53 protein-coding genes and 1 pseudogene are annotated in these 53,488 nt (G+C 72.7%); 35 read left to right on the plus strand and 19 right to left on the minus strand.

Annotation, left to right across the window (positions count from 1 at the left end; translation table 11 throughout):
* The 5 genes and pseudogenes from MPTA5024_RS20455 to MPTA5024_RS20475 all read right to left on the minus strand — a co-directional run.
* Positions 1-493: pseudogene (locus MPTA5024_RS20455) on the minus strand (quinone oxidoreductase family protein); the annotation flags it as partial.
* 2 nt (positions 494-495) lie between these two features.
* On the minus strand, positions 496-855 hold the full coding sequence (locus MPTA5024_RS20460) for a hypothetical protein (RefSeq protein ID WP_036325816.1): 360 nt from the start codon (positions 853-855) through the stop codon (positions 496-498).
* Positions 852-1,715, minus strand: a complete 864-nt coding sequence (locus tag MPTA5024_RS20465; protein ID WP_036325819.1) for an extradiol ring-cleavage dioxygenase — start codon at positions 1,713-1,715, stop codon at positions 852-854. The genes MPTA5024_RS20460 and MPTA5024_RS20465 overlap by 4 nt, the downstream gene beginning before the upstream one ends.
* Positions 1,708-2,526, minus strand: a complete 819-nt coding sequence (locus MPTA5024_RS20470) for a citryl-CoA lyase (protein WP_036325821.1) — start codon at positions 2,524-2,526, stop codon at positions 1,708-1,710. The genes MPTA5024_RS20465 and MPTA5024_RS20470 overlap by 8 nt, the downstream gene beginning before the upstream one ends.
* Positions 2,519-3,712, minus strand: coding sequence for a CaiB/BaiF CoA transferase family protein (locus tag MPTA5024_RS20475; protein ID WP_036325823.1), 1,194 nt, complete (start codon positions 3,710-3,712; stop codon positions 2,519-2,521). Before MPTA5024_RS20475 ends, MPTA5024_RS20470 begins: the two co-directional genes overlap by 8 nt.
* Positions 3,713-3,949: 237 nt before the next feature.
* Here MPTA5024_RS20475 and MPTA5024_RS20480 point away from each other — a divergent pair, with 237 nt between their 5' ends.
* Both MPTA5024_RS20480 and MPTA5024_RS20485 read left to right on the plus strand, forming a co-directional pair.
* Positions 3,950-5,398 (plus strand): amidohydrolase family protein, encoded by a 1,449-nt coding sequence (locus MPTA5024_RS20480; protein WP_036325825.1) that lies wholly within the window; start codon positions 3,950-3,952, stop codon positions 5,396-5,398.
* A 176-nt stretch (positions 5,399-5,574) separates the two neighbouring features.
* Positions 5,575-6,381: an IclR family transcriptional regulator domain-containing protein gene (locus tag MPTA5024_RS20485; RefSeq protein ID WP_036325827.1), complete on the plus strand. Its 807-nt coding sequence runs from the start codon at positions 5,575-5,577 to the stop codon at positions 6,379-6,381.
* Positions 6,382-6,397: 16 nt separating this feature from the next.
* On the opposite strand, the gene MPTA5024_RS20490 is transcribed toward MPTA5024_RS20485, so the two are convergent.
* Positions 6,398-7,735, minus strand: a complete 1,338-nt coding sequence (locus MPTA5024_RS20490; protein ID WP_036325830.1) for an FAD-dependent oxidoreductase — start codon at positions 7,733-7,735, stop codon at positions 6,398-6,400.
* 115 nt (positions 7,736-7,850) lie between these two features.
* A complete protein-coding gene (locus MPTA5024_RS20495) occupies positions 7,851-8,510 on the minus strand; it encodes a LuxR family transcriptional regulator (RefSeq protein ID WP_036325832.1) in 660 nt (219 codons plus the stop codon).
* Between the two features lie 100 nt (positions 8,511-8,610).
* Here MPTA5024_RS20495 and MPTA5024_RS20500 point away from each other — a divergent pair, with 100 nt between their 5' ends.
* The 4 genes from MPTA5024_RS20500 (at position 8,611) to MPTA5024_RS20515 (ending at position 11,773) form a co-directional block, all read left to right on the plus strand.
* Positions 8,611-9,459, plus strand: coding sequence for an aldo/keto reductase (locus MPTA5024_RS20500; protein ID WP_332310626.1), 849 nt, complete (start codon positions 8,611-8,613; stop codon positions 9,457-9,459).
* 185 nt (positions 9,460-9,644) lie between these two features.
* The gene (locus MPTA5024_RS20505) at positions 9,645-10,046 is read left to right on the plus strand and encodes a VOC family protein (protein ID WP_036325836.1); all 402 of its coding nucleotides are present in this window, start codon (positions 9,645-9,647) and stop codon (positions 10,044-10,046) included.
* A 99-nt stretch (positions 10,047-10,145) separates the two neighbouring features.
* Positions 10,146-10,574 carry an ester cyclase gene (locus MPTA5024_RS20510; protein WP_036325838.1) on the plus strand — a complete coding sequence of 143 codons (429 nt, stop codon included), beginning with the start codon at positions 10,146-10,148 and terminating at the stop codon, positions 10,572-10,574.
* A gap of 86 nt (positions 10,575-10,660) precedes the next feature.
* Positions 10,661-11,773 (plus strand): LLM class flavin-dependent oxidoreductase, encoded by a 1,113-nt coding sequence (locus MPTA5024_RS20515; protein WP_084369826.1) that lies wholly within the window; start codon positions 10,661-10,663, stop codon positions 11,771-11,773.
* A gap of 48 nt (positions 11,774-11,821) precedes the next feature.
* Here the strand turns inward: MPTA5024_RS20515 and MPTA5024_RS20520 are convergent, their stop codons facing one another.
* Positions 11,822-12,574, minus strand: a complete 753-nt coding sequence (locus tag MPTA5024_RS20520) for a DUF4118 domain-containing protein (protein ID WP_036325840.1) — start codon at positions 12,572-12,574, stop codon at positions 11,822-11,824.
* Positions 12,575-12,651: 77 nt separating this feature from the next.
* Complete coding sequence (locus MPTA5024_RS20525) at positions 12,652-13,716, minus strand: cobalamin-independent methionine synthase II family protein (RefSeq protein WP_036325842.1); 1,065 nt, start codon at positions 13,714-13,716, stop codon at positions 12,652-12,654.
* A 182-nt stretch (positions 13,717-13,898) separates the two neighbouring features.
* Between MPTA5024_RS20525 and MPTA5024_RS20530 the strand changes: the two genes are divergently transcribed.
* From MPTA5024_RS20530 to MPTA5024_RS20540, 3 genes are all read left to right on the plus strand, one after another.
* The gene (locus tag MPTA5024_RS20530) at positions 13,899-14,993 is read left to right on the plus strand and encodes an alpha/beta hydrolase (RefSeq protein ID WP_063794716.1); all 1,095 of its coding nucleotides are present in this window, start codon (positions 13,899-13,901) and stop codon (positions 14,991-14,993) included.
* 191 nt (positions 14,994-15,184) lie between these two features.
* Entirely contained in the window at positions 15,185-16,045 is an 861-nt protein-coding gene (locus MPTA5024_RS20535; RefSeq protein ID WP_051458389.1) for an SGNH/GDSL hydrolase family protein, read from the plus strand.
* 53 nt (positions 16,046-16,098) lie between these two features.
* Complete coding sequence (locus tag MPTA5024_RS20540; RefSeq protein ID WP_051458390.1) at positions 16,099-17,172, plus strand: hypothetical protein; 1,074 nt, start codon at positions 16,099-16,101, stop codon at positions 17,170-17,172.
* Between the two features lie 180 nt (positions 17,173-17,352).
* Here the strand turns inward: MPTA5024_RS20540 and MPTA5024_RS20545 are convergent, their stop codons facing one another.
* A complete protein-coding gene (locus MPTA5024_RS20545) occupies positions 17,353-17,811 on the minus strand; it encodes an Lrp/AsnC family transcriptional regulator (RefSeq protein ID WP_036325843.1) in 459 nt (152 codons plus the stop codon).
* A 113-nt stretch (positions 17,812-17,924) separates the two neighbouring features.
* Between MPTA5024_RS20545 and MPTA5024_RS20550 the strand changes: the two genes are divergently transcribed.
* Positions 17,925-18,422, plus strand: a complete 498-nt coding sequence (locus MPTA5024_RS20550; RefSeq protein ID WP_084369828.1) for a DUF2000 domain-containing protein — start codon at positions 17,925-17,927, stop codon at positions 18,420-18,422.
* A gap of 141 nt (positions 18,423-18,563) precedes the next feature.
* On the opposite strand, the gene MPTA5024_RS20555 is transcribed toward MPTA5024_RS20550, so the two are convergent.
* Genes MPTA5024_RS20555 through MPTA5024_RS20565 form a run of 3 tightly spaced genes read right to left on the minus strand, consistent with a single transcriptional unit; the run spans position 18,564 to position 21,699 of the window.
* Positions 18,564-19,460, minus strand: coding sequence for a carbohydrate ABC transporter permease (locus tag MPTA5024_RS20555; protein WP_442922072.1), 897 nt, complete (start codon positions 19,458-19,460; stop codon positions 18,564-18,566).
* An 8-nt stretch (positions 19,461-19,468) separates the two neighbouring features.
* Positions 19,469-20,389: a carbohydrate ABC transporter permease gene (locus MPTA5024_RS20560; protein WP_036325847.1), complete on the minus strand. Its 921-nt coding sequence runs from the start codon at positions 20,387-20,389 to the stop codon at positions 19,469-19,471.
* A gap of 2 nt (positions 20,390-20,391) precedes the next feature.
* Positions 20,392-21,699, minus strand: a complete 1,308-nt coding sequence (locus MPTA5024_RS20565; protein ID WP_051458391.1) for an extracellular solute-binding protein — start codon at positions 21,697-21,699, stop codon at positions 20,392-20,394.
* 402 nt (positions 21,700-22,101) lie between these two features.
* Between MPTA5024_RS20565 and MPTA5024_RS20570 the strand changes: the two genes are divergently transcribed.
* The 10 genes from MPTA5024_RS20570 (at position 22,102) to MPTA5024_RS20615 (ending at position 32,895) form a co-directional block, all read left to right on the plus strand.
* A complete protein-coding gene (locus tag MPTA5024_RS20570) occupies positions 22,102-24,501 on the plus strand; it encodes a glycoside hydrolase family 3 N-terminal domain-containing protein (protein WP_036325851.1) in 2,400 nt (799 codons plus the stop codon).
* A 71-nt stretch (positions 24,502-24,572) separates the two neighbouring features.
* Complete coding sequence (locus MPTA5024_RS20575; RefSeq protein ID WP_036325853.1) at positions 24,573-25,607, plus strand: LacI family DNA-binding transcriptional regulator; 1,035 nt, start codon at positions 24,573-24,575, stop codon at positions 25,605-25,607.
* Between the two features lie 338 nt (positions 25,608-25,945).
* Positions 25,946-26,542, plus strand: a complete 597-nt coding sequence (locus MPTA5024_RS20580; protein ID WP_036325855.1) for a dihydrofolate reductase family protein — start codon at positions 25,946-25,948, stop codon at positions 26,540-26,542.
* 180 nt (positions 26,543-26,722) lie between these two features.
* Positions 26,723-27,613, plus strand: coding sequence for a helix-turn-helix transcriptional regulator (locus MPTA5024_RS20585; RefSeq protein WP_063794717.1), 891 nt, complete (start codon positions 26,723-26,725; stop codon positions 27,611-27,613).
* A gap of 217 nt (positions 27,614-27,830) precedes the next feature.
* A complete protein-coding gene (locus MPTA5024_RS20590; protein ID WP_198167249.1) occupies positions 27,831-28,469 on the plus strand; it encodes a hypothetical protein in 639 nt (212 codons plus the stop codon).
* Positions 28,466-29,242 carry a hypothetical protein gene (locus MPTA5024_RS20595; RefSeq protein ID WP_051458392.1) on the plus strand — a complete coding sequence of 259 codons (777 nt, stop codon included), beginning with the start codon at positions 28,466-28,468 and terminating at the stop codon, positions 29,240-29,242. Before MPTA5024_RS20590 ends, MPTA5024_RS20595 begins: the two co-directional genes overlap by 4 nt.
* Entirely contained in the window at positions 29,239-30,141 is a 903-nt protein-coding gene (locus MPTA5024_RS20600) for an ATP-binding cassette domain-containing protein (RefSeq protein ID WP_036325860.1), read from the plus strand. The genes MPTA5024_RS20595 and MPTA5024_RS20600 overlap by 4 nt, the downstream gene beginning before the upstream one ends.
* Positions 30,138-31,382, plus strand: a complete 1,245-nt coding sequence (locus tag MPTA5024_RS20605) for a cytochrome P450 (protein ID WP_036325861.1) — start codon at positions 30,138-30,140, stop codon at positions 31,380-31,382. The genes MPTA5024_RS20600 and MPTA5024_RS20605 overlap by 4 nt, the downstream gene beginning before the upstream one ends.
* A 32-nt stretch (positions 31,383-31,414) precedes the next feature.
* On the plus strand, positions 31,415-31,804 hold the full coding sequence (locus tag MPTA5024_RS20610) for a DUF2511 domain-containing protein (RefSeq protein WP_036326982.1): 390 nt from the start codon (positions 31,415-31,417) through the stop codon (positions 31,802-31,804).
* A gap of 416 nt (positions 31,805-32,220) precedes the next feature.
* Positions 32,221-32,895 (plus strand): response regulator transcription factor, encoded by a 675-nt coding sequence (locus MPTA5024_RS20615; RefSeq protein ID WP_198167250.1) that lies wholly within the window; start codon positions 32,221-32,223, stop codon positions 32,893-32,895.
* A gap of 138 nt (positions 32,896-33,033) precedes the next feature.
* On the opposite strand, the gene MPTA5024_RS20620 is transcribed toward MPTA5024_RS20615, so the two are convergent.
* The gene (locus MPTA5024_RS20620) at positions 33,034-33,801 is read right to left on the minus strand and encodes a hypothetical protein (protein ID WP_051458393.1); all 768 of its coding nucleotides are present in this window, start codon (positions 33,799-33,801) and stop codon (positions 33,034-33,036) included.
* Positions 33,791-34,336, minus strand: coding sequence for an RNA polymerase sigma factor (locus tag MPTA5024_RS20625; RefSeq protein WP_036326988.1), 546 nt, complete (start codon positions 34,334-34,336; stop codon positions 33,791-33,793). Before MPTA5024_RS20625 ends, MPTA5024_RS20620 begins: the two co-directional genes overlap by 11 nt.
* Before the next feature lie 247 nt (positions 34,337-34,583).
* Here MPTA5024_RS20625 and MPTA5024_RS39835 point away from each other — a divergent pair, with 247 nt between their 5' ends.
* From MPTA5024_RS39835 to MPTA5024_RS20685, 13 genes are all read left to right on the plus strand, one after another.
* On the plus strand, positions 34,584-34,757 hold the full coding sequence (locus MPTA5024_RS39835; protein ID WP_084369829.1) for a gallidermin/nisin family lantibiotic: 174 nt from the start codon (positions 34,584-34,586) through the stop codon (positions 34,755-34,757).
* Positions 34,758-35,148: 391 nt separating this feature from the next.
* Complete coding sequence (locus MPTA5024_RS20630; protein ID WP_051458394.1) at positions 35,149-38,223, plus strand: lantibiotic dehydratase; 3,075 nt, start codon at positions 35,149-35,151, stop codon at positions 38,221-38,223.
* Positions 38,220-39,677 (plus strand): lanthionine synthetase C family protein, encoded by a 1,458-nt coding sequence (locus MPTA5024_RS20635; RefSeq protein WP_084369831.1) that lies wholly within the window; start codon positions 38,220-38,222, stop codon positions 39,675-39,677. The genes MPTA5024_RS20630 and MPTA5024_RS20635 overlap by 4 nt, the downstream gene beginning before the upstream one ends.
* Positions 39,678-39,706: 29 nt before the next feature.
* The gene (locus tag MPTA5024_RS20640) at positions 39,707-40,354 is read left to right on the plus strand and encodes a flavoprotein (RefSeq protein ID WP_055725779.1); all 648 of its coding nucleotides are present in this window, start codon (positions 39,707-39,709) and stop codon (positions 40,352-40,354) included.
* Positions 40,351-41,301, plus strand: coding sequence for an ABC transporter ATP-binding protein (locus MPTA5024_RS20645; protein WP_036325865.1), 951 nt, complete (start codon positions 40,351-40,353; stop codon positions 41,299-41,301). Before MPTA5024_RS20640 ends, MPTA5024_RS20645 begins: the two co-directional genes overlap by 4 nt.
* Positions 41,279-42,151, plus strand: coding sequence for an ABC transporter permease (locus tag MPTA5024_RS20650; protein WP_084369832.1), 873 nt, complete (start codon positions 41,279-41,281; stop codon positions 42,149-42,151). Before MPTA5024_RS20645 ends, MPTA5024_RS20650 begins: the two co-directional genes overlap by 23 nt.
* Positions 42,152-42,158: 7 nt before the next feature.
* On the plus strand, positions 42,159-43,163 hold the full coding sequence (locus MPTA5024_RS20655; RefSeq protein WP_051458396.1) for a DUF6895 family protein: 1,005 nt from the start codon (positions 42,159-42,161) through the stop codon (positions 43,161-43,163).
* Positions 43,156-43,824 carry a hypothetical protein gene (locus MPTA5024_RS20660; RefSeq protein WP_036325867.1) on the plus strand — a complete coding sequence of 223 codons (669 nt, stop codon included), beginning with the start codon at positions 43,156-43,158 and terminating at the stop codon, positions 43,822-43,824. The genes MPTA5024_RS20655 and MPTA5024_RS20660 overlap by 8 nt, the downstream gene beginning before the upstream one ends.
* Positions 43,825-43,829: 5 nt before the next feature.
* Positions 43,830-44,714 carry a hypothetical protein gene (locus MPTA5024_RS20665; RefSeq protein ID WP_198167251.1) on the plus strand — a complete coding sequence of 295 codons (885 nt, stop codon included), beginning with the start codon at positions 43,830-43,832 and terminating at the stop codon, positions 44,712-44,714.
* A 1-nt stretch (position 44,715) separates the two neighbouring features.
* The gene (locus tag MPTA5024_RS20670) at positions 44,716-45,426 is read left to right on the plus strand and encodes an ABC transporter ATP-binding protein (RefSeq protein WP_036325871.1); all 711 of its coding nucleotides are present in this window, start codon (positions 44,716-44,718) and stop codon (positions 45,424-45,426) included.
* 32 nt (positions 45,427-45,458) lie between these two features.
* Positions 45,459-47,165 (plus strand): tryptophan halogenase family protein, encoded by a 1,707-nt coding sequence (locus tag MPTA5024_RS20675; protein WP_036325874.1) that lies wholly within the window; start codon positions 45,459-45,461, stop codon positions 47,163-47,165.
* Positions 47,162-47,698, plus strand: a complete 537-nt coding sequence (locus tag MPTA5024_RS20680) for a flavin reductase family protein (protein ID WP_051458397.1) — start codon at positions 47,162-47,164, stop codon at positions 47,696-47,698. Before MPTA5024_RS20675 ends, MPTA5024_RS20680 begins: the two co-directional genes overlap by 4 nt.
* Positions 47,695-48,987: a cation:proton antiporter gene (locus MPTA5024_RS20685; RefSeq protein WP_051458398.1), complete on the plus strand. Its 1,293-nt coding sequence runs from the start codon at positions 47,695-47,697 to the stop codon at positions 48,985-48,987. Before MPTA5024_RS20680 ends, MPTA5024_RS20685 begins: the two co-directional genes overlap by 4 nt.
* On the opposite strand, the gene MPTA5024_RS20690 is transcribed toward MPTA5024_RS20685, so the two are convergent.
* On the minus strand, positions 48,945-49,301 hold the full coding sequence (locus MPTA5024_RS20690; RefSeq protein ID WP_051458399.1) for a DUF1801 domain-containing protein: 357 nt from the start codon (positions 49,299-49,301) through the stop codon (positions 48,945-48,947). The genes MPTA5024_RS20685 and MPTA5024_RS20690 overlap by 43 nt on opposite strands.
* 202 nt (positions 49,302-49,503) lie before the next feature.
* Here MPTA5024_RS20690 and MPTA5024_RS20695 point away from each other — a divergent pair, with 202 nt between their 5' ends.
* On the plus strand, positions 49,504-50,058 hold the full coding sequence (locus MPTA5024_RS20695; protein ID WP_036325876.1) for a dihydrofolate reductase family protein: 555 nt from the start codon (positions 49,504-49,506) through the stop codon (positions 50,056-50,058).
* Here MPTA5024_RS20695 and MPTA5024_RS20700 read toward each other — a convergent pair.
* Positions 50,055-50,765 carry a sulfotransferase family protein gene (locus MPTA5024_RS20700; protein WP_036325878.1) on the minus strand — a complete coding sequence of 237 codons (711 nt, stop codon included), beginning with the start codon at positions 50,763-50,765 and terminating at the stop codon, positions 50,055-50,057. The genes MPTA5024_RS20695 and MPTA5024_RS20700 overlap by 4 nt on opposite strands.
* Before the next feature lie 170 nt (positions 50,766-50,935).
* Entirely contained in the window at positions 50,936-52,024 is a 1,089-nt protein-coding gene (locus MPTA5024_RS20705) for a Gfo/Idh/MocA family protein (RefSeq protein ID WP_036325880.1), read from the minus strand.
* 171 nt (positions 52,025-52,195) lie between these two features.
* Here MPTA5024_RS20705 and MPTA5024_RS20710 point away from each other — a divergent pair, with 171 nt between their 5' ends.
* Entirely contained in the window at positions 52,196-52,822 is a 627-nt protein-coding gene (locus MPTA5024_RS20710; RefSeq protein ID WP_036325882.1) for a class I SAM-dependent methyltransferase, read from the plus strand.
* 49 nt (positions 52,823-52,871) lie between these two features.
* Here MPTA5024_RS20710 and MPTA5024_RS20715 read toward each other — a convergent pair whose 3' ends face one another.
* The gene (locus MPTA5024_RS20715) at positions 52,872-53,327 is read right to left on the minus strand and encodes a VOC family protein (protein WP_036325884.1); all 456 of its coding nucleotides are present in this window, start codon (positions 53,325-53,327) and stop codon (positions 52,872-52,874) included.
* Positions 53,328-53,488: the final 161 nt, after the last annotated feature.

Here is a 53,488-nt window from a genome sequence, read left to right on the forward strand (position 1 = left end):
CGGCGACCACTCTGCGCGCGCCCGCGAGCCGCGCCAGCTGGACGGCGGCCTGGCCGACCACGCCGCCCGCCCCCAGGACCACCACCTGCTCGCCCGCGGCGAGCTCGCCGCGCCAGGTCAGCGCCATGTGCGCCGCGACCGCGGACAGGCCGAGCGCGGCGACCGCGACGGGGTCGACCCCGCCGGGCAGCTCGACGAGGTCCGTCACGGGGACGGCGGCGGCCTCGGCCATGCTCCCGTCGCCCGGCCTCATCCCGGCGGGGGTGGCGAACCACACGGCCCGCCCCCCGGCCGTCCCCACCCCCTGGACACCCGGCACGTACGGCGTGGCCGGCCGGCCGAAGTAGGACGTCCCGCTCGCGCAGAGCAGGTCGAGCGGCGTGACGGGGGCGGCGAGGACCTCGACGAGCTCCTCGCCGGGGCCGGGCACGGGCACGGCCCGGGCGTCCACGCGCGGCGGCCGCCCGGGCTCCTCGATCAACGCGGCCCGCATGGTCAGGTGGCGATGTCGGGGTAGGGCAGGCTCATGTGGGCCAGCCGGCTCGCGTACTCGAGCTGGAAGCCCAGCGGCTCGTGGTCGCGCTCGAACATCGCGATGAACAGCGTGAGCGTGAGGAACGGGTGGGCGCCGAGCTCGAACAGCTTCGGGTAGTCGTGCGTCGCCAGGGCCTCGCGCTCGACGTCGTCGAGCGTCAGCCAGGTGGACGACTCGCCCAGGTGGCAGCTGAGGATGCGGTTGGCGTACTCCGCCTCCCAGGCCTCCACGGTGGCCCGCGGGTCCTCCCGGTAGCGCTCGACCAGCTCGGGGTCGCGGTCCACGGTGAACAGGAACTTGTTCAGCAGATACTTGCTCACGCCGGGCCTCCGTTGGGGTACCAGGTGAAGTAGGCCTCCATCGTGTGGAACAGGTCGTAGGTGTCCACGTAGTCGGCCTTGCGGCCCTCGCCGGCCACGCCCATCATCAGCATGAAGTCCATGAAGCCGTGGGTGGCGTTGCCGGGCAGGTGCAGGCTGTCGAGGGTGACCTCGGACAGGCAGCCCTCGATGTCCCCCGAGGAGATCCACTCGACGGCCTTGCGGTCGAACTCGGGGTCGGGCCCGTGCGGGCCGAACTGGCGCGGCCCGCCCAGTTCGAGGGACAGGTGGCCGGTGCCGATCACCGCCACCCGCTTGTCGGCCGGCCACGACTCCACCAGCTCCCGGATCGTGCGGCCGAGCTGCACGAACCGCTTCGGCTGCGGTAGCGGCGGGGCGAAGATGTTGGTGTAGACAGGCACGATGGGCAGGTCGTTCTGCGGGCGCAGCGTGATGATCGGGCACGTGATGGAGTGGTCGATCCGCAGCTCGTTGGAGAACGCCAGGTCGAAGCCCGCGTCGAGGCCCTCCCGCAGGATGTACGCCGACAGGTCCTCCTGCCCGGTGAAGAGCATCCGCGGCAGCCCGAACTCGCGCTCCTCGTTGTACCAGTTGGCGTCGTAGAACGGCGCCTTGCCGACGAGGAACTGCGGCATGTTGTCCAGCCAGAGCTGGTGGAAGTGGTCGGAGCCGACCATGACCAGCACGTCGGGCCGGGCCCGCGTCAGCGTCTCCCGGAACGCCTCCACCTTGCGCACCCACTCGTCCGCGAACGGCGGGCGGTCCCCCCCGGTCGAGGTGCTGGCGCGGTAGTAGAACGGGTGGTGGGTGGACGCGATGACCGCGACCAGTTCAGCCATGCGAACCTCCAGGGGCCTCGGGAGCGTACGGATCGGGCGGGACGGACCGGTTGTTGAGGTCGACGGACAGGAAGATCTCGTTCGCCACCGGGTGGCGCAGCTCCTCGGCGAGCTGGCCGATCAGCCCCGCCGTACGGGCGAGGAGGGCGAAGCCGCGCAGCAGCTCCAGCGGCAGGCCGAGGTCGGCGAGGGCGGCGCCGCAGACGCCCGCGCCGTTGAGCGGGAGCGTCCGGCCGAGCACCTCGGGATGGACGCGGCCGATGGCGGCGAACAGCGACAGGTGCGGCCCGAACAGGCCCTCCTCGGTCGCGATGGCCATCAGCCGCGGGGCGCGCGGGTCGCCGTCCTTGTGCACGTGATGGCCGAGCCCGGGGATGAACCGCCCCGTCTTCCGCCGCTCCCGTACGGTCTCCAGCGCGAGGGCGTCCCAGCCGGCGTCGTCGGACGGCGGCGGGCCGCCGAGCCCGGCGAGCACGTCGTGCAGGAACCGGCCGGAGTCCTCGGTCACGCCGAGGAACCGCGATCCGCCGCCGAGCAGCCCGGCCGCGAGCGCGCCCTGGATCGAGTCGGGCGCCGACAGGTACGTCAGCCGGGTCACGATCGCGGTCGGGGTGAAGCCGTGGTCGGCCAGCGCGGCCAGCACGGCCTCGAACACCCGGGTCTCCCCGGCCGCCGGGCGCCGCTGGGCCGCCAGCCAGAAGGCCAGCTCGCCGAAGCCGACCTCGCCCATGACGTCCCGCGCGAGGTCGTGGCCGAGCAGCGTGATCGAGGTCCGCGAGGACGCGCCGAGCGCGGTGGGGTACTCAGGCACCGTCGTCCTCCTTTTCCGGGCCGGTCAGCCATTCGCGCAGCTCGGCGCCGTGCTCGTCGAGTTCGGGAGGGGGCAGCCGGTAGCCGGCGGGCGTCCGCGAGAACCGGATGGGGTGGCGCGTGGTCGGGACCGCCCGGTCGCCCTCGCCCACCTCCACGACCGGGTCCAGCCCGAACCGCTCGGCCATGGCGAACCCCCCGTCGATGGTGTTGATCGGCCCGCTCGGCACCCCGGCCTCCACCAGCAGCTCGAACCACTCGACCGCGCCCTTGGCGGCGAGGCGTTCGACCAAGATGGGCCGCAGTTCTTCACGCCGCTCGGTCCGGCCGGCGTTGCGGGCGAACCGCGGGTCGTCGGCGACCTCCGGGATGCCGAGGACCTCGCAGAGCCTGCGGAACTGGGCGTCGTTGCCCGCGGCCACGATGAGGTCGTTGTCCGCGGTCGGCAGCGGCTCGTAGGGGAACACGCTCGGGTGCGCGTTGCCCATCCGGTACGGCACGACGCCCCCGGCCACGTACGCCGAGCTGTGGTTGACCAGTCCGGTGAGGGCCGAGGACAGCAGGTTGACCTCGACGTGCTGGCCCTGCCCGGTGGCGTCGCGGTGGCGCAGCGCGGCGAGGATGCCGATGACCGCGTGGTTGCCCGCCATCACGTCGAACACCGAGATCCCGGCGCGGTACGGCGGCCCGTCCGGGTCGCCGGTGAGGCTCATCAGGCCCGACATCGCCTGCACCATGAGGTCGTATCCCGGCACGTCGCTCCCGGGGCCGGAGCCGAAGCCGCTGATCGAGGCGTAGACGACGCCGGGGTTGCCGGCGCTCACCGCGTCGTAGTCGAGCCCGTACTTCGCCAGGCCGCCCGGCTTGAAGTTCTCCACCAGCACGTCGGCGCGGCGGGCCAGCTCGCGGGCCGCCGCCGCGTCGGCGTCGTCGCGCAGGTCCAGCGCGATCGACCGCTTCCCGCGGTTGACCCCCAGGTAGTAGGTCGACACCTCGCCCCGCGTCGGCGGCGTCCAGCTGCGGGTGTCGTCCCCCTTCGGGCCCTCCACCTTGACGACCTCGGCGCCCATGTCCGCCAGCAGCATCGTGGCGTACGGGCCTGCCAGGACCCGGGAGAAGTCGGCCACCAGCACGCCGGACAGCGGCCCGCCCCCGGTAGGTCCGTCCGCTCGCGTGCTCTCCGCCATCCGGCTTCGCCTCTCGTCCGTTCCCCATACGTCCGTTACACGGACAATCGTCCGCACCGGTGATACTGCGCGAATCGCCCACGCAAGGTCAAGTGACACCGGAGGAACCGGCCAGAACATTGCTCTTGACAGGGTGATCGGGCGTCATCAAAGTGGCTGGCGAAGAAGGGTGACCGTCTGACGGACAGTTGTTCGGAAGTGTCGCCGTCGGAGGTCGAGGCACGTGAGGAGCCCGGGATGAGCGAGTGGACCGAGCTGGAGGCCGGACGGCCGGTGGTGCTGCGGGGCGGGACGGTCCTGCCGATGGACGACACCCGAGGCGTCCTGACCGGGGCCGACGTCCTCGTCGTCGGCGAGCGGATCGCCGCGGTCGGCCCCGCCCTCGACGTGCCGGAGGGCACGGCCGAGATCGACGCGACCGGCGGCGTCGTGATGCCCGGCATGATCGACACCCACCGCCACATGTGGCAGACCGCGATGCGCGGCTACGGCGCCGACTGGACGCTGACGCAGTACTTCGTCTGGTACTACCTCGAGTACGGCAGGCTCTTCCGGCCCGAGGACGTGCACGCCGGCAACCTGCTGGCCGCGATCGAGGCCCTCGACGCCGGCGTCACCACCGTCGTCGACTGGTCGCACGGCCTGCAGACGGTCGACCACGCCGAGGCGGCGGTCGACGCCCTGCGGGCGGTGCCCGGCCGGTTCGTCCTCGCCTACGGCAACATCCAGCAGCCGCCCGCCGAGTGGACGGCCGCCCCCGAGTTCCGCGACTTCGTCCGCCGCCGGATCACGGGCGACGACATGCTGGGCTTCCAGCTCGCGTTCGACGTGACCGGCGACCCTGCCTTCCCGGAGAAGCCCGCCTTCGAGGTCGCCCGCGAGCTCGGCGTCCCGGTCACCACCCACGCCGGCGTCTGGGGCGCGACCAGCGACGACGGCATCCGGCTCATGTACGACCACGGCTTCATGACGCCGGAGACGGTCTACGTGCACGCCGCCTCGCTGTCGGCCGACTCCTACCACCGCATCGCCGCCACCGGCGGCTCCATCTCGGTCTCCACCGAGAGCGAGCAGAGCGCCGGGCAGGGCTACCCGCCCACCTGGGCCATCCGCGCCCACGGCATCCCGGTGTCGCTGTCGATGGACACCAGCGTGTGGTGGAGCGGCGACCTGTTCTCGGCCATGCGCACCACCCTCGGCGCCGACCGCTCGCGTGAGCACATGGAGGCCCACGCCACGGGCGGCACCGTCACCCACTGCGGCCTCCGGTCCGACCAGGTCGTCGAGTGGGCCACGCGCGGCGGCGCCCGCGCGATCGGCCGGGCGGGCGACCTCGGTAGGATCGAGCCGGGGTTCAAGGCCGACCTGGTCCTCATCAAGAACGACGCCTCGCCCGTCTCGTTCCCGCTGCTCAACCCGTACGGCCACGTCGCCTTCCAGGCCCAGCGCGGCGACGTGCACAGCGTGCTCGTGAACGGCCGGGTGGTGAAGCACGACCACCGGCTTGTCGGCGCCGACCTCGCCGCGGCCCGCCGGGAGGTCGAGCGGACCGTCGACCACCTGCGGTCGACGATGGGCGAGGAGGCCTGGCTCAAGGGCATGAACCCCGACATCCCCGAGACGAAGATCCTCGACAACCCCTACACGTACACGGACTACCACAGCTCCGCGACCCGCGGCGTGTGAACGCGGACGGCCGTCCGTACAGCGGCCGGTCGGGCGGGCCCTCCGGTCGTACGGGAGGGGAGGGGCTGGCCGGCCGCGGGGGGCTCACTCCCGGGGTCGGCCGCTGTGCGGACAGGGCGGCCGCGCGCGGGAGCTAGAGTCGGACCGGCGGATCCGAGCGAGTGAGGCGGTCGTACATGGCGCGTGCGGACACCGGTCCCGACTTCATCGAGGCGCTGGCCCGGGGCCTGGAGGTCATCCGGGTGTTCCGTCCCGGACGGCCCGTGATGTCGCTGAGCGAGGTGGCGGCCGCCGCCGGGCTGGCCCGCCCCACGGCGCGCCGCATCCTGCTGACCCTGCAGGAGCTGGGGTACGCCCGGGTCGAGCAGGGCGGCTTCGCGCTCACCCCCCGCGTGCTCGAACTCGGCCTGACGTACGTGCGCTCGATGGGGCTGTGGGACCTGGCCCGGCCGCACCTGGAGCGGCTGGTCGCGCGGACGGGGGAGTCGTCGTCCATCGCCCAGCTCGACGGGTCCGACATCGTCTACGTGGCCCGGGTGGCCGTGCCGAAGATCGTCGCCCTGTCGGTGCAGATCGGCACCCGGTTCCCCGCGCTCCAGACCTCGCTCGGCAAGGTCCTGCTGGCCGCGCTGCCGCCCGGCGAGGTGGAGCGGGTCCTGTCCGAGCCGAGCCGCTCCGGCATCGAGCCGCGGTGGCGGCCCACGCCGGAGGAGCGCGGGGCGGCGCTCCGCGAGGTGCGGGCCACGGGCTGGGCGCTCACCGACGAGCAGCTCGCCCCGGGCATCAGGTCGGTGGCCGCCCCGCTCCGCGACGGCCTCGGCAACGTGATCGCGGCCGTCAACGTCAACGCGCACGCCGCCGAGACGTCCGTGGAGAAGCTGACGGAGGAGTACCTGCCGCTGCTGCTCCAGACCGCCGGGGCGATCGGCGCCGACTGGGCCCTCTACGAGGCCGTCCCCCACGTCACCGCGTCCTCCGCCTGACCGGTCCTCCCGCCGGCTACCGGGAGGGGACGCGGCTCCGGTCGTCGCGGACGGCCGGATCCGGGGCGCCGCGCGGCCGTCCGGCGGCGCGGACGACCCGGAGCAGGCAGGCCGGGCGCACGAGGGCCGACGGCGGGTCGATGAGGTTGGCCACCCGCAGGAATCGGCGGCCCAGCTCGGCGTCGTGCTCGGCCGCCCGGTGGAAGCGCTCCAGGTAGGAGTTCACCAGCCGGACGCGCGGCGTGCTCCGCCCGCGCACCCCGGGCAGCCGCAGGTCGCCGTTCACCACGATCTCCCACGGCCGGTCGACGACGCGGGCGATCGACCGGAACAGCTCCCGGGGGGGCCGGCCGCGCCCCGCCCACTCCCGCAGGGCGAGCGCCTCGACCGCGGCCACGCTCATGCCCTGGCCGTAGATCGGGTTGAAGGCGCACACGGCGTCGCCGACGACGGCGAGGCCATGGGGGAACCGGGCGAGGCGCTCGTACCGCCGCCGCACGCTGGCGGGCGTGCGGTGGTGCCGTCCCTCGTCGAGCGGCTCGGCCGAGGCGACCAGCTCGTGGATGTCCGGCGCGGGCAGGGACCGGGCGTAGGCCACGAAGCCCTCGTGGCCGGACGGCGGCGCGTCGCCGTACCCGCCGATCGTGACGATCCACCGGTCGCCCTCCATGGCCAGGGCCACCCCGGCGCGGGGCGCCGCCCGGGTCGCGGCCATGATGACGGCCGAGTCCCCGTCCAGGTGGTCGGGCCGCCTGCGGAACAGCCGCGTGCAGTACGTCAGGTCGATCTCGACGCGTTCCTCCTCGGGGGCGGGGAAGCCGAGCCCGCGCAGCCAGGCGGGGGCGCGCGAGCCCCGTCCCGAGGCGTCGACCACGAGGTCGGCGCCGATCGTCTCGCCGGTGACCAGCCGCACGCCGGTGACCCGGCCGCCGTCGGCGACCAGGTCGCCCACCTGGCGGCCGCCGCACAGCTCGACGCCGGGCAGCAGCGCCACGCGGCGCCGGATCTGACCCTCCAGCAGCGGGCGGCTGACCAGGAGCCCCGGCATGTCGCCCCGGGCGGGGGCCAGGCGGCGGCCCTCGTTGATCCACCGGACGTCGCCCTGCAGGTCGCCGCCGAACGCCCCGCGCTCGGTGAGCTCCTCCGTCAGCCCGGGGAGCAGCACCTCCATGACCTGCAGGCCGCGGGCGAGGAGGCCGTGGGCGTGCCTGCTCTGCGCGGTGCCGCGCCGGTGGACGTCGCCCTCCGGCAGCTCGTCCCGGTCGAGGACGGTGACCCGCTCGGCGACCGTGCCGAGCGCGGCGGCGGCCAGCAGGCCGGACATGCTGGCTCCGATGACGACGGCGTGCCTCATGGCCTCTCCCGAGGGGGAGTCGGGGGGAGTTCGGTCGACTTCCACAGTGACCGGGCTCCCGGCGGCCGCCCAACCCCTAACCGTGTCCGCGCCCACCCCTAGGGTGCGGGGTGACTCAGCCGCCGAGCCCGAGCTCGCCCGCGCGCAGGCCGGCCTGGAACCGCGACTCCGCCTCCAGCGTCGCCATCAGCTCGGCGACGCGCCTGCGGTACGTGCGCAGCGACAGCCCGAGCTCACGGGCGGCGGTCTCGTCGGTGTGCCCGGACCCGAGGGCGCGCAGGATCGCCCGGCCGCCGGCGTCGAGGTGGGGCGCGTCGCGGCCGAGGTAGGCGTCCAGGTCGGACGCGCTGTCCCACGCGGCCTCGAACAGGGCGTACACGCCGTTCACGAGGGCGGGGGAGGCGGTCAGCGTGTACTCGCGCGGGCCGGGGCCGTCGGCGCCGGCGAGGATCATCACCCGCCGGTCGATCAGGATCGTCTCGTGCGGGAGCGGCGCGGAGCTGATCCGCACGTGCCCGCCGTTCTCCGCGACCTCGCGGAGGTGGCGGCGCGCCTCCTCGCCGGCCAGGGCGGACGGGGTGAGCAGCTTGCGCACCCGGAAGCCGCCCTCGGCGCGCATCCGTCGCTCGGTCGCCCGCCGCGCCTCCGGCTGCGACCACGTGTCGAGGTCGCGGGCCGCGCACACGAACTCGCTCCGGACGCCGGCGAACAGGTGGCCGGCGCGGGCGACGAGCTCCGCGTCGCCGCGTACGGTGATGACCCGGTCGTCCGCCACCCCTTTATTATCGTCCCCGGCGGTCTGGCAGCTTGCTGCCAGGGCGTTGGGCCGCGGGCGCCCCCGGGTGAAGGCTGGGCGCATGACTACCGACACACCTGTGACCACGTTCCTTCTCGGCGGGGACCTCCCCGTCCACCGGCTGGGCTTCGGGGCCATGCGGCTTCCGACGGGCACGTTCCGCGGGGCCGTCCGCGACCCGGAGACCGGTGTCGCGGTGCTGCGCCGCGCGGTCGAACTGGGGGTCGACCACATCGACACGGCCTGGTTCTACCGGTGGGGCGGCGTGGCCGCCAACGACCTCATCCGGACGGCGCTGTCGCCGTACCCGGACGACCTGGTGATCGCGACGAAGGTGGGGCCGCTGCTCGGCGAGGAGGGCGTCCCCAGCCACCAGGCAGGCCCGGAGCGGCTGCGCGGCCTGGTGGAGGACAACCTGCGCAGCCTCGGCCTCGACCGGCTCGACCTCGTGTACCTGAGGGTGGGCGGCATGGGCGACCCCGGCGGCGAGTCGATCGCCGACCGGTTCGCCGTGCTCGCCGCTCTGAGGGAGGAGGGACTGATCCGGCACCTGGGCGTCAGCAACGTCGACGCCGCCCAGCTCGCCGAGGCCCGGGCGATCGCGCCGGTGGCCGCGGTGCAGAACAACTTCCACGTGCAGGACCGGGGCGGAGAGGACGTCCTCAAGCAGTGCGAGGAGGACGGCATCGCGTTCGTGCCGTTCTTCCCGCTCGGGGGCGGCCTGCGCCCGCTCGACCCGGCACGGATGGCCGAGGTCACGGGCCGCCACGACGCCACTCCCGCGCAGGTGGCGCTCGCGTGGCTGCTGGCGGCCTCCCCGGTCGCGCTCGCCATCCCCGGGACCGGCTCCCTCGGCCACCTGGAGGAGAACATGGCCGCCGCCCGGATCCGGCTGACCCCTGCCGACCTCGCCCTGCTGGCCGCCTGACCCCTCCCCCGGGGCCGCCGGCCCCTGGCCGGGGCTCGTCGTCCCCATCCGGGCTTGATTCCCCGGCGCCGCCCGGAGCATCGTGAGGAGCGCGAAGACCACTCATACGACGACAGGGATCCGATGAGCGCGACGACGATCAGCGACCACCCGAGGGGAACCGGCGAGACGGACGGGGAGACGCGGTGACGGCCGCCGGCCTTCGGGTGAAGGCCTTCGACCACCTCGTGCTCACCGTCGGCGACGTCGAGAAGTCGCTCGAGTTCTACTGCGGCCTCCTCGGCCTGGAGCCGGTGCGGGTGACCGAGTGGCGGGCGGGCTCGGCGCCGTTCCCCTCGGCACGGGTCACCCCGGAGACGATCATCGACTTCATGCGGGGTACGCGCGGCGAGTCGAACGTGGACCACATCTGCCTGGTGGTCGAGCCGCTCGACTGGCACGAGGTCATCCGCTCGGGCGTCTTCGACGTCCTGGAGGGGCCGGTGCCGCGCTTCGGCGCCCGGGGCCGCGCGACCTCGGTCTACGTCCGCGACCCGGACGGCAACACGGTGGAGCTGCGCTGGTACCCGCAGGACGCCGAAGGCTGAGCCGCCCGGCGCCGAGGGTTGCATCTGGAGCCATGTGCTCCGCTTGGCCTGGTGTTGCCCCCCTCTCAGTACGCTGACGGAGAGGGGGGTGCTTCCGCGATGCCCGACGTCGTGGACCGGCTGGTCGACGCGATGAACGCGCACGACCTGGACGCCGTGATGCGGTGCTACCGGCCGGACGCGGTCCTGGTGGGCCCGGAGATGGAGTCGGCCGACCCCGAGGAGATCGCCTCGTACTTCCTCCAGATGTGGCAGGGGTTCCCCGACCTCCACGTCACGCTCTGGGAGAAGCTCGCCGACGGCGACTCCGTCGCGGTGGAGCTGCTGGCGACCGGCACGAACACCGGGCCGTACCTGGTCGTCGGGGGCGACGTCCTGGAGGCCACGGGCCGTATCGTGCACACCCGCTGCTCCTGGTTTTTTACCGTGGCGGACGGCCTCGTGGCCAGCCACCGGGCCTACTACGACCAGCTGCAGATATACGCCCAGCTCGGGCTGCGCCTCCCCCTCTCCTTCGACCCGTCCTGAGCGCGGACGCCCCCCGGCCGCCGGAATGCCCGCCGCGACGCCGTGGTTGGCCTCTACTGCTCGCGCAGGAGAGAAAGAGGCGAAGGATGTCCGTACCACTCGAGTTCGGTGTCGACACGTTCGGCGACGTCACCGTGGGCGCCGACGGCACCCGGCTGCCGTACGCGCAGGTGATCCGCGACGTGGTCGAGGAGGCCGTGCTCGCCGACGAGGTGGGGATCGACGCGATCGGCGTCGGGGAGCACCACCGGGACGACTTCGCCGTCTCCGCGCCCGAGATCGTGCTGGCGGCGATCGCGGGCCGCACCGAGCGCATCCGGCTCGGCACGGCCGTGACGGTGCTCAGCTCGGACGACCCGGTGCGGGTGTTCGAGAAGTTCGCGACGCTGGACGCGGTGTCCCGGGGCCGCGCCGAGATCATCCTGGGTCGCGGCTCGTTCACCGAGTCGTTCCCCCTGTTCGGCTACGACCTCGGGCAGTACGAGGAGCTGTTCGAGGAGAAGCTCGACCTGCTCCACCACCTGCTCGACGAGGGCCCGGTGACCTGGCACGGCCGGCTGCGTCCCGGCCTGGAGGACCAGCACGTGTACCCGAAGACGGAGTCGGGGCGGCTGCGCGCCTGGGTCGGCGTCGGCGGCAGTCCGGAGTCGGTGGTCCGCGCGGCACGGTACGGGATGCCGCTCATGCTCGCGATCATCGGCGGGCAGCCGGAGCGTTTCGCGCCGTACGTGGAGCTGTACCACCACGCCCTGGAGCAGTTCGGCGCCGAGCGGCTGCCGGTCGGCGTCCACTCGCCCGGCCACGTCGCCGAGACCGACGAGCGGGCGCGCGAGGAGCTCTGGCCGCACTACCGGGCCATGCACGACCGCATCGGCCGGGAGCGGGGCTGGGGTCCCACGACGCGGGCCCGCTTCGAGGCCGAGGCCGACAGGGGCGCGCTCTACGTCGGCTCGCCCGAGACGGTGGCCGCGAAGATCGCCGGGACCGTGCGCGCCCTCGGCGTCGACCGGTTCACGCTCAAGTACAGCTCCGGCACGCTGCCGCACGACAAGCTCATGACCACGATCCGCCTGTACGGCGAGGCGGTGATCCCGCGGGTGCGGGAGCTCCTGGCGGAAGGCACTCCCGGGAGCGGGGACGCCGCCGCGACCGAAGCCGCCCCCGCGACCGGGACGCCGGCGGGGACCACAGCCCACTGATCCGCGCGTCACTCGCGGCCGCGGGCGGGGACGCGCGAGGGCCCTCCGTCACTCGCGGCCGCGGGCGGCGGCCGCGGTGTCGAGGGCGCGCCCGGCCTGGTCGGCGAGGATGACCGCGACGAGGCGCGCCTGCGGCGGCGGGATCGTGCCGGGCACGGGCCGGAGCATGAACCTGCCGTAGAAGTGCCCGTTGCCGAAGGTGCGCAGCTCGATCTCCTCGTCCGGGAGGCCCCGCCGGTCGACGTCCCACCGCCGGTGGCCCACGATCAGCGAGCCGTCCTGTTCGAGCCGTGCCGGACGGCCGAGCAGCGCGCCGTACTCGAACCGGCAGCCGCGCAGGCCCAGCAGGTCGCCGAGCTGCTCGCACACGTGGTCGACCACCGTGTCGGCCGACCGGGCCGACTGCGTCAGCGCGGCCGTGTCGTGGATGAGGGACAGGTACTTCGCGTCGGTGATCGCCACCACCTCCAGGCGGCGGGCGCGGGCGGCCAGCTGGGAGACCGCCAGCGCGACCACGAGCAGCAGGGCCGTGGTCTCCAGGTCGGCCGCCTTGCCGATGGCGAAGCGCTCGTACGGCTGAGTGAAGAAGAAGTCGAACCACAGGGCGGCCGACAGCGCCGCGACCACCCCGGCGAGCCGGGACCCGAGCACGGCCACCGCGACCACGACCACGACCAGCACGAGCGCGACCTCCACGACCGGCAGGCGCGCCCGGAACGGGACGAGGACGGCCGCCAGGATCAGCGGGGCGACCAGCGCGGCCGCGAGCGCCGGCGCGTCCACCTCCAGGTGACGGGGCATGCGCGCCACCTCCCCCCTTCTGGTGTACCACGGGCCGATCAGGGTCCGTGGCACGCCCGGGGGTGAACGGCCGCAGGTCAGACGCCCAGGGCCTCCGCGGCCGCGGCCGTCCCCTCGATCCTGGCGGCGATCTTGTCGAAGGCGAGGTCGCGCGAGGTCGAGGTGTCGTCGGCGAACGGCGCGAACCCGCAGTCGTCGCAGGTGCCGAGCCGATCGGCGGGGATGTGGCGGGCGGCCAGCAGCACCCGGTCGCGCACCTGTTCAGCCGTCTCGGCCACGCCGCTGATCGGGTCGGTCACACCCACGAAGACCCGCGCCCCGGGCGGCAGGTGGTCCCGGATGACGGTCAGCACCCGCTCCGGGTCTGGCTCGCTCGCGAGCTGGACGTAGAAGTTCCCGACGTTCAGCCGGAAGAGCTTCGGCAGCAGGCCGGCGTAGTCGACGTCGAGGCTGTGGGTGGAGTCCTGGTCGCCGCCGGGGCAGGTGTGCACGCCGAGCCGGGCGCGCTCGTCCGGGGAGAAGCGCTCCAGCACCCGGTTGTTGAGGGCGACGAAGTCGTCCAGCAGCCCTCCGCCGGGGTCGAGCTTGAGCGACAGCCGCCCTTCTGTGAAGTCCAGCTGGACCACGTGCGCCCCGGCCTCCAGGCAGCCGCGGATGTCGGCCTCGGCCTCGTCGGCCAGGTCGTCGACGAACGCCTCGCGGGGGTAGCCGTCGACGCCCTCCGCGGGGTACAGCAGGCTCAGCGCCGACGGCGCGATCACGGCCTGCTTGACGGGGAGGTCCGTGTGCCGCCGCGCGGCGCGAAGGTAGGTCGCGGCGTGCGCGCCGTACCGGAACGGCCCGGCCGTCAGGCGCGGCAGCCGCCGGGTGTGGCCGTCGGCGAACGGGATGACGGCGCCGTCGGGACTGTGGCCGTCGTGCCCGGAGAGGGGGTACGTCACGAAACTCGGCTTGGACTGCTCTCCGTCGGTGAGGACGAGGGAGCCGATCCGCTCCAGGCGGCCGATCGTGTCGGCGACCGCCTCCTCCTGCCGGGCGGCCAGGTCGGCGTCGCCGATCCGTCCCGCGGCATGGTCGGCGAGCGCGGCGACCAGGGCCGCGGGCCGGGGGATGCTACCTATCGGTTCCGTAGGGATTCCCATACGCGCGAGCCTAGATGGCGATCATGATTTATCAATCGATCAGAGGTTCGATGTGGTCTGCCCGGTAGGACCGGGGATCTCCCCGACGCTTAGGCACGCTTGACGGGGCCTGTAGTAACGTGCGACGGGTCGCGGCCAACGCCGGCGGGGGGTGGGGGCCAGGAACTGTGTGAGGCCGTCTCATGAGCCTTCTCGGGGTGCCGCTTCTCGTCGGGACGATCGTGCTGACGATCGCGGTGACGGCCGCGTCGGTGTGGCTGGGGGGCCGGCTGCGCGGCTCGGCGCCGTCGCAGGCCGTGCGGAGGGCCGGGCTGGCCCTCGCCTGCCAGGTGTGCGCCGTGCTCACCGTCGCCGTCGTCGTCAACGACCAGTTCGAGTTCTACGCGACCTGGGACGACCTCGTCGGGTCCGACTCCGCCGCCGGCTCGTTCGCGTCGCTCACCCCGCACGACCAGCACGGGCTCCGGACCGCGGCCGGCCTGACGTTCGCGCCGTACGGGGAGGACGGGGTGCGGGTGGTGCACTACACCGGGCCGAGGACGCACATCGGGGCCGACGTGTACGTGTGGCTGCCCCCGCAGTACGGCCTGCCCGCCTACCGGCACACGCGCTTCCCGGCGATCGAGCTGCTGCCCGGCTATCCCGGGCCGGTCCACAACTGGTTCACCATGCTCGACGTCACCGGCCTGCTCCGGCACGAGATGGCCAGGGGCGAGGCGGAGCCCGCCATCCTCGTGGCGCCCACCATGGAGGTGGTCCCTGGCCTGGACACCGACTGCACCGACATCCCGGGCGGCCCGGCGGCGGAGACCTGGGCGGCCGAGGACGTCCGCGACATGGTGACCGCCAACTTCCGGGCCCGCAGGGACGGCGCGGGCTGGGCGGCGATGGGGTACTCCGAGGGCGGTTTCTGCGCCGTCAAGCTCGCCGTCCAGCATCCCCGGCAGTACGCGGCGGCCGTCAGCCTTTCCGGCTACTTCACGCCGACGGCGCCGGCCGTCACGCGGTCGCCCGGCCTCCTGCGGGCCAACGATCTGCTGCAGGTGCTGACCCGAAGCCGCCCGCCGGTGTCGCTGCTGGTGATGGGCACCCGGCAGGACGCGGACACGGCCGCCGACGTGACGCGGCTGCGCGATGTCGTCCGCGCGCCGACCACGGTGGCCTCGTCCGTCCTGCCCAGCGGCGGCCACAACTACGGCGTGTGGGGGACGATGCTCTCACCGGCGCTGCGGTGGGTCTCGCACGAGCTGTCCGACCCCCGCCGGGCGCGTTCGTGACCTCGGGCCGGGGGCGGGGCCCCCGCCCTCGTCGCCGGGGGTCCGGGTACGGCTCGCCCGGGCCCGTGGTGCACCATGGCCGGATGTCCCCTCCCCTCACGCGCGAGATGACCGCAGGTGATCGACATGCCCGGCGCGCCGCACGGGGAGCTCGCAGGACGCGCCTCCGCCTGCGGGCGATCCTCCTGTCCGTGATCGCGCTCGCCGGCGTCGCGCTGCACGCGTCGCTCCCCGCGGGGGACCGGACCGGCATCGCCCCCCACATGACGGTGGCGCACGCCCGCCGCCTCCCCGCGTCGCGGGCGCCCGCGTCGCCGTCCCCTGTGACGTCATCCCCGGCGTCGTCATCCCCGGCGTCGTCGTCCGCGGCGGTGCGGAACGTGGTCGCGCTGGGCGACTCGGTGCCCGCCGGGTCCGCCTGCGACTGCACGCCGTTCGTCTCGCTGGTCGGCCAGGCCCTGGCGGCGCGGCAGGGCACGGACGTCGCGACCGACAACCTCGCCTCCGGCGGGCTCACCACCCAGGGGCTGCTCGACCAGCTCGACGACGACTCCGCCCGCAGGACGCTCGTCTCCGCCGACCTCACGATCATCACCATCGGCGCCAACGACTTCGACAGCGGCTCCGTCACCGACGACGACTGCGGCCCCGGAGCCGGCCTGGCCTGCTACCGCGACGACCTGACCCGGCTGCGCACCGACATGGACGCCATCCTGGCCAGGGTGCGCGCGCTGCAGACGCGCCGGGGCAGCCGCATCCTCGTCACCGGCTACTGGAACGTGTTCGTCGACGGGGCCGTGGGCCGCGCGGAGGGCGACGCGTACATGGCCAACAGCGACAGCCTCACCCGCGCCGTGAACGACACGATCGCCGCGTCGGCCCGGGCCGCCGGCGTCCGCTACGTGGACCTCTACACGCCCTTCAAGGGCCCCGGCGGCACGGGGGACGACACGGCCCTGCTCGCCGGCGACGGCGACCACCCCGCGGCCGCCGGCCACCGCCTCATCGCCCGCCAGATCCTCTCGGCCCTCGCCGCGCCGCAGGCCAGCTGAGCCGTACCGGATTTCCTGTGGATGAGCGGGAGCGGCGCTGGGAGCATGCGGGAGTGGACCGGATCGTGCGCGCCGCGGCGGAGCTGCTGAAGACAGACCTGTACGACCCGGTCGACCTGGGCGGAAGCAGACGCAGCACGGTGCTGCGATGCCGTACCGGCGACGGCGGCAGCGTGATCGTCAAGTCGTACGCCGCCGAGCGGGAGGGCCTGCGCTCCTTCACGTCCGAGGCGGCCGGGCTGTCGCTGGGCCTGGCCGGCCCCCGGCTGCTGGGCGCGGACCCCGCGGCGCGGCTGGTGGTCATGGCCGATCTCGGTACCGCGCCGAGCCTGGCGGACGTGCTGCTGGGAGACGACCCCGCCGCGGGGGCCGACGGCCTGCTGGCCTGGGCCCGCGGGCTCGGACGGCTGGCCGCCCGGTCGGCGGGCCGGCGCGCCGACCTGGCCCGGCTGCGCGCCCGCTACGACCTGGGCGTGCCGTCCTGGGAGGACGAGCCGTGGATCGGGCAACGGATGTCCGGTCTGCTCGCGTGGCTGGAGGCGGCCCGCTTCCCCGTGCCGTACGGGCTGGCGGACGAGCTGTCCGCGATCCGCGAGACGGTCGAGCGGGAGTACCCGGCGTTCACGCCGGGCGACACCTGCCCCGACAACAACCTGCTCGCCCCGGACGGCCTGCGGCTGCTGGACTTCGAGGCGGCCGGCTTCCAGTCGGTCTTCCTGACGGCGGCGTACTGCCGGATGCCGTTCTCCACCTGCTGGTGTGTCTTCCGGCTCCCGGCCGGCCTGGCGGCGGAGGTGGAGCGGGCGTTCCGCGCGGAGGTGGTCCCGGCGTTCCCCGAGCTGGCGGACGACGCCGTCTGGCAGGCGGGCACGGCACGGGCGGTCGCCGTGTGGACGGTGGACGTGACGGCGGCGCTTCTGGCGCGCGTCCTGGACGAGGACGGGCCCATGCACCCGACGCGCCGGCCGGTCCCGACCATCCGGCAGGTGCTGCGGCACCGGTGGGAGACGGCGAGCGGGCTGGAGGAGTACCCCGCGCTCGTGAAGACGATGCGGCTGCTGCTGGACGTCTTCGCCGCGACGTGGGCGGCGCCGCCGCTGCCGGTCTACCCGGCCTTCGACCGCTGACCCGGCCGTCTCCGTGACGTCGGGTCGTCACGCCGCTCCGCCCAGGTTCCCCATGCGGACCTGTTCGGGTCTCTCGGTGGCCAGGACGACCGTGTGCCCCGCGCGGCCTCACACGCTCCCCTCGCGGACGGCTTTCCCGGCATCCTGGCCCGTTCTGGGCGATCTGTCCCGGAAACGCGTCTACGGGACGGCCGGTGCGATCCGGGTGTTGCGGATGTGCTCGTAGACGATCGAGGTCCGGACGTCGGCGACCTCGGGACGTTCGGTGAGCCTGTCGATCACGAACGCGTACAGGCCGGCATTGTCCGGGACGGCGACGTGCACGATGAAGTCCTCGGTGCCGGTCGTCACGTAGACGCCGAGGGTGTCCGGCAGGGCCGAGACCCAGTTGCGGAAGCCCTCGATGTTCCGCCGCGACGGAGGACGCACGCGGACGGCGATGAGGGCCTGCACCGGGCGGCCGATCGACGGCAGGTCCACGTCGAGGATCGCGCCGCGGATCACCCCTCGCTCCCTCAGGGCCCGCGTCCGGTCGAGGGCCGTCGTGGGCGAGACCCCCACGGCCGCCGCGACCTCGCGGTTGGTCTTCCGTGCATCCGACTGCAGTTCCGCCAGGATCGCCTTATCAAGTTCGTCCATGACCGCCCAAACGCGCCGATCGCCGATACAAGTACGGATCGATTGCAGCATAGCCGTACGGATTCATAGCATACGACGGGAAACCCCGAACATCTGATCAAGAAGGTGGCGGCATGGCCGACGAGAACACGATGGAGAGCGCGACCGGCCCGGCCGTCGGCTTCGCGCCGGACGAGATCGACACCACCGCGCCGACCCGGGCCGCACGCCTGAAGTGGGTGATCGTGGTCGACGGCGCGCTGCCCGCGGGCCGTGCGGTCAACGCCGCCGCGTGCGTGGCGGCGGCGACCTCGGCGGCGGTGGGCGGCCTGCTCGGCGACGACGCCGTGGACGGCGGCGGGCTCGTCCATCCGGGCCTGCCCTGGGCCGGGTGCTCCGTCCTGGTCGCCGACGCCGCCGCCCTCCGGGCCGTAAGGGCGAAGGCGGCCTCCTCGGCCGGCTGTTTCGTGGCGGACATGCCGGCCGCCGCCCAGCACACCCGGGTCTACGCCGACTACCTCGGGGCGATGAAGGAGACTCCCGCCGAGGACGTCGCCTACTCCGCCGTCAGCGTGGTCGGCCCGCGCAACCGGGTCGACAAGATCGTCGGCCGCCTCCCGCTGATGCCCTGACCCGCCGCCTGCTCGTGGACGGCGGCCGCTGGGCGGTGTGACCCGATCAGGCCGGCGCGCGGGCATCGCGGGTGGCGGCTCCTGGACGCGCCGCGGCCCGGGCCGCCTGTCCGGCGGGCCCGGGCCGTCGTGTGCCTGCGGCTATCTGCCGAAGCCGGCGGTCAGTCCGCTGAGGAGCTGCCGGCGGCCGATCGTGTAGAGGGCCAGGATCGGCACGATGGTCAGCACCACGGAGGCGAGCACGGCCGGCACGTTCACGCCGTACGGGCCTCCCTGGAAGGCCGCCAGCGCCAGCGGCAGCGTGCGCTTGTCGGGGCTCTGGGTCAGGATCAGCGGCAGCAGGAAGCCGTTCCACACCGTCAGCGCGTTGTAGATCGACACCGTCACCACGGCCGGCCGGGTGAGCGGGAAGGCCAGCCGCCAGAGCGTCATCCACTCGGTGGCGCCGTCGAGCCGCATCGACTCGAACAGCTCCTTGGGCACGTCGCGGATGAAGTTGGCCAGCACCAGCACCGACAACGGGATCGCGAAGGCGATCGACGGCAGGACCAGTCCCGTCAGCGAGTCGTAGAGGCGCAGCTTGATGATGATCAGGTAGACCGGGATGATCGTCGCCTGCAGCGGGATGGCCAGGCCCATGAGGAAGAGCGAGTTCACCGAGCGGAGGAACCGGCTGGCGCCGGCGCTCCGGACGATCGCGTACGCCGCCATGAAGGCGAACAGCACCGACGGGATCACCGTGCCGGCGGCGACGATGAGGCTGTTCAGGAAGTACAGCGGGAAGTCCAGCTGGAGCACGAGCCGGTAGTTGTCCAGGGTCGGATCGGTCGGCGGCGCCAGCGGGTTGGTCATGTAGTAGTTGGTCTGCGTCTTCAGACTGGTGACCACGATCCAGTAGATCGGGATGATCACCACGGCCAGCCACAGCCAGCTCACCGTGCCACCCAGCCAGTTGGGCCGCTGGCGGGTCCTGCCGGGCCGGCGGTGGCTCGTCTTGGACGCGGCCGTCTGCTCGATCCCGGTCGTCGTCTGGCTCACGCTCACCGTCAGGCACCTTCCAACTGGCTGGCGTTGGGGTTGCGGCCGCCCAGCCGGCGCAGCAGCAGTGCCAGGGCGAGGCCCACGATAACGAGGATGACACCGATCACGCAGGCCTGCCCCATGAGGTTGGCCTGGAAGCCGCGCTTGTACATGTCCAGGGCGAGCGCGCGGGTGGCGTCGGAGGGACCGCCCTCGGTCAGCACGAAGATCAGGTCGAAGAAGGTCAGGGAGCCGACGATCATGAGGGTCGACGACGTGATGATCGTGTACTTGAGCTGGGGCAGCGTGATGTTGAAGAACACGCGGACGCGCCCCGCGCCGTCCAGTTCCGCGGCCTCGTACAGCGAGCGCGGGATCTGCCGCACGCCGCCCTGGTAGAGCAGCGAGTGGAACGGGATGAACTGCCAGGACACCACGAAGATCACGACGCCCATGGCGAGGCTGGGCTCGCCGAGCCAGTCCTGGGTCAGCAGGTCGATGTGCAGCCCGGCGCCGAGCCCGAAGTTCGGGTCGAGCAGCGCCTTGAAGGTGATCGCGATGGCCGCCGAGCTGAGCAGCAGCGGGATGAAGTACAGCACCGCGAGCAGTTCCCTGTACCGCTGGCGGCCCGCCAGGAACACCCCGATCAGAATGCTGGAGGGTGTCTGGACCGCCCAGGAGAGCACCGTGATCAGGAACGTCACCCACAGCGCGTGCGGCAGGCCGGGGTCGGTGAGCACCGCCCGCCAGCTCTCGAACCCGGTCAGCTTGATCTCGCCGAGGGTGTCCCACGAGGTGAAGCTGAGCAGCAGGACCCCGACCAGCGGAATCACCGCGAAGGCCACGAAGGCCAGCAGGGCCGGTAGGGCCAGCCACGGCAGGACGCCGCCGCCGCGCGCCTCACGCGCGACGGCGGACGGCGTCCGTCCAGTGGTGGTCGCGGACATGCTCACTTGCCGATGACCGCGTTCATGTTGGTGGCGAACTGCTGCGGGCTGATCGACAGCTGGAACAGCTTGGCGATGTTGTCGAGCAGCACCTCGGCGGCGGTCGGGCTGAGCGCCTGGTCCCAGGACTGGGCGAACACCTTGGCGTTGCTGGCGACGCCGTAGATGAAGTTCAGGAACTCGGCGTCCTTGGAGCCGGTGAACAGCTTGTCGGAGCCCTTGACGATCGGCACGCCGCCGGTCCCGACCCAGTCCTTCTGCTCCTGGTCGTCGAGCAGGCCGTTGGCGAAGAACTTCTTTGCGATCTCCTTCTGCTCCGGGGACGCCTTGGAGGAGATCGACAGGTACTGGCCGGGGTTGCCGACGGTGTCGCTCGGGTCGCCCTTGCCGCCGTCGACCGGCGGGAAGTTCATCCAGCCGAGGCCGCCGCTGGGGACGAAGTCGCCGCCCTGCGCCTGCTGGATGCCGTACGACCAGCTGCCGTGCAGCATCATCGCGGCCTTGCCGGTGTACAGCAGCGCCTGGTCGGCGTTGGAGTCGGCGGTGATGGAGGAGAAGCCCTTGACGAAGGCGTTGGCCTTGATGAGCTCCTGCATCTTGGTGAGGCCCTCGATGGACGCCGGGTTGTTCCAGGCGTCCTTCTCACCGTCGAAGACGGCCTGGAACACCTCGGAGCCGCCGATGCGGTCGAAGAGGAACTCCAGCCACATCATGTTCGTCCACCGGGACTGGCCGCCGAGGGAGAACGGCGCGATGCCCTGGGCGTTGAACTTCTTCACCAGGTCCAGGATGTCGCCGTACGACTGCGGCGGCTGCACCCCGACCTTCTCGAAGACCTTCTTGTTGTAGAACAGGATGATCGGCTGCACGGTCTCGCAGGGCATCGCGTAGATCTTGCCGTCGATCGTCGCGGCGCCGAACGAGGAGGGGAACAGCCGGTCCTTCACCGCGGCGTTCTGGTCGAACCACGAGGTCAGGTCCTCGACCTGACCGGCCTGCACGTAGCTGCGCAGACCGCCGCCGCCCCAGCCCCAGATGATGGTGGGCGCCTGGCCCGCCCCGATCGCCGTCTTGATCTTCGTCTTGTAGGCGTCGTTCTGGATCGTGGTGATCGCTATCTGGCCGTTCGGGTTGGCCTGGTTGAACCGCTTGACGGCGGCGGTGCGGGGCGCCTCACCGGGCGGACCCTGGAGGAACCAGTAGGTGGCCTTGGTCCCGCTGCCGCTGGCGCCGGCACCGGCGCCCCCGCCGCTCGGGGCCGGGCCGGAGGTGCCGCAGGCCGCCAACGCGGCACCCAGGGGGAGGCCCATGGAGAGAGAAAGAAAAGTACGGCGGGATGTTGTCCTGGACTCCACGCTGATCTCCGTACGTCGATGCCGAGGCTGACCGCGGCTCAAAGTGAACCATCAAAGTGCGGGTGGCCGGCGGTCGGCGATCGACGCCTCCGATGCCACGCGCCCGCTCCTCCTTGAACTCGCCGTGTCGAAACATTTTCGAAACAGGCCGCGTGGCACGTCAATTTAGATATCCACTTCGGCACTGTCAAGGGTGATCCCGCACCCTCGCCAAATTGGGATGAAGCGTGTGTAAGGTACTCTCGCACGGGCGTTCACCTGGTGATCTCGCACGGACCAGGATGTCGGGCGGAGCCGCTCCGACGCCTCGAAAAGTTTCGGACGGTTGCGGGAACACTTTCAACCTGGGGAGAGCAGATGACGGCGCTAGACGGCACTTCCGCGGACCAGATCCTCCGGCCGTGGCAGGACCCGGCGCTTCCGGTGGCGGATCGCGTTGAGGCCCTCCTCGGGGAGATGACGCTGGAGGAGAAGATCGGCCAGCTCGGCAGCCGGTGGATCGGCAACGACATGCAGTTCGAGCAGGAAAATGAGTCCGACGAGGACAGCCCGGGCCCGATGAACGTGGCCCCCATGCAGGACGTCTTCAGGGCTTCCGGGACGGTGCCGTTCGAGGAGGCGATCCGCCACGGGCTGGGCCATTTGACGAGAGTGTTCGGCAGCGCCCCGGTGACCCCGGCCGAGGGCGCGGCCGAGGTGGTGCGGTTGCAGCGCGAGGTGGTGAAGCAGTCACGGCTCGGCATCCCCGCGCTGGTGCATGAGGAGTGCCTGACCGGTTTCACCACGTACGGCGCGACCGTCTACCCGTCGGCCATCGCGTGGGGCGCGACGTTCGACCCCGGCCTGGTGGAGCGGATGGCCGCCGCCATCGGGCGCGACATGCGCGCCGTGGGCGTCCACCAGGGCCTGTCGCCGGTGCTGGACGTGGTGCGCGACTACCGGTGGGGCCGGGTCGAGGAGACCCTGGGCGAGGACCCGTACCTCGTCGCGATGCTCGGCGCGGCCTACGTCCGCGGCCTGGAGAGCGCCGGGGTCATCGCCACGCTCAAGCACTTCGCCGGATATTCCGCCTCCCGCGGGGCCCGCAACCACGGGCCGGTGCCGATGGGCCGGCGCGAGCTGATGGACATGATCCTCCCGACGTTCGAGACCGCCGTCATCGAGGGCGGCGCGAGGTCGGTCATGAACTCCTACTCCGACGTGGACGGCGTGCCCGCCGGGGCCGACTCGTGGCTGCTGACCGACCTGCTGCGCGGCGAGTGGGGGTTCACCGGGACCGTGGTGTCGGACTACTGGGCGGTCCCGTTCCTCGCGACGACCCACCAGGTCGCCGCGGACTACGACGAGGCGGGCGTCCAGGCGCTCACCGCGGGCATCGACGTCGAGCTGCCCGACACGCTCGGCTTCGGCCAGAACCTGGCCGAGCGGGTACGGCGGGGTGAGCTGCCGGAGTCCCTGATCGACCGCGCGGCCCGCCGCCTGCTCACGCAGAAGGTCGAGCTCGGACTGCTCGACCCCGGATGGACGCCGGAGAAGTCGGTCGCCGGGGCGGAGGCCCTCGACCTGGACTCGCCGGCCAACCGGGAGCTGGCCAGGGAGCTGGCCGAGCGGTCGATCGTGCTGCTCGACGCGGGCACCGCCCTGCCGCTGCGCGGAGAGGGGCGCACGGAGCCGCGCCGGGTGGCCGTGGTCGGGCCGTGCGCCGACGACCCCCGGACGTTCATGGGCTGCTACGCCTTCCCCAACCACGTGCTGCCGCGCTACCCCGGGCTCGGGCTCGGCGTCGACGCGCCCAGCCTGCTCGACGCGCTGCGGGCCGAGCTGCCGGACGCCGAGCTGGTGCACGAGCGCGGCTGCGACGTGCGCGGCGACGACACGGCCGGGTTCGCCGCCGCCGTCGAGGCGGCCCGGGACTCCGACCTCTGCGTGGCCGTCGTCGGCGACCTGGCCGGGCTGTTCGGGCAGGGCACGTCGGGCGAGGGCTGCGACGCCGAGGACCTGCGGCTGCCCGGGGTGCAGGAGGACCTGCTGCTCGAACTGGCCGCCACCGGCACGCCGGTCGTGGTGGTCGTGGTCTCCGGCCGCCCGTACGCGCTGGGCGAGGTGGCCGGAGGGGCGGCGGCGCTGGTCCAGGCCTTCATGCCGGGGGAGGAGGGCGGCGCGGCCATCGCGGGCGTCCTGTCCGGCCGCGTGCAGCCCGGCGGGAAGCTGCCGGTGCAGATCCCGCGCGTCCCCGGCGGCCAGCCGGGCACCTACCTGCAGCCGCCGCTCGGCTCCAACAGCCACGGCATCAGCAACCTCGACCCGACCCCGCTGTTCCCGTTCGGATACGGCGCCTCGTACACCACGTTCGAGGTCGACGACCTGCGGATCAGCGACGACGAGGTGCCCACGGACGGCGAGTTCACCGTGTCGGTGCGCGTGCGCAACACCGGCGAGCGGGCGGGCGACGAGGTCGTCCAGCTCTACCTGCACGACGTGCTCGCGCAGGTCACCCGGCCGGTGCTGCAGCTCGCCGGGTTCGCCCGGGTCCGGCTGGAGCCCGGCGCGAGCGCGCGCGCGACGTTCACCGTCCACGCCGACCGCACCGCCTTCACCGGACGGGACCTGCGGCGCATCGTGGAGCCCGGGGACGTCGAGGTGTTCGTGGGCACGTCGGCCACCGACCTGCCGTGCCGGGGCCGCGTGCGGCTGACCGGCTCGGTGCGTCACGTCGGCCGGGGCCGGCGGCTGGTCACGCCCGTGGACGTGGACTGACGGCGGACCCCCGCCGAGCGGCGGGGGCGGCCTGACACCGGACCCTCGCGCCACACAGCAGGGAGGAACAGATGCCGGCCAGTCGTAGACGGGCCACGCTGGCCACGGTCGCGGCCTCGGCGGGTGTGTCGGTCGCGACCGTCTCGAAGGTCCTCAACGGCCGCAGCGACGTCGCCCCGGCGACCCGCTCCCTGGTGCTGTCCCTGCTCGAGCAGCACGAGTACGTCGCCCCGCCCCAGCGCCGGGGCGAGGCGGCCGTGCTCGACACGATCGAGGTGGAGTTCGACACCGATCTCAACGCGTACTCCACCGAGATCGTGCAGGGCGCGGTGGAGGCCGGGACCGAGCTCGACGTCGCGGTCGTCGTGAGCATCCGGACGAGCGCCGACCGGGTGGGGGCGTGGGCGCGGGGCCTGGTCGCGGCGGGACGGCGGGCGCTGATCGCGGTGACCAGCGAGCTGACCGCGGGCCAGCTCGCCGCCCTGTCCCGCGCGCAGCTGCCGCTGGTGGTGATCGACCCGCTGAACCTGCCGCAGACCCCGGTCACGAGCGTCGGGTCGACGAACTTCGCCGGTGGCCTGGCCGCCACGCAGCACCTGCTCTCGCTCGGTCACCGGCGCATCGCCTACCTCGGCGGCCTGGCCACCGCCGGCTGCAACCAGGCCCGGCTGCACGGCTACCGGGCCGCCATGGAGTCCGTCGGCGCCGCCGTCCCGCCCTGCTACGTCCGGTCGGGGCACTTCCACTACCAGGACGGGGTGGCCGGCGGCGCGGCCCTGTTCGACCTGCCGGAGACGCCGACCGCTATCTTCGCGGGCTGCGACGAGATCGCGCTGGGCGTCCTGGAGGCCGCCAGGGCGCGGGGGCTGCGGGTGCCGGAGGACCTCAGCATCGTGGGGTTCGACGACACCCAGATCGCCCCGATGGCCTCGCCGCCCCTGACCACCGTCCGGCAGCCGCTGCGCGAGATGGGCGCGGTCGCGGTGCGCACGGCGCTGCGCCTGGCGGCCGGGGAGAAGGTGGACTCCCACCGCGTCGAGCTCGCCACCGAACTCGTGGTGCGCGCCTCGACCACGCCCGTCTCTGCCGCCGAGCCCCGCGGCTGAGGGACGACCGGGTTCAGAGGCCGCCCCGCCTGTGAGGGACGGCCGGGTTCAGAGCCCGGCCCGCCTCCTCCCACAGCGCCGCTGCCGTTCCAGCGACCCCACCAGGGTGTCGGCCTCGTCGCCTTTGCGACCGGCGGCTCCACCAGTAGGGGCCCGTCGTTCTCACTCATGCGGAGCAGGTCATGGCTGTGCCCTCTCCCGCGTCATCGGGCCCTGGCGCGCCGCCCACGCCGTTCGGGGACGCGAGCGCACGCTGACAAGAAGAAGCTCCTTGACAACTTTATTTGTCGGCAATAGTTTGGGATCACTGAGAACGACCCCCAAGAGGAGTGAGTCGGATGCGGATCGTGGTCATCGAGTTCATCAGCCTGGACGGTGTCGTGCAGGCGCCGGGCGGTCCCGAGGAGGACACCGACGGCGGCTTCGCCCACGGCGGCTGGGCGGGCCCGTTCTTCGACCCGGAGACGGTGGGCGGCGCGTTCAGCGCCACGCTGACCGGGGCCGACGCGCTCCTGTACGGGCGCCGCACGTGGCAGGGGATGGCCGCGGCGTGGCCCGAGCGGGCCGGCGACCCGTTCGCCGACCGGATGAACGAGATCCCGAAGTACGTCGTGTCGGAGACGCTGGGCGACGACGAGCTGACCTGGAACAACACCACCCGTATCCCCGGCGGGGAGGCTGTCGCCCACCTCCGGAAGCTGCGCGACGGCGACGGCGGCGACCTGGTGGTCATGGGGAGCCCGACGCTCGTGCGCACGCTCCTTCACGAGGAACTGGTCGACGAGCTCCGGCTCGTGGTCATGCCGGTGATCCTCGGCGGTGGCAAGACGATCTTCCCGGGCGACGGCGTGATGCGCGCGTACGAGCTGGCCGGCACGTCGGCGGGCGACACCGGCGTGCAGGTGTGCACGTACCGTCGGGCCCGCGAGGAGTAGTCCGGCCGGGCGCCCTCGTGAGCCCGGGGGCGACGGCCTCGGCGGAGAACGGCCGCGTGCGGGTGCGGCGGCCGCGTTCTCTGACGTGCGTCGCAGGAGCGGTGCACCCCGGACGAGGGTGGGCGTGGGTAGGAGGAATACTGCCACCCATGCCCGGAGAATCCGACTTACAGTCTGAAAATGGACAGCGACAAGCTCCTCGGAGAGTTCCTCCACGCACGTCGAATGGCGACCTCTCCGCGGCAGGCGGGGCTTGCCCACTCCGGGCCGCGTCGCACACCCGGTCTGCGCCGCGAGGAGGTGGCGGTCCTGGCGGGCGTGAGCCTGGACTACTACGCCCGGCTGGAGCAGGGACGCGAACGCCGCCCCTCGGACCAGGTCCTGAACGCCCTGGCCCGGGTCTTCCAGATGGACGGCGACACCACCGACTACCTGTACAGGCTCGCCTACCCGGGCCTGCGGTCGCCGGCCCCCGTCGACGTGCCCGAGCGGGTCAGCCCGACGTTGTACGGGATACTCGCGGGCTGGAACGACGTCCCCGCGTTCGTCCTCGGCCGCCGGCTGGACGTCCTGGCCTCCAATCCGATGGCGGACGCCCTCTACGGCGGGCTGACCCACCGGGACAACTGCCTGCGCATGATCTTCCTCAGTCCCGGGGCCGAGGACTTCTACGCCGACTGGGAGCGGGCGGCCTTCATCAAGACGGCTCAGCTGCGCCGCGCGACGGCGACGGACCCCGACGACCCCGCGCTGGCCCGGCTCGTGGCGGAGCTCCGCGCGCACAGCGAGGTGTTCCGCACGATGTGGGAGCGGCACGACGTGGGGACCCGGATGGCCGAGGACAAGTCCTTCCGCCACCCCAAGGTGGGCGAGATCAGCCTCGCCCTGCATCGGCTCACCGTCACCAGTGGGTCGGGCCAGCAGTTGTGCATCATGGCGGCGCCGCCCGGGAGTCTGTCCGAACAGGCGCTGGCCCGGCTGGCCGCCACCCTCCCCGACGGCGGTTCCGGCGCCTCAGGCTCCCGGTGGAACGTGCCCGGCCAGGCGCGGGCCGCCGAACCGGGATTCTGACCCCGGGCGTACGCGAACGTCCTCGCGCGGTGCGTCCGGGCTCTCCGTGCCGCCGGCCGGGGCCGGTCCGCGCGGTCGCGGTCCCGCTGTCGACGGTGACGGCCTGGCGGAGGTGGTCGCGCAGGGCGTCCCGGTCGAGGGCGCCGGGCGTCACGCCGGCGGCCAGGCGATCGGGGACGCACTGAACCGATCCGGCGTCTTCTGCTACAGCCCTGGTGTGGAGATGGTCTCTGTCGAGTTGTGGCGGCACGAAGTGCGCAGGTGTGGTCTGGTCGCGCTCGTGACGCCCCTGGCCGTCGTGGCGTCCACGACACTGTTGTCCGCCCTGGCCGGGGGTGGCATGCACGACTTCCTGGCGGTCTGGCTACCGGCCGCGTTGCTGCCCCTGGTGGCGGGCGTCTGCGCCGTGGGGGTCGTGTCCCGGGAGGTGATGCCGGAGTTGCAGGCCACCTTCCCGACTCCGTACCCGGTGACGGTGCGCCGCCGGCTGCGGTTGCTCATCCTCGCCGTAGGGGCGGGCGTGGTGGTCCTGGCCGTGTCGGCCGCGACGGGTGCCGGGCACGACCCGGTCACGGGACAGGGCGCTTCCGGACCGGTTCTGTCGTCCCTCTTCTCCGCGGCGTCGTCCGCGGCCTTCTCGCTGCTGCTCATCGGCGTGGGGGCGTACGCGGCGGCGGGGCGGACCCGGAACCGCGGCGGACCGGCCTCGGCCCTGGTGATGACAGCCTGGTTGGCGAAACTGCTCGTGCTGGACAGGATTCCGCTGCCGCCGGCGGCGGTGGCCGTCGCGTTCGCGGCGGCGGGACTGTGGTCGATGGTCCGCGGATCGACGAGGGCAGGGGGAGAGGCGGTATGACAGGCAGGTGGCTGGTCCCGCTCACGGCGTCGGCACGGTCGGAGATCACGATGATCCTTCGGTCCCGGATGCTGTGGATGGCGGTGGCGCCGCTCGCCGCGCTGAGCCTGCTGCTCGCGTTCACGTCCGCGCACGGCGCGGACGTGGGACCCGGCGGCAGGGTGGCGGGCACGGCGGTGATGGTGAACCTGCTCGCCGGCTTCGGGCTGGCGATGGCGATGGCCGACAGGTTCCGCTGGCACCGCCGCACCGGACTGGCGGACCTGCTCGCGGCGACGCCGGGCAGCGCGTCGGCGCGCATGGCGGGCACGCTCACGGGCTCCGTGGCGGTGGCGCTCGCTCCGCCGGCGGCCGCCCTGCTCGTGTACGCCGTCGTCACCGCGGTACGCGAGGGCTCGCTCAGCCCGGTCGGCGCGTCCCTGGCCTCCGTCGTCGTGATCCTCCTTCCCGGCGGACTGCTGATCGCCGCGTTCAGCGCGCTGGCCGGACTCGTCCTGCCGGTGACGGTCGCCCGGATCGGGGCGGCAGGGGTGTGGGGGTGGGCCACCGTGCTCAACTCACGGGTGCTGCCGATACCCACGGTGTCCTACACGATGTTCTCTCCGGCCGGCGGCTACCCCGCAGTGGCCTGGCTGGGGGCGCCGCGCAGCAACGCCGTCCTGAACGGCCGGGAGGTCGCCGCGAGCGCGGCGGCGGTGAACATACTCGTCGTGCTGGCGTGCACGCTGGTGCTGCTGGCCGTGGCTCGGATCTGGACGGAGCGTTACCGGTGAACACCAGCATCAGCATCACCGACCTGACGAAGCGTTACCGGCGCGGCGGCGAGAGGCCGGCCCTGAACGGGGTGAGCCTGACCGTGGACGGCGGGATGACCGCGCTGCTCGGGGCCAACGGCGCCGGCAAGACGACCCTCATGCGCATCTGCGTGGGCGTCCTGCGGCCGGACGGAGGCCGCGTGGTGGTGGGCGGCCACGACCTCGGTACGGCGGCCGGCCGGAGGGCGGTCAAGCGCGTCCTGGGCTACCTGCCGCAGGAGCTGTCCATGTACGACGACCTGACCGGGCGGGAGTTCCTCGACTACATCGCCCTGCTGAAGGGCGTCGACGACAAGCGTGTCCGCCGCGACCAGATCGAGCAGATGCTCGAGCTGACCGGCCTGTCCGAGCATGCGGGCCGGAGACTGGGCGGTTACTCCGGCGGGATGAAGCGGCGGCTGGGAATCGCCCAGGCGCTACTCGCCGAGCCGGAGCTGATCGTCGTGGACGAGCCCACGGCCGGGCTGGACCCCTCCGAACGGATGCGGTTCCGCTCCTTGCTGGCCGGCCTCGGCGGGGCGCGGCGTACCGTGGTGCTGTCCACCCACATCCTCGACGACGCCGCGCAGACCTGCCCCAACACCATCGTGCTGCACCAGGGGCGGGTCGCCTACCAGGGCAGCACCGCCGGGCTCGCCGCGGTCGCCGAGGGCCGCACCTACCTGCTGCCGCCCGGAGCGCAGGCGCCGCCCGAGGCCGTGGTCGTGAACGCGGCGGCGGAGGTGGAGGGGACGCGCTATCGCGTGATCAGCGCGCGACCGCCGATCGGCGGCACCCTCATGACGCCGACGCTCGAAGACGGATACGCGGCACTGTTACAGCTCGGCGAACCCTCCCCCACGGGTCCGCGGCCATGATCTTCGGACCGGACTTCCACCGGGACCCCTATCCGGTCTACCGGCGGCTGAGGGACGAGGCGCCGTGCCACCACGAGCCGGCCCTCGGGCTCTACGCCCTGTCCAGGTACGAGGACGTGCTGGCCGCGCTCAGGCAGCCGGCGGTGTTCTCCTCGGCCGCCCGCGCTGTGGCGAGTTCGGCGGCGGGCGCGGGGCCGTACCGCGGAGCGGATACCGCGTCGCCGGAGCGGGAGACCGCCGCGGAGGGGCCGGCGCGGTCGCTGCTCTTCCTGGACCCGCCGGAGCACCAGGTGCTGCGGCAGGCGGTGTCGCGGGGGTTCACGCCCCAGGCGGTGCTACGGCTTGAGCCGGCCGTACGGGACATCGCCGCCGGGCTGGCCGACCGGATCGCCGACCGCGGCGGCGGCGAGTTCGTCACCGAGTTCGCCGCCCCGCTGGCGATCGCTGTGATCCTGCGCCTGCTCGGCGTCCCCGAAGCCGACCGGGCACGCGTGAGCGAGTTGCTGTCCGCCTCCGCCCCCTCCGGCGCCGAGGCCGAACTGCGCTCCTACTGGCTCGGCCTGAGCGCCCTGCTGCGTGGCCGCGAGGACGCGGGCAAGGGCGACGGCGAGGACCGGGGCGTGGTGGCGGAACTCGTCCGGCCCGATGCCGGCCTGAGGGACGCCGACGCGTCGGCGGGCCCGGCCTGCCGCGCACCCCTGACCGACGAGCAGGTCGCCGCCTTCTGCGCGCTCGTCGGCCAGGCCGGCACCGAGTCGGTGGCGATGGCGTTGTCGAACGCTCTGGTGCTGTTCGGCCGCCACCACGACCAGTGGCGCACGCTGTGCGCGAGGCCCGACGCGATCCCCGCCGCCTTCGAGGAGGTCCTGAGATATTGGGCGCCGACCCAGCACCAGGGCCGTACCCTCACCGCCGATGTGCGCCTGCACGGCCGGCTGCTCCCAGCCGGAGCACACGTGCTGCTGCTGACCGGATCGGCGGGCAGGGACGAGCGCGCCTACCCCGACCCGGACGTCTTCGACATCGGCAGGTTCCACCCCGACCGGCGACCGAGCACAGCGCTCGGGTTCGGTCTCGGCGCGCACTTCTGCCTGGGGGCGGCGCTCGCGCGGCTGCAGGCCAGGGTCGCCCTTCGAGAACTGACGCGTCGCTTCCCCCGTTACCGGACGGACGAGGAGCGGACCGTGCGATCGGAGGTCATGAACGGGTTCGGCCACAGCCGGGTCCCGTTCTCCATGTGAACCGGCGGGTGGCCGGACGCTACGTACAGGGCATGACGAACACGACCAGAGCCCGCCTGTCCGGCGCCGGTCTCCTCGCCGCGGCCCTGCTGCTGGCCGGTTGCACGGGCGGCGGCAGAGCCGATCCGGCGCACAGGTCCCCCGTGCCGTTGCCGAGTCCCACGAGCAACAAGCAGGACATCAGCGAGGCGAACCTCGCCTATCTGTGGCCGCTCACGGTCGACCACGGCACGATCGAGTGCCTGCCCTCCGACAACGCCGTCTTCGTGGCGCCCGACGGCACGACCTACGCTCTCAACGACCGCGCTGAGAAGGCGGGGCACCCCCCGATCACACCGATTCGCGCCAAGGGCAGCGGTGGCGGATACATCAGCCTCGGCGCCCTGCTCAGCACCACCCTCAATCTCTGCGGAAAGGGCTGAGACCAGATCCGGGACCACAGGAGACGGGCCGTCCGGTGAGGCGGCGGTCCGAAAACTTACCCGAGTGTGGGACGGAAAATCCGGCTCCTGCGTGAACCTTCGTGCGCCATCTCGCTACGTACACCTCCGAAAGATCGAAACTGCCGGAGGTAACAGGGACAGGTGCACGGGGGAGATACGCGATGCCGATGGTGCGCGAGTGCGGTGCGGCACAACCGGCCGGAACGGAGGCGATGTGCGCGGCACGGACAGGGCCTGTGACGGGGGGACGACCAGCGACACCGGGAGGGACATCGGGCACACCGGGGGTGCCCGACCGGCAAAGGACGAGGAGAGCGACCGAGGGGTCCGCCGACGCCCGGGGCCGCGGCGAGGTCGTCGTCGCATGCGCCAGCCTGCGCGACACGAACGCGCCGTTGGCGGAGTGGCTGGGAGACCTGGACGTCGGCTGCACGTTCTGCGGCGACGTCTATTCGGCCGCGGAGACGTATGACCCGCGGCTGGCCTTGCTGCCCGTCCTCACCGAGGCCCAGGCGCAGCGCCTGGGCAGGCTGATGGAGCGGTGCCCGGGCACGTCGGTGCTCGGCATCGTCATGGACGTGACCGGCCACCATACTCATCGGGCCATCCAGAACGGGGCGAGCTGGGTGCTCAACACGCTGCTCCCGGCCGCGTGCTGCCGCAACCTGCTGCGCATGGTCATTCAGGCGGTGGTGCTCGGGCCCACGGTCCCCGAGCCGCTGGTCGCCGAGCCGGCGGTTCCGGAGGGCGCGGAGCCGCCCACGCGGCCGGGCGACCCCCGTGCGGAACCGCCGGCGGAGGCGCGGAAGGTCGCCGACGCGCAGGAGGAGGAACTGCTCACGCTGCTGTGCGGGCCGGAGTCCATCGCCGAGATCGCCAGACGCTTCTACTGTTCCGAACGGTCGATGTACCGTCAGCTACGCGATCTGTACCGAAGTTACGGAGTCACCGGACGCCGGGAGCTCCGCCGGGAGATCGCTCTTCGGAGCGTCACGCGCCACCAGGAGACGCTGTCGGCCCACCTTCTCGCCCCGCCTCGGCCCGTCCGCCGGGGCGGTTTGTCGTGCTGAGGGCTGGCACACCGCCGGGCTGTGGCACACCACGACGCCGGGTTGCGGCTGGCAGCTTTGGCAGAGCCGGCAGCGCGCCCCGGACGCCGGGCGCGGCGTCCCGCGTAGCGGGCCCCCCGAACCCGCCCCCCGCTCCCGTCAGCCGTCCGACCCGGACAGCCGCGGCCGGCGGGCCAGCCAGACGGCCGCGGCCAGCAGTGCCAGAGCGCACGAGAGCATCCAGGGGTGCGTGCCGGACACCACGGCGTCGTCCGGTCCGCGTACCCATCCGAGCAGCCAGACCACGACTCCCGCCATCGTTCCGAAGGCGGGTGACCGCCAGATCGCGAAGACGGCGCCCGCGCCCGCCGCCAGGAGGGCGCGGCCGAGCCAGCCGGCGACGACGGCGAGCATCCCCGTAGTCGCACCGGCGGACACGAGGACGCCCGAGGCGACGACCGAGAGCGCGAGGTCGATTCCCAGGACGAGCGCGAGTCTGGTGGCGAACGCCGTGGCGGGAGAGACCGGCATCGCCGACAGCAGCTCCAGGCGTGGATCGGATCGGTGTGAGCACGCCGTGACCGAGCCGAGCAGCAGCACCACCGTCACCACCGAGCTGAACAACTGCACGACCGCTCCCGGGGTCGGCGCCGTGCGCGCGAGCAACACCGCCGCGACCAGGCCCAGAGCGGTCAGCGGGCCGAGCGACCGCGGTATCAGCCGTGCCTGCGCCCGCACGAGACCGGTGGTCAGCCGCCACGACGCGCGAAGCGTGGGGCCGGTCACGGGCGCCTTCCGGTGTCCGGCGATGTCCGGCAGGCGGCCGAGGAGCTCGTCGTACGCCGGGACCGTGAGCGGCCCGATCAGTTCCTCGTCGGCTTCGCGGACCGCGGCCGTCAGGGCGTCCTGATCCTCGTCATCTATCACCAGTCCGCCCCCCTTTCGGATTTGTCGTTTTTGTCAGTGCCTCCGTCAGCAACCGGCGGGCCATGTGCATCCGGCTCTTGACCGTGCCGGTTGGAATTCCAAGTATTACGGCCACCTGTGGATAGGGGAGATCCTCGGCGAGCACGAGCACGAGCACCTCGCGCAGGTGCTCGGGCAGCTCCGCCACCGCGGCCACCAGGTCCCGCCGCTCGGCGCGGGCGAGCACCTGCTCGTCGACCGCCGGCTCCAGATCGGGCACGTCCGCGGCCTTCTCCAGATCCACGAGGACCGGTTCGGCCCGCCGTAGCCGGTTGTGCGCCTGACGCCGTGCCACCCCCAGCAGCCAGGCTCGCACCGGCGCCTCGCCCCGGAAACTGCCGGCCGAGCGCCACACCGCCAGCCAGGACTCCTGAAGGATCTCCTCCGCCACCTCGCGCTGGGAGGTGAGCCGGCGGATGAGCCGCAGCATCCCGGCGGCGTGGCGTTCGTACAGCATACGGAGCGCCACCTCCTCGCCGTCGGCCACGCGTCTCATGAGGACGGCATCCTCGGACACCTCCGCGGAGAGCTCCGGTTCACGCAACTGCTGCACACGTTCGTATGTAGCGTCGGCTGCCGTACCGGTTCGGGGGGATCTGCGGCGTAGCGGCACGAGTGCGCTCCGTCCTCGTTTCTGTCATTCCTGCCATTCATTGAGCCGTTATTGACACTAGTAGTCCGAAATGTTCGACTCAATGCGATTCCGGAATCTTGTCCGAACGAACACCGGAAAGGAGCGAGCAATGCCCGCTGACATCCTGGAGACCCGGACTTCCGAGACCGAGGACCTGCTCGACCTCGACCTCTCGATCGGTGTCGAGGAGATCACCGCCGGGCCGGCGGTGACGAGCTGGTCGCTGTGCACCCCCGGGTGCACCAGCCCCGGCGGCGGCAGCAACTGCAGCTTCTGCTGCTGACATAACCGCAGACGACAGGGGCTGTAGCCAGCCCGGGCCGGAGCGCGTCCCGCCCCGGTCCGGGCCACCGGCCGGAACACGAGCCGGCGCGGGCAGGGCAGAAAGGACCAGGTGGAAAATGACAGATTCGCCATTTCGTGCGTGGGATGTCTTTATGGTCCGGGCACCGGTTGGTTATGCATATCCTACTCCACTGCCGAACTCCGAATTCGATTCTCCGGCATCCTCACCTGGCCTTGACGAAGCGGAGTTCCCGCCTGACGCGCCCGTTCTGTCCGATGTCTCCGGACACAGAGCCGGCTCGTCCGAGGCGTCCGCACGCACGTCCGGGCCGCCGCCGGCCGACGATCATCTCTCGCTGCTGCGGGCGGCGTGCGAAGACGGGCCGCTGATGGAGGCCGTGGAGCTGGCCTCACCCAGCCTGGCCGGTCTGCTCGCCAGGGTCGCGCGCGGCGACACGGGCGGGCTCAAGGACAAGCGGCTGCGCCGGGCCGCCCTCGCGCTCCTGCGCTACGACATCCGGATGCGAACCCGGCCGACTCCGTTCGGCCTGTTCGCCGGCGTCAGCGGCGGCCGGTTCGACACGTCCGCGAAGTGGCTGGCCGGGACGGGTCATCGCACCAGGACGCGCGCCGACATGGAGTGGCTGCTGTCGGCGGTGCACCGGCTCGAACGGGATCGTGTGCTGCTCGCCGGCGTCACGGTGCAGGCGCACCAGACCCTGACCGTGCGCGGCGACCGGATCGTCCTTGACTGTCCTTCCGCTCTCGGCAAACCCCTCAACGGATCCACCCGTTCGACCGTCTCCGCGCGGCGCTCGCCGGTGGTCGCCGAGATCCTTGGCGCCGCCCGGCGCCCCGTCCTCGCGGGAAGGCTCGCGCAGAGCGTGGCGCAGCGGTTCGAGCTGCCGGTCGACCGGGTGACGGGCCTCCTCGCGGACATGGCCGCCCAGGAACTGTTGATCACCGCGCTGCGGCCGCCCTTGGACGGGGGTGACCCGCTCCAGCACGTGCTCGACGTCGTGGCGACGGCGGAGGCGAGGGCGGGTTCGCCCGCCGAGGCGATGAGCTCCGATTCGGCCGCCCTGGTGGCGGCGCTGCGCGAGGTGGACGCGCGCTGCCACGCCTACGATCGGACCGCCGTCGGGCAGGGGCGCCGGGAGCTGGCCGAGCTGATCCAGGCCACGCGGCGGGTCCACCCGCACGACACTCCGCTGCACGTCGACCTTCGGATCGACCTGGAGGTGCGACTCCCCGAGATCGTGCGCACGGAGATCGAGCGGGCGGCCGAGGCGCTGTGGCGGTTGTCCCCGCCGCGGCGTGGCATGCGGGCCCTGCGCCGTTACCACGAGGCGTTCCTGGAGAGGTACGGCGCGGACCGTGCGGTGCCGCTGCTCGAACTCCTCGACGACACGCGCGGACTCGGCCCGCCCGCCGGCTACAAGTGGCCGCCGAGCGAGACACCGGCGGGCCCGCAAGAGGAGCCTCGCCGCAGTGCGGCGCTCGCCCGGCTGGTCGCCACGGCGGCCCGGCACGGGGAGCGTGAGATCGTCATCGACGAGGAGACGATCGCCGAACTCGTCTACGACGAGGCGGCTCCGGCCGATCTGCCGAACTCCTTGGAGCTGGGGGTGCACGTGGTGGCCCCGTCGCTGGACGAGCTGTCCGCCGGAACCTTCCGAGTCGTCCTGGCGCCCGGGCCGGGCTCGCACCACGCGGGCGCGACGCTCGGCAGGTTCACCGGTCTGCTGCCCGATGTGGACGCCGAGTCGGCGGCCAGGCAGGCCGGCCGGCCCCTGCACATCCAGGACGCGGTCGCCGCCGATGTCGCCTTCATTCCGCGGTCCGGCCGGGCGGCCAACCTCGCGCACACCCCCTCGTACTCCGGCCGGCGCATCAGCGTGGGGCTCCCGGACAGCGGACGCGCGCAGGAACTCCCCCTCGACGAGCTGGGGGTCGCGGCCAACCTGGAACGTCTCTGCCTCGTCCACCTGCCGACAGGCCGTGAGGTGGTCCCCGCACTGCCGAACATGGTCAGCGCCTTCGCGCAGGCCCCGAACCCCGCTCGCCTGTTGTTCGAGCTGGGCCTGGAGGGGCAGCGGCTCTGGGAACCGTGGGACTGGGGGGCGCTGAGCGAGATGCCATTCCTGCCTGGTGTGCGTTACGGCCGTACGCTTCTGGCCGCTCCGATCTGGCGGATGGATCAGCTCCGCGGGCCGGCCGCCGACTCCGGTCCGGCGGCGGACTGGGACGCGGCGCTCGACCGGTGGCGGGCGGAGTGGAACGTCCCCCGGCGGGTGCTCGCCGTCAGCATGGACCAGCGCCTGCTCCTCGACCTCGGCGACGCCTGGCACCGCGTACTGCTCCGCGACGAACTGCGCAGGACACCCGAGCTGATCGCGCAGCAGGTGGCCGGCGACGAGGAGGGCTGGCTGGACCGCGGTGACGGGGGCTTTCCCGGGCACCTCGCCGAGATCGTGGTTCCGCTGGAACGCCGTGACCGCCACGCCGCCCGGCCTCCGCACATCAGGGCCACCGTCGGCGGCCGCGAGCCGACCGGAGCGGGGGGACCGTGGCTCTACCTCAGGCTGCGGGTCCCGCGCCGGAACCAGGACGACTTCCTGCGCGACCAGGTGCCCGTCCTGGTACGGGCGGGGATCGGGCACGGCGCCGACCGCTGGTTCTTCATCCGCTACAGCGACACCGCCGGACAGCACCTGCGGGTCAGGTTCCGCGGCGAGCGGGAGAAACTGTGGGCCGGGCTGCTCCCCGAGATCGGCGCGCGGCTCGTCGAGTGGCAGCGGCAGGGGCTGCTGGCGGGCCACGAGCTCGGCCAGTACGACCCCGAGTACGAGCGATACGGCGGCGACGCGCTGGCCGAGTTCACCGAGGCCGCCTTCCAGCACGACAGCGCCGCGGCCATCTCGCTCCTGCGCCTCACCAGGCGCGCCGGGTTCCGCTACACGCTCGACGAGGTGACGGCGATCTCGGCCGCGGCGCTGGCGCACGCCTTCGGTCCTCCCGCCCCGGTCGTCGAGCCGGTGCCGCTGGTGGGCGGCCTCCAGTGGGCTCCGGATCTGTTCGACGGCGACCCGGCCGCCGCGTGGATGAGCACCACCGGAGCCCGCAGGGAACTACCGCCCGACTACCGGCGTGAGCCGGCCCGGTGGCAGAAGCTGATCGACCCCACCGGAGGCTGGCGGGTGCTGCGGGCGGATGAGGACGGCTGTCAGGTGCTGGCAGCCCTGGAATCCAGGGATGAGGCCGTCCGGCGGTTCGGGACTGCCTTCCGCGAGGCGTCCAGACCCACGGACTCCCCGTCGACGCAGCTCAGACTGGTCGGCAGCCTGCTTCACATGACCTGCAACCGGCTGATCGGCGGATCCGCGGAACGAGAGCGAAGCGTGCTCGGGCTCGCCCGGGGCGCCGTCCAGGACAACCTGAACCGCAGGAGGCACCGGGCATGACCACAGTCGGTCCGACATCGTGCGGGGTGACCCCTGACCGGCACCCGGCCCGGTTCCTGCGCGGCAGCGCGGCCCGCCGGGCCGCGCGCCTGGTGCGGCTGGTCGCCGAACGGCTCGCCGACCCGGACGAGGTCGCCGGGATCGCGGCCCGCCCCGGCAACTCCGTGCCGGCGAACGGGCTGTCGATGTGGAGCCCGGCCACGCTGTCGCACGGATTTCCGGGCATCGCGGTCTTCTACGCGGAGCTGGGGCGGGTCGACCCCGCCTGGTCGGCGTTGGCACATCGCCACCTCAGGGCGGGGGCCGCGGCTGTGGAGACGGCGCCTTCGGGCGGACTGTTCGCCGGTCCGGCCTCTCTCCTGGCCGCCGCGCAGAGCTGCGCAGGCCCGGCGGGGCACTACCGGGGCCTGCGACGCACGCTGACCGCATGGCTCGCCGCTGATCACGCCGGACGGCTCGCCGCCGCGCGTGACCGGCCCGGCCCCGGTGTCGCCTGGACCGACTACGACGTCGTTCACGGACTGTCCGGGTCCACCCGTCTGCTGCTGGACGCCGCGCGCGATCCCGACGACGAGACGGCGGCAAAGGCCTCCGGCGCGGTGACCGACACCCTGCGGCACCTGGTGCGGCTCACCGAGCCGATCACAGTGGACGGACACGAGGTTCCCGGCTGGTGGGTGCCGTCCCATCTGCAGCCGGTCGAACAGGACCGGCGCGACTACCCCCGGGGAGACCTGAACCTGGGATTGGCCCATGGAGCGGCGGGGCCGCTGTCGGTGCTGGCCACGGCCACCCTTCACGGGGTGGAGGTCCCGGGCCAGCGTGAGGCCGTCGCGCGGCTGGCCGAATGGCTGCTGGGCTGGACGATGACCGACGACACGGGCGCCTACTGGCCCTGCCGGGTCAGCTGGGACGAGCAGATCGCCGCCGTCCGCCCGGACACCTCCTTCACCCGTACGGCCTGGTGCTACGGGGCCCCCGGAGTCTGCGCGGCACTCCACCGGGCCGGACTGGCGCTCGGCGTGACGGAGTGGCGCGAAGTCGCGGTCACCGCGCTGCTGGACGGGCTGCGCCGCGACCGGTCCGCCTGGCGGGTGGACGGCTCGACCGTCTGTCACGGGTACGCGGGCCTGCTGCAGGTGCTGTCGCGGGTCGGCGCCGAGTCCGGCGACCCGCGGCTGCTGGACGGCTGCCTGGACGTCGCGCGCATGGTCCTCGGCGAGGCCGACGAATCGGCTCCGTTCGTCTTCCCCCATCTCGTCCCCGATTCGCCCGACGGGTGGCGCAACGCCACGGGATACCTGCCGCTGGACGGCGCCGGCTTGCTGGAAGGGGCGGCCGGAGTCGCCTGTGCGCTGCTCTCGGTCATCCCGCCGTCGTCGCTCGGTGGAACGGACCCGGCCCCGGAGCGTGCGGACCTCCCGCCCTGGGACAGGTGCCTGGCCCTGTGCTGACGCCCCCGACCCATCAGGAGAGCCAGACCATGACAGCGCACAGCGACGCGGGCGGCGTTCCGCGGCCCCCGGAGCGGCTGCTGCTCGGCGTGAGCGGCTCGGTCGCCGCGCTGAACCTGCCCGCCTACGTCTACGCGTTCCGGGCCGCGGGCGTCGCCCGGCTGGCCGTCGTCCTGACCCCGGCGGCCGAGGGTTTCCTGCCCGCGGGCGCGCTGCGCCCGATCGTCGACGCCGTCCACACGGAGCACGACCAGGGAAAGGGGCACGTGGCGCTGTCCCGATGGGCGCAGCACCTGCTCGTCCTGCCCGCGACGGCGAACCTGCTCGGTTGCGCGGCGTCGGGGCTGGCGCCGAACTTCCTGGCGACAGTGCTGCTGGCGGCCGACTGCCCGATCACGTTCGTGCCCGCGATGAACCCGGTGATGTGGCGCAAGCCCGCCGTACGGCGGAACGTCGCCACCCTCCGCGCGGACGGTCACCGTGTGGTGGACCCGCTGCCTGGCGCGGTGTACGAGGCGGCCTCGCGGTCGATCGTCGACGGACTGACCATGCCTCGGCCGGAGGCGCTGGTCCGGTTGCTGGGCGGCGGGGACGACGGCAGCCCGTCCGGTCAGGACGGTCCGGTCGGCAGGGCGGAGCACGCGGAGCACGCGGAGGCCGCGGAGGCCTTGGCATGACGGTCCCGGCGTTCGAGCTCAGCGACCTGACGGTCCGCTACGGCCCGGTCACGGCGGTCGACGGCGTCTCGGCCGGTTCGGCGCCCGGCCTCGTCACCGCCCTGCTCGGACCCAACGGTGCGGGCAAGTCCAGCCTGCTCCGGGTGCTGTCGACGGTCGCGCCGCCCTCATCGGGCACGGCGAGGGTGTTCGGCCACGACACGCGCGCGGAGCCGCTGGCCGCACGTAGGCGGATCGGGCTGGTCTTCCAGGAACGCGCGCTCGACACCGACCTGTCCGCGGAGCAGAACCTGCGCTTTCACGCGCGGCTGTTCGGGGTGGGGCGGGCCCGGGCCGCGGAGGACATCCTCGTGCTGCTGGAACGCTTCGGGCTGGCCGGCCGCGGCCGCGACCGGGTCGAGACCCTCTCCGGCGGGCTGGCCCGCCGGCTGGAGATCGCGCGGGCGCTGTTGCACCGGCCCGGCCTGCTGATCCTGGACGAGCCGACCAACGGCCTCGACCCGGAGGCGCGCCAGACCGTATGGGACGACCTCATCCGGCTGCGCTCCGAACTCGGCGTCACGGTGCTGTACTCCACGCACTACATGGACGAGGCCGAGCTGGCCGACCAGATCATCATCCTCAGCGAGGGCCGCGTCGCGGGGTTCGGCTCGCCCGGCCGGCTGAAGAGCGAGCTGCGATCGTCGCGCATCGTGCTCGTCACCCACGACGACGACACGGTGCTCGCCCGGCTCGCGGAGGCCGGCTTCGACGCTGTGATCGACTCGGACGGCGTCGCCGTGCGCTGCCGCGAACCGGAGAGCCGGATGGCGGAGGTCATACGGGCGGCGGGGCCGCTCGTCCGCGCGGCGTCCGTGCACCACCCCTCGATGAACGACGTGTTCCTGGCCCACACGGCCGCGAACCGCGACAGGGAGGCGGCCGATGGCACTGTCAGCTGTCCGTGACACCGGTGGCACGGCGGGGAGTACTCCCGGCGGCCCCGCCGGAGGCGGGTCGGCCGGCGCGGGCGAGGCGAGGAGGCTCGTCTCTGCGGCCCTGCGGTCCGGGGTCCGCGGAACGCTCGTCGTGGCGCACCGCGACGTGCTGCGGCAGGTGCGGCACCCGGGGGTCGTGGTCGCCCAGGCCGCGCAGATCGTCTTTTTCGTCCTCGTCTACGCCGTGGGCTTCCGGTCGATGATCGGATCCGTCGGCGGCGTGTCGTTCGGCGCCTACGTCTATCCGGGGATCATCGCCATCCAGGTCGTCATGCTGGGCGTCGGCACGGGCCTGACGTACGCGATGGACCGCGAGTTCGGCGTGCTGCGCGAGATGCAGGTCGCGCCCGTGCCACGCATGTGCCTGCCCCTCGGAAAGATCCTTGCGAGCTGCGTGCTGCTCACCGCGCAGGCCATGCTCATGCTCCTGCCCGCCCCGCTGCTCGGGCTGCCCCTGACGCCCGCGCGATACGCGGCGGGCGCCGCGGTCTACCTGGCCACGGCGGCGGCCTTCAGCTTGATCGGCCTGCTGCTCGCGGTGAGCGTCCGCCGGATCGAGACGCTGCAGGCGACCGTCCAGCTCGCGATGTACCCGCTGCTGTTCCTGTCGGGTTCGGTGTTCAAACCCGACGCCGTGCCCGGCTGGCTGGCGGCCCTCATGCGGCTCAACCCGATGACGTACGCGGTCGATCTGGCGCGGCACGTGCTGCTGCCGTCGGCCCCGGGCGTGTCGTACCTGCCCGTCTGGCGGGACCTCCTGGTGATCGCCGCGCTGGTGGCGGCCGCGTCGGCGGCGCTGCGGCTGCGGGTGGGGAGGTGACCGGCCGGTGACCACCGCGACGACGACAGGGCCGACCGGCCGCGAGACGCTGCTTGAAGGCGCGGTGTCCTGGCTCGCGGCACGACTGCGCTGGTTCGACCCCGAGCAGTGGGCGAGGCATCTGCAGCCGAGAGGCTTCGCGCCGAGCGCGCTGCTGGAACTCCTTATCATCTGCCGCAACCTGAACTCGGTCTACGGCCCTCCGCGCCCGCCGGACCCGGAGGACGGCTCCCGCGGGTCCGGCGTACGGGCGACGGGTGCGGCCGGCCCGGCCGTCGAACTGAGCGGGCGTGCGCTGGACCTGGCCGAGGAGGTCGTGGGACGGCCCGATTTCGGCGCGGCCCTCTACCGCGGCGACGCCGCCTTCCCCCACCACGTGTGGCTGGTCGCGCTTCTCGCGGAGGGCGGCCGGTCCGTCGAGCCGTGGCCTGCCGTCGCCCAGCGGATCATCGACGCGGGCTGCGCCGAGCCGATCCGGCCGGGACGGCCGACGGCGGCCCGGCTGGAGGCCCGCTACGTCTTCGACCTCGCCGGCCTCCGCCACGGGCTGCCCGCCATGGGCGAACTGGCCGGTCGTACGGCTCTGGGCCCCGGTGCGGACCCGCTGCACCTCACCGACGCGGACCTCTATGTGATCACGCACATGCTCTTCTACCTCACCGACTTCGGGCGGCGCCCGTTCTCCGCGGACGAGGCCGAAAGCCGGCGGGTCCGCGGGCTCGTCGAGGTGCTCCTCGGCCGCCAGCTCGCGGTCGGCGACCTCGATCTGGCGGCCGAGCTGCTCGCCTGCGCGGGCCTCACCGGCGCCGACGACCGGCTGTCCGGCTGCGCGTGGAACCGGTTGTCGGCCGCGCGCCGTCCGGACGGCTCGGTGCCCAGCCCGCTGTTCCGGCAAGCCGCGCTGGACCGGCTGAGCGGGGAGAAGGCCGAGGCGTACGCGTTCGGAACCTGCTACCACACCACCCTCGCCATGGTGCTCGCGGCGACGCTGACGGACGGCGCCGATGGCTGACCCGTTGCTGACCGGGGCCCTCGCACGCGTCGTGCCGGCGCTGGAGAAGCTGGACGGCGAGCGCGCCGCGGCGGTGCTCCTGCTGTGCCGGGCGGCTCTCGACGGCCCATCGCGGCCCAGGCCGGGCGGCCGCCGGCCTGAAGCGCCGCCGGTTCCCGATCGGTGGACCCGGCTTTCCGACCTGCTCCACGACGCTCCCGGAACCGCGCAGGGCCTCGCCGGGCAGATCGCCGAGACGACCGCTTTCGGGGCCGTCCGGCCCGCCGCCGCCGTCCGGGAGGTCTGGGAGCTCGCCGTGCCCGCGCTGCTGGCCGCCGCCGCGCGCAGGGCCGACCTGATGACCCTGGCTCCGCTCGTCCGGGCCGGCGTCTTCCTCCAGGCGGTCTCGTCCGCCGGCGACGTGCCCGAGCGGGACGACCGGCCCGCTCCTGCGGGCCTGACCACGCGCGCCGCGTGGCGCCTGGCGGCGTGGCAGCGTCCGGACGGCGGGTTCGGGGCGCCGGCCGCGACCGCCGACTGTGGCTGGGCGCTCGCGGAGGCCGCGGTTCCCGGGCTGACCGCCTCGCAGCGCGAGTTCGCCGTGCCCCTCCCGGACGGGAAGCCTCCGGCACGGCCGCGAACCGCCCACTCCCCACCCGCTACGTACGGCGGGAAGGAGTGATGCAGATGAACGACCATGACGCGGCCGGCGTCCCGTCCGGCAGCCCGGCCCACCACCGACCGGCGGACCCCGCCGCCACCCTGGCCGCGGAGACCACAGGGGGCCCAGGCGGGACCGCCGGCCCGACCGACTCCCCGTCGATGGCGGCCCTGATATCCACGGAGTTGCTCAGACTGCGTTCCGGCTTCGTCGGCTGGTACATCCTGCTGTCGCCGATCGTGATCGCCATTCCGCTCTACCTGGGGTCGATCTTCTCCCCGGAGGGCCGGTCCGGCCGCCTCTGGGAGACCTTCAGCAACGTGACGCTGGAGTTCTGGGGCGTACTGATTCCGATGACGGCCGGTCTGATCGCGGCCCTCGCGGTCCGTGCCGACACCGAACCCTGGCGTTTCCTGTTCTCGTACGCGATCCCACGCTGGCGCTACTTCACCGCGAAGGTCGCCGCGCTGGCCGTCGCCCAGTTGCTGTCGGCGACCATCCTGGTCGTGATGCTGGCCGGGGGAGCGCTGCTGACCGGGCAGCTCTCCAACGCCGCCTCGATGATCCTCAAAGTCGCCTACCTGCCGTGGGCGGCGGGGTTGGCGGCGACCGCGCTCGCCGTCCTCGTCTGCACCGTCTGGGGACTGGGCCCCGGCATCGCCCTTGGTGTGGCCGGGATGATGGCAGGCGCGCTCATCTCCGACAAGTCGTTCTGGTACGCCATCCCGCCCGCCTGGCCGATGCGGGTCATCCTCCCGCTGGCGGACATCCGCCCCAACGGCCTGGCGCTCGACGCGAGCAGCCCGCTCCACGACACCTCGGTCATCCCGCTGGCCGTCGCGCTCTCGGCCGCGGCGACGATCGTGATCCTGCTGATCGGCGGCCGGCACATGGCGCGGAAGGAGGTCTGACATGGCCGCTCTCGAGATCAGGGACCTGCACAAGCACTACGACGACTTCCACGCGCTCGACGGCGCGAACCTGACCGTGCCGGACGGCTCCCTCTACGGCCTGCTCGGCCCGAACGGCGCGGGCAAGACCACCCTGATGAAGGCGGTCACCGGGCTGCGGCATCCGACCTCGGGCCACATCAGCCTTTTCGGGCGGCCCTACGAACGGCGGCTGCTGACCCAGGTCGGCGCGCTGCTCGAGTCGCCGGGCCTGTGGACCCAGCTCGACGCGGTGTCCCACCTGCGCATCCACGCCCGGCTGCGCGGCGTGCCCGAGACACGGATCGGCGAGGTGCTGAGCCTGATGAACCTCACCGAGGTCAGCACCCGCAAGGTGGCGAAGTACTCCCTCGGCATGCGGTGGCGTCTCGGCATCGCCATCGCCCTGCTCGGCCGGCCCCGGCTGGTCGTGCTCGACGAGCCGATGAACGGACTCGACCCGGTCGGCATCAGGGACATGCGGGCGACGCTGCGCGCGCTGACCGCCGCCGGGACCACCGTCATGGTCTCCAGTCACCAGCTGGCGGAGATCGCGCACATCTGCGATCACGTCGGCGTGCTGGTGGCCGGGCGGACCGCGTACGAGGGCCCGCTGCCCGGCCTCGCCGTGGACGGCGACCTCGAACAGGGCTTCTTCCGCCTGCTCGAGAAGGCGGGTTCCGCAGTGAGATGACCTGACCCACGAACGGAAGGGCGATCGGGAACATGGCGAGGTCCGAAGAGAGCAACACCCTGGCCAGGCTGTTCGACGTGCTCGGCGACGACGCCGCGGCGGCGAGGGAATGGGTGACCGAGCCGCACCGGCTCATCGCCTCGAACGAGAGGCTCGGCACCGCCCCGGAAGCGCCGGCCGACGACGACCCCGGGGCGATCCGCACGGTGGGAGTGATCGGCGGCGGCACCGCCGGTTACCTCACCGCGCTGGCACTCAAGGCCAAGCGCCCCTGGTTGGATGTGGCTCTCGTCGAGTCCGCCGACATCCCCATCATCGGCGTCGGCGAGGCGACGGTCTCGTACATGGTGATGTTCCTGCATCACTACCTCGGCATCGACCCGGCGGAGTTCTACCAGCACGTACGCCCCACGTGGAAGCTCGGCATCAGGTTCGAGTGGGGCAGCCGGCCGGAGGGATTCGTCGCGCCGTTCGACTGGGGGACCGGCTCTGTGGGACTGGTCGGCTCGCTGCGCGAGACGGGGAACGTCAACGAGGCCACCCTGCAGGCCATGCTGATGACCGAGGACCGCGTCCCCGTCTACCGGGGGGAGGGCGGGCACGTCTCCTTGATGAAGTACCTGCCCTTCGCCTACCACATGGACAACGCGCGCCTCGTCCGCTATCTCACCGAGCTGGCGGCTCGGCGCGGCGTGCGCCATGTGGACGCGACGGTCGCCGAGGTACGGCTCGACGGCCCGGACCACGTCGGCGGCCTGATCACCACCGACGGCCGGCGGCTGCACTACGACTTCTACGTCGACTGCACGGGCTTCCGCTCCCTGCTGCTGGAGAAGGCGCTGGGCATCCCGTTCGAGAGCTACGCGAGCAGCCTGTTCACCGACGCCGCCGTCACCGGCACTCTCGCGCACGGCGGCCACCTCAAGCCGTACACGACGGCGACCACGATGAACGCGGGGTGGTGCTGGACGATCCCGACGCCCGAGAGCGACCATCTCGGCTACGTGTTCTCGTCGGCGGCGATCGATCCCGACGACGCGGCGGCGGAGATGGCGCGCCGATTCCCGGGGGTCACCAGGGAGGCGCTCGTCCGGTTCCGGTCCGGACGGCACCGGGAGGCCTGGCGCGGCAACGTCATGGCGGTCGGCAACTCCTACGCGTTCGTGGAGCCGCTGGAGTCCAGCGGTCTGCTGATGATCGCCACGGCGGTGCAGATCCTGGTGAGTCTGCTTCCCTCCTCCCGCCGGGACCCGCTGCCCAGCGACGCCGCCAACCAGGCCCTGGCACACCGCTGGGACGCGATCCGCTGGTTCCTCTCGATCCACTACCGGTTCAACGGACGGTTGGACACCCCGTTCTGGAAGGAGGCCAGGGCCGAGACCGACATCTCCGGGATCGAGCCGCTCCTGCGGCTGTTCGCGGCCGGAGCGCCGCTGACCGGCCGCGACTCCTTCACCCGATACCTCGCGGACGGGGCGGCGCCGCTGTTCTACGGTCTTGAGGGCGTCGACACGCTGCTGCTCGGGCAGGAGGTGCCGGCCCGGCTGCTGCCACCCCGCGAGCCCCCGGAGCAGTGGAGGGCACGGGCGGCGGCGGCCAGAAGCCTGGCCTCGCGGGGGCTGCGGCAGAGCGAGGCGCTGGACGCCTACGCCGCCGACCCGTGCCTCAACGCCGAACTGCTCAGCGACTCCGACAGCTGGGCGGGCGAGCGGGTCGCCGTCCGGGCCGGCCTGAGATGACGACCGGCGCCACGGTCGCCCATGTCGTCGAACCGGACGGGTTCCGGGCGGTCATGGCCACCCTTCCGGCAGCCGTGGCGATCGTCACCGCCGCGGCCGCGGACGGGAGGCCCTGGGGGATGACCTGCAGTTCGGTCTGCAGTGTGACCCTGACGCCGCCGACCCTGCTGGTCTGCCTGCGGACGGCGAGCCCCACTCTCGCGGCCGTCGTCTCCGGCCGGGCGTTCTCGGTGAACCTGCTGTGCGCCCGGTCGTACCCCGTCGCGGAGCTGTTCGCCTCGGCGGCGGCCGACCGCTTCGACCGGGTCCGCTGGCGGCGGCCCACCGGTACGGGCGGCCCCCACCTGGCCGACGACGCCCGTGCCGTCCTCGACTGCCGGCTCTCGGAGTCCGCCGAGGTGGGAGACCACATGGTGGTCTTCGGCGAAGTGAGGGCGATCCGCAGGCTGTCCGACGAGCCGCCGCTGATGTACGGCTACCGCCGCTACGCCCCCTGGCCCGCCGACCGGGGACCGGGAGCGGTGGGGGGGTGAACGCCGAGCAGCTCACCGGTGTGGTCATCGCCGATCTCGGGGTGATCGTCGTCGTGTCGGCGCTCTTCGGGGCACTGGCACGGCGATGCGGCCACCCGACCGTCATCGGCCAGATCGTCGCCGGGATCGCGCTGGGACCGACCCTGCTGGGCCGGCTGCCCGGCGACCCGGCCGGGTGGCTGTTCCCCGCCCAGGTCCGGCCGTCGCTGTCGGTCCTGTCCCAGATCGCCGTCGTGATCTTCATGTTCGCGGTGGGTTACGAGGTCGACCTGCGGCTTCTGCGCCGGGGTGGCCGCAGCGCGCTCTGCGTGGCGTCGCTGTCGCTGGCGGTGCCCATGACGCTCGGCGCGGCGGTCGCCGTGCTGTTCCGCGAGGTTTTCACGGTCGGCTCCCCTGGGGGGCCGGGAGGCCCGACGTTCGTGCTGTTCATGGCCGTGGCGATCTCGATCACCGCCCTGCCGGTGCTGGCGGCGATCGTACGGGAGCGGGGCCTCGCGGGAACCGCGGCGGGAACCGTGGCCACGGCGGCCGCCGGGCTGATGGACGTGGCCGCATGGACCACACTGGCCGCGGTTCTGGCCGAGACCGGCGATGCCGATGAGCCGACGGTGTCACACGTGCCCTGGATGCTGGCTCTTCCGGCCCTCACGGCGTTCGCGGTGGCCATGTTCCTGGTCGTGCGTCCCCTTCTCGGGTGGTTGACCAGGAGGCCCGGAGCCATGTGGGGGCGGCTGCCGGCGGCGTTCGCACTGGCGCTCGGCAGCGCCTGGGGCACCGCCGCACTTGGCCTGCACCCGGTGTTCGGCGGTCTGCTGGCCGGGCTCGTCATGCCGCGCCGCGACGGCGCCCCCGAGCCGGAGGTGCTGCGGCCGATGGAGCAGACCGCCGAGTTGCTCCTGCCGCTGTTCTTCGTGATGACCGGGCTGTCGGCCGACATATCGGCGATCGAACCGGGTGGGCTGATCCTGCTGGCGGTGCTCCTGGTCGCCGCCATCGGGGGCAAGCTCGTGCCCGCCTACGCGGCCTCCCGGCTGACCGGTCTCGACTCCGGTGAGTCGGCCGTGGTCGCCGTGCTGGTGAACACCCGGGGCCTCACCGAGCTGATCGTGCTCGATGTGGGGCTGTCGGCGCACGTCATCGATGAGCGGCTGTTCACCGTCCTGGTCGTCATGGCCCTGATCACCACGGCCATGACCGCGCCACTGCTGACCGCGCTGAGACGGCGCGAAGAGCGGAGACGCGGTCGTCAGGCGGCCCCGCTGTCGAGGGCGACGGCCTGGCGGATGTAGTCGCGCAGGGCGTCCCGGTCGAGGGCGCCCAGGTTCTTGATCTTGACGTGCCTCGTCGTCTTGCCCACGCCCTCCAGCAGGCCGTGCCCGTCGTCGAACTCCGCCCCCCGGGCGAAGGCGAAGGTGACGTGCGTTTTGCTGTGGCTGATGATGGCGAGGATCTTGTCGCCCTTCCAGGCGGGCGATCCCCGGCTGATCACCTCCGCGGCCTCTGGCGCGCTCTCCCGCATCAGGTCCCGCAGCGCCGCCACCACACTCCGATGGTGCTCGGGAAGAGTGCTCCGCACGTACTCGTCCACCTCGTCGCTGGGCATGGCCGGCCTCCTCGAAGCCTTCGTCGTCCGTGAGCCGCCGGCGTCGCGCCGGCACACCCTCACGATGCGGGACGGCTCTTGCGGTCCGTTGACGCCCGCCCCCCTGCGGCCGTCAACGGACCGTAAACCGCTCCCGGCACAGTCGTGGGCGTGACGATTCCGGATTCACCGGAATTCCGGACGGCGAGCTGAGGAGCACGATGTGCGCAAGGTGATCGTGTCGGTCTTCGTGACCCTGGACGGCGTGCAGGACGACCCCCACGAGTGGTCGCTCGGCCACTGGACCGACGAGTACGGCGAATACGCCCGCGACCAGCTGTTCGCCGCGGACGCGCTGCTGATGGGCCGGGTGACCTATGAGGGGTTCGCCGGCAGCTGGCCTGCCATGACGAGCGAGGACGGCGCCCCGGAGGGCTTCGCCGACCGGATCAACACCATGCCGAAGTACGTCGCCTCCACGACCCTGCGGGAGCTCGGCTGGACCAACTCCCACCTGATCGAGGGCGACGTCGTGGACGCGGTGCGCGACCTGAGGCGCCGGCCGGGCGGGGACGTCCTCATGTACGGCTGCGGCGGCCTGGCCCGCCTTCTGACGCGGCGCGGCCTGGTCGACGAGATCCGGCTCTGGGTCCACCCCGTCGTCCTCGGCCGGGGTGAGCACGTGTTCGCGGGCTGGGACGAGACTCCCATGCGGCTGCTCCGGACCAGGACGTTCGCGTCGGGCGTCGTCGTGCTGACGCACGAGCCGCAGCGCTAGTCGCCGGCGTGGAAGGGCGTGTGGACCCGGCCTTCGGTGCGCATGCGCTCGAACATCCTCTGGATCGACTCGGCGTCGTTGAGGTGCGGGAACGGATCGTCCGGGGGAGCCGCAACGCCGAGGAACCGGCACAGCGGCCCCCAGCCCTGGCGCACGTCGAACACGAGGAGCCGCTCGGCGGGGATGGCGGACCGCACGGCCGCGACGTGCCGCCGGTACGCCTCGACGGCCCTCTCCTCGTCGGGCATGGGAGCCCCGAAGTGCCAGTCGTCGTCGAAGACGAACCTGCTGATCCGCTCGAGGAGCGGGCGCAGCCGTTCGATCGCGGCGAGAACGGGCCGGATGCCCTCGGGCGCCTCGTCCTGCGACATCGGGCCGCGCGGGTTGATCGACCCCAGCATGCGGAAGCTGACGTACCAGCTGTGCGGGTCGCGGACCGTGAGCACGACCTTGGCGTCCGGGTAGGCCTGCGCCAGCTCCCGCCAGAAGAAGCTGGCCGGCCAGTCCTGACTCGACCGGAACCCGTCGAAGACCCGATCCCAGTCCACCGGCCCGCCCGCGCAGAGCGGCAGCCACCGCTCGGCCAGCTCGGGCCGGCGCATGACCTCGAAGAAGTGGTAGCAGGGCCCGAAACCGAGCCGTTCCAGGGCCGCCTTCATCGACGTCGTCCCGGTGCGCGGAAGTCCCGCGCCGATGACCTTCAGCATGGTCCAGGCTCCCGTCGCCGTCCGCTACCTGCTGGGCTTCCCGGAAGCACGCGGAATCGGCGCCCGCGGCCGGGAGCCGGGGGAGAACGCGCGGGAAACGTTGCCGTCCGCTCACCCGGGAGCCGCGGGCGATGCCGCCCGTTGACGGACGGGATGCGCCGGCCGGAAGGTCAGCCCGCCCAGGCTTCGCGAGTGGTGGTGACGGGCCCGCCCGTCTCGATCGACTCGCCGATCGCGAGGCTGATCAGGTGGTCCTGGCAGCCCTCGGCCAGGGGGTACGGCTCCGGACCCCGTTCCCGGCACCAGGCGGTCATCCTGTCGAGCAGTGCGACCACGGCCAGGTCGTCCTCGGAAAAGCGTCCGCCCTTGAAGTCGTTGCGGTAGACCACGCGGCCGTCGACGCTGATGTGGTCGAGCTCGAACCCCTCGAGGTTCAGGTCGATGCCCGTCTGCCGGCGGATCAGGTGCGACTCGACGGGGGTGACCGGGTCGGCCAGCCGGACGAGGCGGTCGTCCACCAGCTCGCCGAGCGATCCCCGGATGACGATCCGGCGGGAGCGCAGCGGGTTCCACCACTGGTTGTCGGTGAAGTCGTACAGGCCCATCCCCCCGCCGGAGAACTCCAGGGTGGCGATGGTGGTGGCCGCGTCCCTGGGCGTGGCGTCGCCCGTCCAGCCGGCGGGCGTCAGCGGGTCGGCCAGCGGGGCGGTGAACGACCGGGCGTTCACGGTCACGTCCTCGAACCCGGCCCCGAGCATGTGCCGGATCACCGACACCGTGTGGTACAGGTGCGTCGAGGACATCTGCACGGAGGTCACCCGGCCGATGACGCCCTCCCGCAGCAGTGCCAGCCTCGCCGCGTGGCCCGGCATGAGCAGGTACTGCTCGGCCACCTGCACCAGCCCGCTCGATCCCACGGCGGACCACAGGTCGCGCAGCCCGTCCAGGTCGGGCGCGGGCGGGGTCTCCGCGAGCACCGGCATGTCGTGCTTCACCAGTTCCCTGGTCACCTCCGGGGTGACCGGCCACGGCACGGAGGGGATCACGAACTCGGGCCGTTCGGCCGCCAGCATCTCCGCGACCGTGCGGAACGCCGGGACGCCCCAGCGGGCCTCCACCTCGGCCCCCCGCTCGGCCGTACGGGTGACCACGCCCGACACCGACATCCGCTCGGGCAGCTGCCTCGCCAGACGCAGGAAGAACTCCGACCGCCACCCGCTCCCGACGATGCCGAAGCGACCTGCCGACTGTGCACTCACGATGTGTCCTCGCTCTGCGATCGTCCCCGGGTGGGCCGAACCAGCGTAGTACCGGGCGAATCGGGCCCCTGGGCACGCCCGGCCGCCCGGCTTCCGGACGGGTCGGTGGGGCCTCGTCGGCGGCCTCCCGCGGTGGAATGATGGGGCGGGTCTCCTCTGAAAGGTCGCTCCATGCGGGCTCCCACGGATGCCGACGTGCGCCGGGTGTTCGACCGGATGGCGGATCGGTACGACGACCAGATGCAGGCCTGGGAGCGGCGCCTGTTCCCTGGCAGCCGCGAGTGGGCCGTCGCCCAGGCGCGCGGCCATGTCGTGGAGATCGCGGCCGGCACCGGCCTCAACCTGCCGCTGTACGCCGACGACGTCACCGTTGTCGGGATCGAGCTGTCCGAGCGCATGCTGGACCTGGCCCGGCGGAGGCTGGCGACCGCCGGTCTCGGGGATCGCATGGAGCTGCGGCAGGGTGACGCGCAGCGCCTCGACCTGCCCGACGGCGTCGCGGACACCGTGGTGTCCACCTTCACGATGTGCACCATCCCGGACCCGCTGGCCGCGGCGCGCGAGGCCAGCCGCGTGCTGAAGCCGGGAGGGCGGTTCGTTCTGGCCGAGCACGGGCCGGCGAGCAACCCGGTCCTGCGGGCCGGGATGCGGCTGGTGGAACCGCTGTTCCTGCGGTTCGCCGCCGACCACCTCACCCGCGATCCCCGGACGTTCCTTGAGGAGGCCGGTTTCCACATCGAGTCGGTGTCGCGGACGTCGCGCGGCGTCGGCTTCCGCGTCCTCGCCGTACGGCCGTGACCCATGTCCGCCGTCTTGGCGGGCGGCGCGGTGGGCGGGGCCCTCGCCGTCAGGTGAACCAGACGTCGTAGGCGGCGCGCAGGCTCTCCTGTGGCGGCTCGGGAAGCAGCTGGAAGAACTTCCAGGCATAGCCGTACGGATCGACGATCTCGGCGTAGCGCTCGCCCCACGGCGCGTCGACCGGGGCGGTCGTGACGTCGCACCCCGCGGAGTGGCAGTAGTCGGCGGTCGCGTCGACGTCGTTCACCCGGATCCCGATGACGACGCCGAGGCCGCGCGGGCCGGCCGTGGTCATCCGTTCGCGGTCGCTGTCAGGGAACGGCATGCCGGTCAGGGCGTCGACGAGCAGTTGCAGGTCCCCACGCCGCAGGATCGCCATGATCGTCCGGCCCTCCGGGCTGAACATGGACCCCGCCTGCTCGAACCCGAGCCTTCGGTAGAACGCGGCCGCCTCGGTCACGTCCTCGACTCGGAGTCCCAGGCGGAAGGGAGCCTCGACGGTCATTACCTCTCCAGGAATCGGCGAGCGGTGTCGCCGCGGCGGACGCCCCCGCCCTGTGGAAATGGATCCACCGGGGACCGGCGGTGTACGGCCGGTCCCCGGTGGCGCTCGTGTCACCGCGACGGTAGCGCGGTGCGGGGTGTCAGGCGATGGTGCAGGCGGCT

The sequence above is a fragment of the Microbispora sp. ATCC PTA-5024 genome, assembly GCF_000511135.2.
In the GTDB taxonomy this organism is placed as follows: Bacteria; Actinomycetota; Actinomycetes; order Streptosporangiales; family Streptosporangiaceae; genus Microbispora; species Microbispora corallina.

What these genes read in the sequence shown, in the direction of transcription:
- MPTA5024_RS20465 (WP_036325819.1), bottom strand. Translation starts at nt 1,715, where the DNA reads ATGGCTGAACTGGTCGCGGTCATCGCGTCCACCCACCACCCGTTCTAC.
- MPTA5024_RS20475 (WP_036325823.1), bottom strand. Translation starts at nt 3,712, where the DNA reads ATGGCGGAGAGCACGCGAGCGGACGGACCTACCGGGGGCGGGCCGCTG.
- MPTA5024_RS20480 (WP_036325825.1), top strand. Translation starts at nt 3,950, where the DNA reads ATGAGCGAGTGGACCGAGCTGGAGGCCGGACGGCCGGTGGTGCTGCGG.
- MPTA5024_RS20485 (WP_036325827.1), top strand. Translation starts at nt 5,575, where the DNA reads ATGGCGCGTGCGGACACCGGTCCCGACTTCATCGAGGCGCTGGCCCGG.
- MPTA5024_RS20490 (WP_036325830.1), bottom strand. Translation starts at nt 7,735, where the DNA reads ATGAGGCACGCCGTCGTCATCGGAGCCAGCATGTCCGGCCTGCTGGCC.
- MPTA5024_RS20510 (WP_036325838.1), top strand. Translation starts at nt 10,146, where the DNA reads ATGCCCGACGTCGTGGACCGGCTGGTCGACGCGATGAACGCGCACGAC.
- MPTA5024_RS20515 (WP_084369826.1), top strand. Translation starts at nt 10,661, where the DNA reads ATGTCCGTACCACTCGAGTTCGGTGTCGACACGTTCGGCGACGTCACC.
- MPTA5024_RS20520 (WP_036325840.1), bottom strand. Translation starts at nt 12,574, where the DNA reads ATGCCCCGTCACCTGGAGGTGGACGCGCCGGCGCTCGCGGCCGCGCTG.
- MPTA5024_RS20525 (WP_036325842.1), bottom strand. Translation starts at nt 13,716, where the DNA reads ATGGGAATCCCTACGGAACCGATAGGTAGCATCCCCCGGCCCGCGGCC.
- MPTA5024_RS20530 (WP_063794716.1), top strand. Translation starts at nt 13,899, where the DNA reads ATGAGCCTTCTCGGGGTGCCGCTTCTCGTCGGGACGATCGTGCTGACG.
- MPTA5024_RS20545 (WP_036325843.1), bottom strand. Translation starts at nt 17,811, where the DNA reads ATGGACGAACTTGATAAGGCGATCCTGGCGGAACTGCAGTCGGATGCA.
- MPTA5024_RS20550 (WP_084369828.1), top strand. Translation starts at nt 17,925, where the DNA reads ATGGCCGACGAGAACACGATGGAGAGCGCGACCGGCCCGGCCGTCGGC.
- MPTA5024_RS20560 (WP_036325847.1), bottom strand. Translation starts at nt 20,389, where the DNA reads ATGTCCGCGACCACCACTGGACGGACGCCGTCCGCCGTCGCGCGTGAG.
- MPTA5024_RS20565 (WP_051458391.1), bottom strand. Translation starts at nt 21,699, where the DNA reads ATGGGCCTCCCCCTGGGTGCCGCGTTGGCGGCCTGCGGCACCTCCGGC.
- MPTA5024_RS20570 (WP_036325851.1), top strand. Translation starts at nt 22,102, where the DNA reads ATGACGGCGCTAGACGGCACTTCCGCGGACCAGATCCTCCGGCCGTGG.
- MPTA5024_RS20575 (WP_036325853.1), top strand. Translation starts at nt 24,573, where the DNA reads ATGCCGGCCAGTCGTAGACGGGCCACGCTGGCCACGGTCGCGGCCTCG.
- MPTA5024_RS20580 (WP_036325855.1), top strand. Translation starts at nt 25,946, where the DNA reads ATGCGGATCGTGGTCATCGAGTTCATCAGCCTGGACGGTGTCGTGCAG.
- MPTA5024_RS20585 (WP_063794717.1), top strand. Translation starts at nt 26,723, where the DNA reads ATGGACAGCGACAAGCTCCTCGGAGAGTTCCTCCACGCACGTCGAATG.
- MPTA5024_RS20595 (WP_051458392.1), top strand. Translation starts at nt 28,466, where the DNA reads ATGACAGGCAGGTGGCTGGTCCCGCTCACGGCGTCGGCACGGTCGGAG.
- MPTA5024_RS20605 (WP_036325861.1), top strand. Translation starts at nt 30,138, where the DNA reads ATGATCTTCGGACCGGACTTCCACCGGGACCCCTATCCGGTCTACCGG.
- MPTA5024_RS20610 (WP_036326982.1), top strand. Translation starts at nt 31,415, where the DNA reads ATGACGAACACGACCAGAGCCCGCCTGTCCGGCGCCGGTCTCCTCGCC.
- MPTA5024_RS20625 (WP_036326988.1), bottom strand. Translation starts at nt 34,336, where the DNA reads ATGAGACGCGTGGCCGACGGCGAGGAGGTGGCGCTCCGTATGCTGTAC.
- MPTA5024_RS39835 (WP_084369829.1), top strand. Translation starts at nt 34,584, where the DNA reads ATGCCCGCTGACATCCTGGAGACCCGGACTTCCGAGACCGAGGACCTG.
- MPTA5024_RS20630 (WP_051458394.1), top strand. Translation starts at nt 35,149, where the DNA reads ATGGAGGCCGTGGAGCTGGCCTCACCCAGCCTGGCCGGTCTGCTCGCC.
- MPTA5024_RS20635 (WP_084369831.1), top strand. Translation starts at nt 38,220, where the DNA reads ATGACCACAGTCGGTCCGACATCGTGCGGGGTGACCCCTGACCGGCAC.
- MPTA5024_RS20640 (WP_055725779.1), top strand. Translation starts at nt 39,707, where the DNA reads ATGACAGCGCACAGCGACGCGGGCGGCGTTCCGCGGCCCCCGGAGCGG.
- MPTA5024_RS20645 (WP_036325865.1), top strand. Translation starts at nt 40,351, where the DNA reads ATGACGGTCCCGGCGTTCGAGCTCAGCGACCTGACGGTCCGCTACGGC.
- MPTA5024_RS20650 (WP_084369832.1), top strand. Translation starts at nt 41,279, where the DNA reads ATGGCACTGTCAGCTGTCCGTGACACCGGTGGCACGGCGGGGAGTACT.
- MPTA5024_RS20660 (WP_036325867.1), top strand. Translation starts at nt 43,156, where the DNA reads ATGGCTGACCCGTTGCTGACCGGGGCCCTCGCACGCGTCGTGCCGGCG.
- MPTA5024_RS20665 (WP_198167251.1), top strand. Translation starts at nt 43,830, where the DNA reads ATGAACGACCATGACGCGGCCGGCGTCCCGTCCGGCAGCCCGGCCCAC.
- MPTA5024_RS20670 (WP_036325871.1), top strand. Translation starts at nt 44,716, where the DNA reads ATGGCCGCTCTCGAGATCAGGGACCTGCACAAGCACTACGACGACTTC.
- MPTA5024_RS20675 (WP_036325874.1), top strand. Translation starts at nt 45,459, where the DNA reads ATGGCGAGGTCCGAAGAGAGCAACACCCTGGCCAGGCTGTTCGACGTG.
- MPTA5024_RS20680 (WP_051458397.1), top strand. Translation starts at nt 47,162, where the DNA reads ATGACGACCGGCGCCACGGTCGCCCATGTCGTCGAACCGGACGGGTTC.
- MPTA5024_RS20690 (WP_051458399.1), bottom strand. Translation starts at nt 49,301, where the DNA reads ATGCCCAGCGACGAGGTGGACGAGTACGTGCGGAGCACTCTTCCCGAG.
- MPTA5024_RS20700 (WP_036325878.1), bottom strand. Translation starts at nt 50,765, where the DNA reads ATGCTGAAGGTCATCGGCGCGGGACTTCCGCGCACCGGGACGACGTCG.
- MPTA5024_RS20710 (WP_036325882.1), top strand. Translation starts at nt 52,196, where the DNA reads ATGCGGGCTCCCACGGATGCCGACGTGCGCCGGGTGTTCGACCGGATG.
- MPTA5024_RS20715 (WP_036325884.1), bottom strand. Translation starts at nt 53,327, where the DNA reads ATGACCGTCGAGGCTCCCTTCCGCCTGGGACTCCGAGTCGAGGACGTG.